Source organism: Actinosynnema sp. NPDC023794, assembly GCF_040639675.1.
Lineage (GTDB): Bacteria > Actinomycetota > Actinomycetes > Mycobacteriales > Pseudonocardiaceae > Actinosynnema > Actinosynnema luteola.
This window is the reverse complement of record NZ_JBFAFR010000042.1, coordinates 1-56967: the sequence shown is the minus strand read 5'-3', so window position 1 is coordinate 56967 and position 56967 is coordinate 1. Positions and strand designations below refer to the sequence as shown.

55 protein-coding genes, 1 tRNA gene and 2 pseudogenes (1 of these 58 only partly in view) are annotated in these 56967 nt (G+C 69.8%); 35 read left to right on the top strand and 23 right to left on the bottom strand.

Annotated elements, in window-relative coordinates; all coding sequences use genetic code 11:
* Positions 1 to 2104, bottom strand: partial view of an acetyl-CoA carboxylase family protein gene (locus tag AB0H12_RS41495; RefSeq protein ID WP_499631064.1) — the 5' portion only. The gene continues 884 nt to the left of window position 1, outside the view; the window shows 2104 of its 2988 coding nt (coding positions 1-2104); the start codon lies at positions 2102 to 2104; its stop codon lies beyond the left edge, outside the window.
* 157 nt (positions 2105 to 2261) lie between these two features.
* On the opposite strand from AB0H12_RS41495, the gene AB0H12_RS41490 reads away from it, so the two are divergent.
* Together AB0H12_RS41490 and AB0H12_RS41485 are read left to right on the top strand one after the other, a co-directional pair.
* Entirely contained in the window at positions 2262 to 3059 is a 798-nt protein-coding gene (locus AB0H12_RS41490) for a sporulation protein (protein WP_499631061.1), read from the top strand.
* A gap of 153 nt (positions 3060 to 3212) precedes the next feature.
* Positions 3213 to 3485 (top strand): GlsB/YeaQ/YmgE family stress response membrane protein, encoded by a 273-nt coding sequence (locus AB0H12_RS41485; RefSeq protein ID WP_053718253.1) that lies wholly within the window; start codon positions 3213 to 3215, stop codon positions 3483 to 3485.
* A gap of 203 nt (positions 3486 to 3688) precedes the next feature.
* Here AB0H12_RS41485 and AB0H12_RS41480 read toward each other — a convergent pair whose 3' ends face one another.
* Entirely contained in the window at positions 3689 to 4231 is a 543-nt protein-coding gene (locus AB0H12_RS41480) for a TetR/AcrR family transcriptional regulator (RefSeq protein ID WP_499631075.1), read from the bottom strand.
* A 165-nt stretch (positions 4232 to 4396) separates the two neighbouring features.
* Between AB0H12_RS41480 and AB0H12_RS41475 the strand changes: the two genes are divergently transcribed.
* The 8 genes from AB0H12_RS41475 to AB0H12_RS41440 all read left to right on the top strand — a co-directional run bounded on the left by AB0H12_RS41475 (position 4397) and on the right by AB0H12_RS41440 (position 12190).
* Positions 4397 to 5542, top strand: a complete 1146-nt coding sequence (locus tag AB0H12_RS41475) for an acyl-CoA dehydrogenase family protein (RefSeq protein ID WP_499631059.1) — start codon at positions 4397 to 4399, stop codon at positions 5540 to 5542.
* 16 nt (positions 5543 to 5558) lie between these two features.
* Positions 5559 to 6761: an acetyl-CoA C-acetyltransferase gene (locus AB0H12_RS41470; protein WP_499631057.1), complete on the top strand. Its 1203-nt coding sequence runs from the start codon at positions 5559 to 5561 to the stop codon at positions 6759 to 6761.
* Positions 6762 to 7523, top strand: coding sequence for an SDR family NAD(P)-dependent oxidoreductase (locus tag AB0H12_RS41465; RefSeq protein ID WP_499631055.1), 762 nt, complete (start codon positions 6762 to 6764; stop codon positions 7521 to 7523).
* An 89-nt stretch (positions 7524 to 7612) separates the two neighbouring features.
* Positions 7613 to 8791 carry a hypothetical protein gene (locus AB0H12_RS41460; RefSeq protein WP_499631053.1) on the top strand — a complete coding sequence of 393 codons (1179 nt, stop codon included), beginning with the start codon at positions 7613 to 7615 and terminating at the stop codon, positions 8789 to 8791.
* Positions 8788 to 10254, top strand: coding sequence for a vWA domain-containing protein (locus tag AB0H12_RS41455; protein ID WP_499631051.1), 1467 nt, complete (start codon positions 8788 to 8790; stop codon positions 10252 to 10254). The genes AB0H12_RS41460 and AB0H12_RS41455 overlap by 4 nt, the downstream gene beginning before the upstream one ends.
* Positions 10241 to 11020 (top strand): hypothetical protein, encoded by a 780-nt coding sequence (locus AB0H12_RS41450; RefSeq protein ID WP_499631049.1) that lies wholly within the window; start codon positions 10241 to 10243, stop codon positions 11018 to 11020. The genes AB0H12_RS41455 and AB0H12_RS41450 overlap by 14 nt, the downstream gene beginning before the upstream one ends.
* Before the next feature lie 22 nt (positions 11021 to 11042).
* The gene (locus tag AB0H12_RS41445) at positions 11043 to 11630 is read left to right on the top strand and encodes a TetR/AcrR family transcriptional regulator (protein WP_230571307.1); all 588 of its coding nucleotides are present in this window, start codon (positions 11043 to 11045) and stop codon (positions 11628 to 11630) included.
* Entirely contained in the window at positions 11627 to 12190 is a 564-nt protein-coding gene (locus AB0H12_RS41440; RefSeq protein WP_499631046.1) for a DinB family protein, read from the top strand. The genes AB0H12_RS41445 and AB0H12_RS41440 overlap by 4 nt, the downstream gene beginning before the upstream one ends.
* 4 nt (positions 12191 to 12194) lie before the next feature.
* Here AB0H12_RS41440 and AB0H12_RS41435 read toward each other — a convergent pair whose 3' ends face one another.
* Positions 12195 to 12659, bottom strand: a complete 465-nt coding sequence (locus AB0H12_RS41435) for a hypothetical protein (RefSeq protein ID WP_499631043.1) — start codon at positions 12657 to 12659, stop codon at positions 12195 to 12197.
* 98 nt (positions 12660 to 12757) lie between these two features.
* On the opposite strand from AB0H12_RS41435, the gene AB0H12_RS41430 reads away from it, so the two are divergent.
* Positions 12758 to 13120, top strand: coding sequence for a DUF4333 domain-containing protein (locus tag AB0H12_RS41430; RefSeq protein ID WP_499631040.1), 363 nt, complete (start codon positions 12758 to 12760; stop codon positions 13118 to 13120).
* A gap of 46 nt (positions 13121 to 13166) precedes the next feature.
* On the opposite strand, the gene AB0H12_RS41425 is transcribed toward AB0H12_RS41430, so the two are convergent.
* Both AB0H12_RS41425 and fabG read right to left on the bottom strand, forming a co-directional pair.
* Positions 13167 to 13628, bottom strand: coding sequence for a MaoC family dehydratase (locus tag AB0H12_RS41425; protein WP_499631037.1), 462 nt, complete (start codon positions 13626 to 13628; stop codon positions 13167 to 13169).
* Between the two features lie 2 nt (positions 13629 to 13630).
* The gene (gene fabG, locus AB0H12_RS41420; protein ID WP_499631034.1) at positions 13631 to 14392 is read right to left on the bottom strand and encodes a 3-oxoacyl-ACP reductase FabG; all 762 of its coding nucleotides are present in this window, start codon (positions 14390 to 14392) and stop codon (positions 13631 to 13633) included.
* 126 nt (positions 14393 to 14518) lie between these two features.
* Here fabG and AB0H12_RS41415 point away from each other — a divergent pair, with 126 nt between their 5' ends.
* Together AB0H12_RS41415 and AB0H12_RS41410 are read left to right on the top strand one after the other, a co-directional pair.
* Complete coding sequence (locus tag AB0H12_RS41415; RefSeq protein ID WP_499631031.1) at positions 14519 to 15310, top strand: SDR family NAD(P)-dependent oxidoreductase; 792 nt, start codon at positions 14519 to 14521, stop codon at positions 15308 to 15310.
* Between the two features lie 5 nt (positions 15311 to 15315).
* On the top strand, positions 15316 to 16269 hold the full coding sequence (locus AB0H12_RS41410) for a quinone oxidoreductase family protein (protein ID WP_499631028.1): 954 nt from the start codon (positions 15316 to 15318) through the stop codon (positions 16267 to 16269).
* An 18-nt stretch (positions 16270 to 16287) separates the two neighbouring features.
* Here AB0H12_RS41410 and AB0H12_RS41405 read toward each other — a convergent pair whose 3' ends face one another.
* A complete protein-coding gene (locus tag AB0H12_RS41405; RefSeq protein WP_499631025.1) occupies positions 16288 to 16515 on the bottom strand; it encodes a hypothetical protein in 228 nt (75 codons plus the stop codon).
* Between the two features lie 116 nt (positions 16516 to 16631).
* Here AB0H12_RS41405 and AB0H12_RS41400 point away from each other — a divergent pair, with 116 nt between their 5' ends.
* Complete coding sequence (locus AB0H12_RS41400) at positions 16632 to 17378, top strand: GntR family transcriptional regulator (protein WP_499631022.1); 747 nt, start codon at positions 16632 to 16634, stop codon at positions 17376 to 17378.
* A 129-nt stretch (positions 17379 to 17507) separates the two neighbouring features.
* On the opposite strand, the gene AB0H12_RS41395 is transcribed toward AB0H12_RS41400, so the two are convergent.
* Positions 17508 to 17993 (bottom strand): DUF6319 family protein, encoded by a 486-nt coding sequence (locus AB0H12_RS41395; protein WP_499631019.1) that lies wholly within the window; start codon positions 17991 to 17993, stop codon positions 17508 to 17510.
* 49 nt (positions 17994 to 18042) lie between these two features.
* Between AB0H12_RS41395 and AB0H12_RS41390 the strand changes: the two genes are divergently transcribed.
* Complete coding sequence (locus AB0H12_RS41390; protein ID WP_498782192.1) at positions 18043 to 18390, top strand: DUF6401 family natural product biosynthesis protein; 348 nt, start codon at positions 18043 to 18045, stop codon at positions 18388 to 18390.
* 73 nt (positions 18391 to 18463) lie between these two features.
* Here the strand turns inward: AB0H12_RS41390 and AB0H12_RS41385 are convergent, their stop codons facing one another.
* The 6 genes from AB0H12_RS41385 to AB0H12_RS41360 form a co-directional block, all read right to left on the bottom strand.
* A complete protein-coding gene (locus tag AB0H12_RS41385; protein WP_499631016.1) occupies positions 18464 to 20707 on the bottom strand; it encodes an eCIS core domain-containing protein in 2244 nt (747 codons plus the stop codon).
* A 764-nt stretch (positions 20708 to 21471) separates the two neighbouring features.
* Positions 21472 to 22383 (bottom strand): mechanosensitive ion channel family protein, encoded by a 912-nt coding sequence (locus AB0H12_RS41380; RefSeq protein ID WP_499631013.1) that lies wholly within the window; start codon positions 22381 to 22383, stop codon positions 21472 to 21474.
* A gap of 131 nt (positions 22384 to 22514) precedes the next feature.
* Positions 22515 to 22736: a hypothetical protein gene (locus AB0H12_RS41375; protein ID WP_230571295.1), complete on the bottom strand. Its 222-nt coding sequence runs from the start codon at positions 22734 to 22736 to the stop codon at positions 22515 to 22517.
* A 19-nt stretch (positions 22737 to 22755) separates the two neighbouring features.
* Positions 22756 to 23958, bottom strand: a complete 1203-nt coding sequence (locus tag AB0H12_RS41370; RefSeq protein ID WP_499631010.1) for a S8 family serine peptidase — start codon at positions 23956 to 23958, stop codon at positions 22756 to 22758.
* 139 nt (positions 23959 to 24097) lie between these two features.
* Positions 24098 to 25282 carry a cation:proton antiporter gene (locus tag AB0H12_RS41365; RefSeq protein WP_499631008.1) on the bottom strand — a complete coding sequence of 395 codons (1185 nt, stop codon included), beginning with the start codon at positions 25280 to 25282 and terminating at the stop codon, positions 24098 to 24100.
* 5 nt (positions 25283 to 25287) lie between these two features.
* Positions 25288 to 25770 (bottom strand): cation:proton antiporter regulatory subunit, encoded by a 483-nt coding sequence (locus AB0H12_RS41360; RefSeq protein ID WP_499631005.1) that lies wholly within the window; start codon positions 25768 to 25770, stop codon positions 25288 to 25290.
* Between the two features lie 19 nt (positions 25771 to 25789).
* Between AB0H12_RS41360 and AB0H12_RS41355 the strand changes: the two genes are divergently transcribed.
* From AB0H12_RS41355 to AB0H12_RS41320, 8 genes are all read left to right on the top strand, one after another.
* The gene (locus AB0H12_RS41355) at positions 25790 to 26896 is read left to right on the top strand and encodes a DUF1015 family protein (RefSeq protein ID WP_499631002.1); all 1107 of its coding nucleotides are present in this window, start codon (positions 25790 to 25792) and stop codon (positions 26894 to 26896) included.
* Between the two features lie 65 nt (positions 26897 to 26961).
* The gene (locus AB0H12_RS41350) at positions 26962 to 27591 is read left to right on the top strand and encodes an FMN-binding negative transcriptional regulator (RefSeq protein ID WP_499630999.1); all 630 of its coding nucleotides are present in this window, start codon (positions 26962 to 26964) and stop codon (positions 27589 to 27591) included.
* Positions 27592 to 27714: 123 nt separating this feature from the next.
* Positions 27715 to 28443, top strand: a complete 729-nt coding sequence (gene cmk / locus AB0H12_RS41345; protein ID WP_499630997.1) for a (d)CMP kinase — start codon at positions 27715 to 27717, stop codon at positions 28441 to 28443.
* Positions 28440 to 29084, top strand: a complete 645-nt coding sequence (locus AB0H12_RS41340; RefSeq protein ID WP_499630994.1) for a lysophospholipid acyltransferase family protein — start codon at positions 28440 to 28442, stop codon at positions 29082 to 29084. Before cmk ends, AB0H12_RS41340 begins: the two co-directional genes overlap by 4 nt.
* The gene (der, locus tag AB0H12_RS41335) at positions 29081 to 30487 is read left to right on the top strand and encodes a ribosome biogenesis GTPase Der (protein WP_499630991.1); all 1407 of its coding nucleotides are present in this window, start codon (positions 29081 to 29083) and stop codon (positions 30485 to 30487) included. The genes AB0H12_RS41340 and der overlap by 4 nt, the downstream gene beginning before the upstream one ends.
* A gap of 49 nt (positions 30488 to 30536) precedes the next feature.
* On the top strand, positions 30537 to 31193 hold the full coding sequence (locus AB0H12_RS41330) for a response regulator (protein WP_499630988.1): 657 nt from the start codon (positions 30537 to 30539) through the stop codon (positions 31191 to 31193).
* Positions 31187 to 32323, top strand: coding sequence for a sensor histidine kinase (locus AB0H12_RS41325; protein ID WP_499630985.1), 1137 nt, complete (start codon positions 31187 to 31189; stop codon positions 32321 to 32323). Before AB0H12_RS41330 ends, AB0H12_RS41325 begins: the two co-directional genes overlap by 7 nt.
* Positions 32324 to 32500: 177 nt before the next feature.
* A tRNA-Pro gene (locus tag AB0H12_RS41320) sits at positions 32501 to 32574 on the top strand.
* 120 nt (positions 32575 to 32694) lie between these two features.
* Here the strand turns inward: AB0H12_RS41320 and AB0H12_RS41315 are convergent.
* The 7 genes and pseudogenes from AB0H12_RS41315 to AB0H12_RS41285 all read right to left on the bottom strand — a co-directional run bounded on the left by AB0H12_RS41315 (position 32695) and on the right by AB0H12_RS41285 (position 39424).
* Complete coding sequence (locus AB0H12_RS41315) at positions 32695 to 33519, bottom strand: site-specific integrase (protein ID WP_499630983.1); 825 nt, start codon at positions 33517 to 33519, stop codon at positions 32695 to 32697.
* Positions 33520 to 33566: 47 nt separating this feature from the next.
* Positions 33567 to 34664: an integrase core domain-containing protein gene (locus AB0H12_RS41310; protein ID WP_499630981.1), complete on the bottom strand. Its 1098-nt coding sequence runs from the start codon at positions 34662 to 34664 to the stop codon at positions 33567 to 33569.
* An 874-nt stretch (positions 34665 to 35538) separates the two neighbouring features.
* Entirely contained in the window at positions 35539 to 36579 is a 1041-nt protein-coding gene (locus AB0H12_RS41305; protein ID WP_499630978.1) for a glucodextranase DOMON-like domain-containing protein, read from the bottom strand.
* Positions 36580 to 36744: 165 nt separating this feature from the next.
* Positions 36745 to 36846, bottom strand: a pseudogene (locus tag AB0H12_RS41300) (hypothetical protein); the annotation flags it as partial.
* Positions 36847 to 37337: 491 nt separating this feature from the next.
* Positions 37338 to 38018: pseudogene (locus AB0H12_RS41295) on the bottom strand (hypothetical protein); the annotation flags it as partial.
* A gap of 10 nt (positions 38019 to 38028) precedes the next feature.
* Positions 38029 to 38172: a hypothetical protein gene (locus AB0H12_RS41290; RefSeq protein ID WP_499631078.1), complete on the bottom strand. Its 144-nt coding sequence runs from the start codon at positions 38170 to 38172 to the stop codon at positions 38029 to 38031.
* A 91-nt stretch (positions 38173 to 38263) separates the two neighbouring features.
* On the bottom strand, positions 38264 to 39424 hold the full coding sequence (locus AB0H12_RS41285) for an ROK family protein (RefSeq protein WP_499630975.1): 1161 nt from the start codon (positions 39422 to 39424) through the stop codon (positions 38264 to 38266).
* Positions 39425 to 39614: 190 nt separating this feature from the next.
* Here AB0H12_RS41285 and AB0H12_RS41280 point away from each other — a divergent pair, with 190 nt between their 5' ends.
* From AB0H12_RS41280 to AB0H12_RS41240, 9 genes are all read left to right on the top strand, one after another.
* Positions 39615 to 40895, top strand: a complete 1281-nt coding sequence (locus AB0H12_RS41280; protein ID WP_499630971.1) for an ABC transporter substrate-binding protein — start codon at positions 39615 to 39617, stop codon at positions 40893 to 40895.
* A 25-nt stretch (positions 40896 to 40920) separates the two neighbouring features.
* Positions 40921 to 41883 (top strand): carbohydrate ABC transporter permease, encoded by a 963-nt coding sequence (locus tag AB0H12_RS41275; protein ID WP_499630968.1) that lies wholly within the window; start codon positions 40921 to 40923, stop codon positions 41881 to 41883.
* Entirely contained in the window at positions 41870 to 42772 is a 903-nt protein-coding gene (locus AB0H12_RS41270) for a carbohydrate ABC transporter permease (protein WP_499630965.1), read from the top strand. Before AB0H12_RS41275 ends, AB0H12_RS41270 begins: the two co-directional genes overlap by 14 nt.
* A gap of 16 nt (positions 42773 to 42788) precedes the next feature.
* On the top strand, positions 42789 to 44534 hold the full coding sequence (locus tag AB0H12_RS41265; protein WP_499630963.1) for a glycoside hydrolase family 13 protein: 1746 nt from the start codon (positions 42789 to 42791) through the stop codon (positions 44532 to 44534).
* A 196-nt stretch (positions 44535 to 44730) separates the two neighbouring features.
* Complete coding sequence (locus AB0H12_RS41260) at positions 44731 to 47040, top strand: family 49 glycosyl hydrolase (RefSeq protein WP_499630960.1); 2310 nt, start codon at positions 44731 to 44733, stop codon at positions 47038 to 47040.
* 310 nt (positions 47041 to 47350) lie between these two features.
* The gene (locus AB0H12_RS41255; protein WP_499630957.1) at positions 47351 to 48058 is read left to right on the top strand and encodes a hypothetical protein; all 708 of its coding nucleotides are present in this window, start codon (positions 47351 to 47353) and stop codon (positions 48056 to 48058) included.
* A gap of 65 nt (positions 48059 to 48123) precedes the next feature.
* Positions 48124 to 48537, top strand: a complete 414-nt coding sequence (locus AB0H12_RS41250) for a hypothetical protein (protein WP_499630955.1) — start codon at positions 48124 to 48126, stop codon at positions 48535 to 48537.
* Entirely contained in the window at positions 48534 to 49181 is a 648-nt protein-coding gene (locus AB0H12_RS41245) for a DoxX family membrane protein (protein ID WP_499630953.1), read from the top strand. Before AB0H12_RS41250 ends, AB0H12_RS41245 begins: the two co-directional genes overlap by 4 nt.
* A 362-nt stretch (positions 49182 to 49543) precedes the next feature.
* A complete protein-coding gene (locus tag AB0H12_RS41240; RefSeq protein WP_499630950.1) occupies positions 49544 to 50209 on the top strand; it encodes a lytic polysaccharide monooxygenase in 666 nt (221 codons plus the stop codon).
* A 290-nt stretch (positions 50210 to 50499) separates the two neighbouring features.
* Here AB0H12_RS41240 and AB0H12_RS41235 read toward each other — a convergent pair whose 3' ends face one another.
* From AB0H12_RS41235 to AB0H12_RS41225, 3 genes are all read right to left on the bottom strand, one after another.
* A complete protein-coding gene (locus AB0H12_RS41235) occupies positions 50500 to 50856 on the bottom strand; it encodes a hypothetical protein (RefSeq protein WP_499630947.1) in 357 nt (118 codons plus the stop codon).
* Positions 50853 to 51341: a hypothetical protein gene (locus AB0H12_RS41230; protein WP_499630944.1), complete on the bottom strand. Its 489-nt coding sequence runs from the start codon at positions 51339 to 51341 to the stop codon at positions 50853 to 50855. Before AB0H12_RS41230 ends, AB0H12_RS41235 begins: the two co-directional genes overlap by 4 nt.
* A 1008-nt stretch (positions 51342 to 52349) precedes the next feature.
* Positions 52350 to 52988, bottom strand: a complete 639-nt coding sequence (locus AB0H12_RS41225) for an integrase core domain-containing protein (protein WP_499630941.1) — start codon at positions 52986 to 52988, stop codon at positions 52350 to 52352.
* Positions 52989 to 55068: 2080 nt separating this feature from the next.
* On the opposite strand from AB0H12_RS41225, the gene AB0H12_RS41220 reads away from it, so the two are divergent.
* From AB0H12_RS41220 to AB0H12_RS41210, 3 genes are all read left to right on the top strand, one after another.
* A complete protein-coding gene (locus tag AB0H12_RS41220) occupies positions 55069 to 55473 on the top strand; it encodes a hypothetical protein (protein WP_499630938.1) in 405 nt (134 codons plus the stop codon).
* Positions 55474 to 55558: 85 nt separating this feature from the next.
* Entirely contained in the window at positions 55559 to 56023 is a 465-nt protein-coding gene (locus AB0H12_RS41215) for a VOC family protein (protein ID WP_499630935.1), read from the top strand.
* A gap of 123 nt (positions 56024 to 56146) precedes the next feature.
* A partial coding sequence (locus tag AB0H12_RS41210) for a transposase family protein (protein ID WP_499630932.1) occupies positions 56147 to 56967 on the top strand: 821 nt, incomplete at its 3' end.

Below are 56967 nucleotides of genomic sequence, written 5' to 3'. Positions count from 1 at the left end.
CGTTGGGCGCCTGCACGTCGACCGGCCCGATCTCCTCGGGCCGGAACACACCGAGCCCGCCGCCCTCGACCATCGCCGGGCCGCCCATGCCGATGGTCGCGTCACGGGTCGCGATGACCACGTCGCACGTGCCGAGCAGCACGGCGTTGCCGGCGAAGCAGCGGCCGGACGCGATGCCGACCAGCGGCACCAGTCCGGACATCTTGGCGAACAGGTGGAACGCCAGGCAGTCCAGCCCGCTGACGCCGCCGTGGTCGGTGTCGCCGGGCCGCCCGCCGCCACCCTCGGCGAACAGCACCACGGGCAGCCGCCGCTGCTCGGCCAGCTCGAACATCCGGTCCTTCTTGGCGTGGTTGCGCAGACCCTGCGTGCCCGCCATGACCGTGTAGTCGTAGGACATCGCGACGACCTGGCCGCCGTTCACCCGGCCGACGCCCGCCACCAGCCCGTCCGCGGGCGTGCGCTCGACCAGCTCGTCCAACGACCGGCGGCGGCGTTGCGCGGCGATGGCCAGCCCGCCGTACTCCACGAACTCCTCGCACAGGTCGGCGATGTTCTCCCGGACCGTGCGGCGGCCGGCCGCGTGCCGCTTCGCCTCCGCCTCGGGGCGGGAGAAGTCGTGGCGCGCCAACGTTTCCGCGAGGTCCGGCCGCACGTCGTCCAGGTCGACCTCGACGGCCTTCTCCTCGACGGCCGGGTCCACGCCCTCGGCCAGCAACGCCCCTTCCGCGACCGTGTCGCCGACCTCGACCAGCACCCGCGCGTCGCCGATCGGCACGACGTGCTGCATCTTCATCGCTTCCACGACGACCGTGCCGGACTCGATCGCGACGACCGTTCCCTGCACGGGAGCGCGCGCTCCGGTGTCCTCACGGGGCAGTGAATCGACCAGGCCGGTGTGCGCTTTCAGGACGTCCGGGTGGTCCAGGAGCCCGCGCAGGAAACCGATGTTGGTCCGCGCACCGTCCACGGTGAACTCGTCCAAGGCCCGGCGGGCCCGGCGCAGCGCGGTCTCCAGGTCGTCGGCGTGCACCACGACCTTCGCCAGCAACGGGTCGAAGCCGAGACCGGCCCGGTAGCCGACGGACGCGTGCGTGTCGACCCGCACGCCAGGTCCCGTTGGCGGGACGAACGCCGACAGCCGTCCCGCGGACGTCAGGCTCACCCGCAGTTGCAGCGCGCTGCCGCGTGGCATGTGGGTCAGGTCGGGCTCGACCTCGGCCGCGAGCAGCAGTTGCGCGCGCACCAGGTCCAGCCCGGTGACCTGCTCGGTGACGGTGTGCTCGACCTGCAACCGCGGGTTGGCCTCCAGGAACGCGAACCGGCCGTCCGGCGCGAGGAGGAACTCCACCGTGCCCAGCCCGGTGTACCGGACGGCGCGCGCGATCGTGGCCGCCGCGTCGTGCAGCGCGGACCGCAGGTCGGGGGAGAGGTCGGGCGCGGGCGCGACCTCGACCAGCTTCTGGTGCCTGAGCTGCAACGAGCAGTCGCGGTCGCCGAGCACCGTCGTGCCGACCAGCTGCACCTCGACGTGCCTCGCCGGTTCGAGCAGCTCTTCGACGAACACCGTGCCGTTGCCGAACGCGGCCAACGCCTCGGCCCGGCACCGCTCGACGGCGGCTTCGAGGTCGGCCAGGCGCCGCACCACGCGCACGCCCTTGCCGCCACCGCCGGCTACGGCCTTCACGACCACCGCGCCGTGGGTCTTGAAGAACTCCTCGAACCCGTCCTCGGCGCCCGCGAGGACCGGCACGCCGACCTCGGCGGCCAGGGCGCGGGCCCGGCTCTTGTCGCCGAGCAGCTCCAGCACTTCCGGCGGCGGTCCGACGAACGTCAGCCCGGCCTCGGCGCAGCGGCGGGCGAACCGGGCGTTCTCGGCCAGGAACCCGTAGCCGGGGTGCACCAGGTCGCACCCGTCGGCGGCGGCGAGGACGGCGTCCACGTCCAGGTAGGAGCCTCGCAGCCGGACGGCGCGGTCGGCGAACCGGCCGTGGGCGTCGTCGGAGTCGGTGACCAGGGCGACGGTCCGCCAGCCGAGGTCGGCGGCGGCGCGCAGCACCCGGACGGCGATCTCTCCCCGGTTGGCGACGAGCAGGGTGGGCACTTCAACCTCCTGAGCGACCGCTTAGTATGTGACCGCGGTCGCATACTGGCACCCGGGCTCGGCGTTCGTCCAGAGGGAACCGATGCGCCCTTCCGGGCGTCCTTGGGGAAACCCGAGCTCAAGGGCGTGACCCACAGCAGGCCAGGAGGCACTCACCGTGGTTTTCAAGAGGATGTTGCGCGCGTTCGGAGTCGGCGGTCCGTCGGTGGACACGGTGCTGACCAACCCGAACACCCGGCCCGGTGAGGCGCTGACCGGCGAGGTGCGCATCGCGGGCGGCGACCACCCCGCCGAGATCGACGAGGTCAAGCTGTCCCTCGTCACCCGGGTCGAGGTGGAGAGCGGCGACAACGAGCACAACCGCAACGTCGAGTTCGCGCGGGTCGTGGTCGGTCAGCGGATCAGCGTCGCGCCGGGGCAGAACCTCGTGCTGCCGTTCCAGTTCCCGGTGCCGTTGGAGACGCCGGTGACAGTCGTGCACGGGCAGCACCTGCACGGCATGACGATGGGTCTGCGCACGGAGCTGGAGGTGCGCGGCGCCGTCGACCCGGGCGACCTGGACCCGGTGGCCGTGCACCCGGTGCGCTCGCAGGAGCACGTGCTCAACGCGTTCGGCGCCCTGGGGTTCCGCTTCCAGCGCGCGGACAACGAGTCGGGGCGTATCCGCGGCGTGCCGCAGCAGCTGCCGTTCTACCAGGAGATCGAGTTCCTGCCGCCGGCGCAGTTCCTGGCCAAGATCAGCCAGCTGGAGCTGACCTTCGTCACCGACCCGCACCGGCTGTACGTGGTGCTGGAGGCGGACCGCCGGGGTGGGCTGTTCCGGGCGGGCGGCGACTCGTTCGGGCACTTCGCCATGTCCCACGATGAGGTGATCCGCACGGACTGGGCGGCGCTGCTGCACCAGTGGATGGACCAGGTCTCCGGCAGGCGATCTTCCCACGGTTTCGGCCACTAGGGCGGCTCGCGCGGACGTCGCCGCGGCGCGTGGACGGGGCTCGCCCGACCGCCGCTGGCGCTGCGGACGGCGTCTGCGGTGGGGATGATGACCGGTGAGGCCCTCGACGAGGTCGGGGACTTCTTCGAAGGCGACTAACCCGCAGGAGGCATCGTGGGCATCGGCGGTGTGATCAGCGCTCTGATCGTGGGTCTCATCATCGGTTTGCTGGGCAAGCTCATCGCGCCGGGCAAGCAGGCCATCCCCATCTGGCTGACGATCATCGTCGGCATCGTGGCGGCGTTCCTGGGCACGTTCATCGCCCGGGCGCTCGGCGTGGAGGACACGCCCGGCATCGACTGGATCGAGATCATCGTGCAGGTGATCATCGCCGCCATCGGCGTCAGCCTCGTCGCAGGGTTCTACGGCAAGAAATCCGTCCGCTAACCCCACCCCAACCCGCGTGTCGAACCTTCACGTCCCGCGTGTCGAACACTCGCGTCCCGCGTGTCGAACGTTCGCGACCTCCGAGTTCAACACTCAGACCACCTCGAGAGCACGTTCGCGCCCGCTGGGTCCGTCCTGAGCGTTGAATTCGGGGGTCCTGGGCGTTCGACACGCGGGACCTGAGGGTTCGACACGCGCGGGGTTTAGGGGGTGCGGACCATGCGCAGGACCAGGTCGGCGTAGAGGTCGCCGATCTCGGCCGGGGTGCGGCGGCTGGAAGGCTGGTACCAGCGGGCCACGTCGATGCACAGCGAGAGCACCGCCAGGGTCGCCCCACGCACGTCGGGCACGTCGAACACGCCCGCGGTCACGCCGGCGGAGATCATGTCCCGCACCGCCGCCTCGATCCGCCGTCGCAGCTCCACCACCTCGGCCAGGTGCTCGGGCGTCAACGCGCTCAACTCGTACTGCACGACCCGCGCCGTCGTGTGGTACTCCGCGTGCCACGACGCGAACGCCCGCACGGCCGCCGCCAGCCGCGCCACCGGGTCCACCTCGGACACGCCCGTCAGCACCGACAACGACGTCGCGTGCCCGATCCGCGAGATCTGGAACAGCAGTTCCTCTTTGGACCGGTAGTGGATGTACACCGCGGCGGGTGACATGCCGGCCTGCGCCGCGATGTCACGGGTCGTCGTCGCGTGGTACCCCCGCACCGAGAACGCGGCGACGGCGGCGATCAGCATCCGCCTGGCCGCCGGCGGCGTCACCGAGGACCACGTCTCATCCAGGAGCGCGAACTCACCACTGGTCGTCGTCACAGCCGGTCCTCCTTGACACGAACCCGAACGATACCGCAGGCTAAGCACACGCTTAGACCTAAGCAACCGCTTAGTATGGAGGAAACGAGAGTGCGCCGCTCGCTGTTCGAACCCGACCACGAAGCGTTCCGCGAGACCGCGCGGGCGTTCTGCGACCGCACCCTCACCCCGAACTACGAGCGGTTCGTGGAGCAACGCCACATCGACCGCGACGTGTGGCTCGAAGCGGGCAAGCAGGGACTGCTCGGCCTGGAGGTCCCCGAGGAGCACGGCGGCAGCGGCGCGAACGACTACCGGTTCAACGCCGTGCTGGGCGAGGAGCTGTCCAAGGTCAGCGCCGGCATGTCGTCCTGCCTGGGCATCCACGGCGACGTCGTCGCGCCCTACCTGGTCGACCTGTGCACCGAGGAGCAGAAGCAGCGCTGGCTGCCGAGGTTCTGCTCGGGCGAGATGACGACCGGCATCGGCATGACCGAGCCCTCCGGCGGCTCCGACCTGGCCGCGCTCAAGAGCAACGCCGTGAAGCAAGGCGACGACTGGATCCTCAACGGCTCCAAGACGTTCATCACCAACGGCTTCTCCGCCGACCTGATCGTGGTCGCCGCACGCACCAGCCCGGAGAAGAAGGCCAGGGGCATCACCCTGTTCGCCGTCGAGACCGGCATGAAGGGCTTCGAGCGCGGCCGCAAGCTGGACAAGGTCGGCCAGCCCGAGTCCGACACCGCCGAGCTGTTCTTCGAGGACGTGCGGATCCCGGCCGAGAACGTCATCGGCGAGGTCGACCAGGGCTTCATCTACATGATGGAACGGCTGCCGCAGGAACGCCTCGGCGGCGCGATCTCCAACCTGGCCCACGCCAAGCAGATCCTGCTCGAGACGATCGAGTACACCAAGGAGCGCAAGGCGTTCGGCCAGGCCATCGGCTCGTTCCAGCACAACAAGTTCACCCTCGCCGAGCTGGTCACCAGGATCGACGTGACGCAGGCGTTCCTGGACCAGTGCACCGACGCGCACACCCGCCGCGAGCTGACCGCCGTGGACGCGGCGAAGGCCAAGTGGTGGAGCGCGGACGTGCAGAACGACGTCATCGACGCCTGCGTGCAGCTGCACGGCGGCTACGGCTACATGACCGAGTACCGCGTGGCGCGCGCCTGGATGGATGCCCGGGTGACCCGGATCTGGGCCGGCTCCAACGAGATCATGAAGGAACTCATCGGCCGCGACCTCGGCCTCTAGACACAGGAGCACCGCCATGCCCGAGGCTGTCATCGTCGCCACCTCGCGCTCCCCGATCGGTCGGGCGCGCAAGGGTTCGCTGGTCGACCTGCGCCCGGACGACCTGGCCGCGCAGATCGTCGGGGCCGCGTTGGACCAGGTCCCGGAGTTGGACCGCGCCGAGATCACCGACCTGCACCTGGGGTGCGCCGAGCCGCAGGACGAGCACGGCCAGAACGTGGCCCGCCGCATCGCCGTCCAGCTCGGCCTGGACACCCTGCCCGGCACCACGGTCAACCGGTTCTGCGCGTCGTCCGTGCAGACCGCGCGCATGGCCTTCCACGCCATCAGGGCGGGCGAGGGGCACGCGTTCGTCAGCGCCGGCGTGGAGTGCGTCTCCCGCTACCGGCACGGCGACCCGCACTTCAACCCGCTGTTCGACGCGGCGCGCGAACGCACCCAGCGCACCGCCGAGACCAACGAGCCGTGGCACGACCCGCGCGAGGACGGCGAGCTGCCGGACTACTACATCGCGATGGGCCAGACCGCCGAGAACGTCGCCACCGCGCTCGGCATCAGCCGTCGTGACCAGGACGAGTTCGGCGTCCGCTCGCACAACCTGGCGGAGAAGGCCATCGCGGACGGCTTCTTCGCCCGCGAGATCACCCCGGTCACCCTCCCGGACGGCACGGTCGTCGCCACCGACGACGGTCCGCGCCGGGGCGTCACCTACGACGCCGTGTCGGCGCTCAACCCGTCGTTCCGTCCACAAGGGACCGTCACGCCCGGCAACTGCTGCCCCCTCAACGACGGTGCGGCGGCCGTGGTCGTGATGAGCGATGTGCGTGCCGAGGAGCTGGGCCTGACCCCGTTGGCGCGCATCGTGTCCACCGGCGTGTCCGGGCTCTCGCCCGAGATCATGGGGCTCGGCCCGGTCGACGCCACCAAGCAGGCGCTCGCGCACGCGAACCTGACCATCGGCGACATCGACCTGGTCGAGATCAACGAGGCGTTCGCGGTGCAGGTGCTGGGCAGCCAGCGCGCGCTCGGCATCGACATGGACAAGCTGAACGTGCACGGCGGCGCGATCGCGCTGGGCCACCCGTTCGGCTCCACGGGCGCCCGCATCATGACCACCCTGATCAACGGGATGCGCGCCCGTGACGCGCAGTTCGGGCTGGAGACGATGTGCGTCGGCGGCGGTCAGGGCATGGCGATCATCCTGGAGAGGTTGAGCTGAATGGGAATCCTGGACAAGTTCCGGCTGGACGGGCAGGTCGCGATCGTCACCGGCGCGTCGTCGGGCCTCGGTGTGGCGTTCGCCAAGGGTCTCGCCGAGGCGGGCGCGGACGTGGTGCTCGCCGCACGGCGGGTGGATCGGCTCAAGGACACCGCGCGGCTGGTGGAGAGCACCGGTCGCCGTGCGCTGATCGTGCAGGCGGACGTGGCGCAGCCGGACGACTGCCGTGAGGTGGCGCGTGCGGCGGCGGAGTTCGGCCCGGTGCACGTGCTGGTGAACAACGCGGGCGTGGCGTCGGCGGTGCCCGCGTCCCGGGAGACGCCCGAGCAGTTCCTCGGCGTCATGGACGTCAACCTCAACGGCGCCTACTGGATGGCGCAGGCGGCGGCGGCCGTGATGGCGAACGGCGGATCGATCGTCAACGTCTCCAGCGTGCTCGGCCTGGTCTCGGGTGGCCTGCCGCAGGCGGCCTACTCCGCGTCCAAGGCGGGTCTGCTCGGCCTGACCCGCGACCTGGCGCAGCAGTGGACCGGCCGCAAGGGCATCCGGGTCAACGCGCTCGCGCCCGGCTACTTCGCCTCCGAGATGACCGACCAGTACCCCGAGGGCTACCTCGAAGCGCACATCTCCCGGCTGCCATTGGGCCGCGTGGGCGACCCGGAGGAGCTGGCCGCGGCCGTCGTCTTCCTCGCGTCGGCGGCGGGCGGCTACACCACCGGCGCGACGTTCGTGGTCGACGGCGGCGTGACCCTCGGCGGCTGAGCTCCCGACTTGTAACCCACCGCGGCGGCGCGACGATCTAGCCTCGTAGGCAGGGGAGATCGCCGTCCGCACGGGGGAGTTCCGTGGTCGTGAAGAGCTCGACCGAAGAGCCCGCATTAGTCATCCTCGACCCGCCGAGATCGGTGTTCCGGCGCAAGCGCTTCCTGCTGCCGTTCGGCATCTCGGCGGGCATCGCCCTCGTCGGCGCCATCGTCCTGTTCGCCAACGGCGTCGCCGCGCTGCCGTTCCAGAGCATCACGATCGTCCGCGCGATGATGGCCTCGAAGGTCGAGTTCTTCTCCGACGACCAGGTCCGCCGCATCCTGCTGGCCAACGGGATCCAGGTCCACCTGACCGACTCCGGCGGCTCGCAGGAGATCCCCAGGACCGAGGAGGTCGCGGCGTTCGACTTCGTCATGCCCTCTGGCCAGGTCACGGCGCGGCAGATCCACGACAAGGTGGGCGGCACGCCGTTCTACCCCTTCACCACGCCACTGGTCGTCGCCGCGTTCCGCGACTACGCCGAAGCGCTGGACGCGCGAGGCGTGGCGGACCCGCAGCCGGGTGACGACGGGCTCTACTACTCGCTGAAGATGCAGGACTTCGTCGACCTCACCCTGGCGGGCACGACCTGGGCGCAGATCGAGGGCGGCGGGCTGAAGAACGGGAACCGGATCATCGCCCAGTCGCCGGACCCGTGCCGGGCGTACTCGGGCGCCGCCTACCTCGCGCTGGTGGCGTTCGCCGCCAACGGCCGCAACGTGCCGACCTCGGCCGACGCCAAGGCGGTCGGGGCGCGGATCAAGCCGCTGTTCGAGGTCGAGGGCCAGTTCGGCGCGGGCATCGGCCGCACGTTCTTCGGGCCGGACGGCCGCACGTTCGCCCCCGTCGGCGTCATCTACGAGCACCAGTACCTGGCCTACCAGATCCGCACCAAGGAGCGGACCGGGTCGGTCGACCGCGACCGCGTGCTGCTCTACCCCGACGCCCACCACCACGCCGAGCCGTGGCTGATCGCGTTCAGCGAGGCGGGGGAGAAGGTCGGCCGGCTGCTGAACGAGAACGCCGACCTGCAGCGGCGCGCGCTGGAGCTCGGCTTCCGCCTCGGCCGTGCGGGCAGCGCCTCGGTGGGCACCGTGCTGACCGAACGCGGCATCGAGGTGCCGGACCCGGGCGCGGGCGACACGGAGGCGTTCCTGCCCAAGTCCGAGGACCTGATGACGATGATCGCGGAGGTCGGCCGCTGCCCGGGCGGGGTGCCGCTGTGAGGGCTGCCCTGGCCGCGGCGCTGCTGGTCGCGGCGTTCCTCGCCGGCTGCGCCCCGGCCAGGCCCGACGCGGTCACGTTGACCGTGCTGGCCAGTTCGGAGCTGGCGGACCTCGCGCCCGTGCTGGCGGACCTGCGCCGGGACACCGGGGTGGAGCTGAAGCTGGACCGCCGGGGGACCGTGCGGGCGAGCGCGGAGCTGGCCGCGGGCGTGGACCACGACCTGGCGTGGCTGGCCACGAACCGGTACCTGAGGCTGACGGGCGCGGACCTGCCGCTGTCCGCCAGCACCATGCTGTCGCCGCTGGTGCTGGGTGTGAAGGCCAACAAGGCGGACGGGTTGCGCGACGCGTCGTGGGCCGACGTGGCGAGCCGCGCGGCGGCGGGGGAGCTGCGGTTCGGGATGGCCGACCCGAGGGTGTCCGGCAGCGGGATGGCGGCGTTGATCGGGGTGGCGACGGCCGCCGCGGGCACCGGTGCGGCGCTGCGCGCCGAGGACGTGACCTGCGACAAGCTCCAGGGCTTCCTGACCGGACGGGCGTTCGGCGCGGCCGGCGCGGCGGAGGTCGGTGACGAGTACGTGCGGCGGCAGGACGAGGTGGACGCCGTGGTCGCGTACGAGTCGACCGTGCTGTCGCTCAACGCGTCCGGGCAGCTGCGCGAGCCGTTGGCGGTCGTGTACCCGAGGGACGGCATCGTGCTGTCCGACTACCCGTTGATGCTGCTCAAGCCGGACAAGCGGGCCGCGTACGACCGGGTGGCGCAGTGGCTGCGCGCGCCGTCCGCCCAGCGCTCGATCATGGAACGCACGCACCGCAGGCCGGTGGATCCGCAGGTCGAGCGCACGGAGAAGCTGCGTGAGCCGATCGGCACCGGGCTGTACTTCCCCGGCACGCAGGAGGTCGTGGACACCCTCCTCGCCGCCTACGACCGGGCCGGTCAGGCAGCCCGGGTGGTGTTCGTGCTCGACCACTCGACGTCCATGGCGGGCGCGCGGATCGATGGGCTGCGGGAGGCGTTCGCGACGTTGAGCCGGGCGGGCGGGTTCGACCGGTTCCGGGTGGGGGAGACGGTCGTGCTCGTGCGGTTCGCGGGCGCCGTGATGGAGGAGCGTTCCGTCGTCATCGGAAGCGCTGCGGATCTGGAAGGGCTGGCCACCGCGTTGACGACGGCCGAACTGTCGGACAGCGGCACTGCGATCTGGTCGGCGATGGACCACGCCTACCGGATCGTCGGCGACGGCACGGTGGTGCTGATGACCGACGGCGAGAACAACGCGGGGATGAGCGCGGACGAGTTCCTGGCCGCGTGGCCGGACCCGCCGGCGCGCACGTACGCGATCCGGTTCGGCGAGGCCGACCCGGTGGAGCTGGACCGGGTGGCGCGGGCGACCGGCGGGCGCGTGGTCGACGCCGGCTCCGGGTCGCTGCTGGAGGCGGTGAAGGAGATCCGTGGCTGTCGATAGAGCGCTGTGGTGGTCGGTGTGGTGGCCGTGGGCGGTGCTGTGGATCGCGACCGCGCTGGCCCTCGTCGTGGCCCTCGGCGTCGGCGTGTGGGCGTGGCGGTCTCGGCACCGGTTCACGCCGTCGCGCGAGGTCCCCGGGCTGACCATCTACCTGCACGAGAAGTCCGTGATGGACCTCTACCAGGTCGGGCGGTACGGCGACGCGATGACCAAGGAGGTCGTGGACCGGGTCGGCGTCACCAAGGACGGCAAGATCGCGTTGAAGGGCCTCGACCTGGGCGTGGAGGGCGCGCGGACGTCCGGGCGCGAGGTGGTGAAGACCTACATCGAGCAGTACGAGCCGATCGCGGTGGTCGGCGTGCTGCTGGACGCGCTGGAGGCGGCGTCCGGTGTCGTGCACGTCGACCTGCGCGACCTGTCCGTGCGGCGGAACACGGCGTTGGAACAGCACCTGGAGCAGCACGTGGAGCAGCACGTGGAGCCGGTCGACGTGGTGCGGCTGCGGCGGATCGACTCGTACGTGTCGGTGAAGGGCGTGTTCCGGGTGGCGTCCGACGGCGACGGCACGACGGTGTTCCTCGCGCCGTTCGGCGACCCGGATGACCCCGAGGCGGGCCCGCAGGTGCGGGTGGAGTGCTACAACGCCGGGCTGCGCGACGACGTCGTGCCCGAGGGCGGCTTCCAGGCGCGGTGCCTCGGCAAGGTCCAGGCGTGGAAGGCGGATGCCCGGCAGCTGGTCATCCGGCCGATCGCGATGTTCCAGTGATCGGTCGTGCGATGCTTGGCGCATGGCATCGGTACCGGAGCGGCTGATCGACGCCGCGACGCGGTTGTTCGCCGCCAAGGGCTTCGACCGGGTCGCGGTGCAGGACATCGTGGACCTGGCGGGCGTCACCAAGGGCGCCATGTACCACTACTTCGGGTCCAAGGACGACCTGCTGCACGAGATCTACGGCAGCCTGCTGCGGATGCAGACCGAGCGGCTGGACCACTTCGCGTCCGGGTCCGCGCCGGTGGCCGAGCGGCTGCACGCGGCGGCGGTCGACGTCGTGGTCACGTCGGTGGACAACTTCGACCAGGCGCGCGTGTACTTCCGCTCGGCCGACCACCTGGCCGAGGACAAGCGGCGCGAGATGCGGGCGGAACGGCGGCGCTACCACGAGCGGTTCCGGTCGCTGGTGGAGGAGGGGCAGGCCGCCGGCGTGTTCCGCGCGGACGTGCCCGCGGACCTGACCGTGCACTACTTCTTCGGCACCGTCCACCACCTCGGCCAGTGGTACAGCGCCGACGGGCCGTTGTCGGCCAAGCAGGTCGGCCGGCACTTCGCGGACCTGCTGCTCGCGTCCCTGCGTCCCGTTTCGGAAGGTTCTTCGTGAAGTCCCACCTGCACCGCTACCTGCGGACCGCGCGTGAAGCGATGCTGTGGAAGCTGGAGGGCCTGTCGCCCTACGACGTGCGCCGCCCGTTGACGCCGACGGGGACGAACCTGTTGGGCCTGGTCAAGCACCTGGCGGGGGTCGAGGTCGGCTACTTCGGCGAGACGTTCGGCCGCCCGTTCCCCGAGCCGCTGCCGTGGGCGGGCTTCGACGACGAGCCCAATGTGGACATGTGGGCGACGGCGGAGGAGTCCCGTGAGGACGTCGTCTCCCTGTACCGCCGCGCCTGCGCGCACGCGGACGGGACGATCGAGGCGCTGGACCTGGACGCGCCGGGCACCGTCCCGTGGTGGCCGGAGGGCCGCAGCGCGGTCACCCTCCACTTCGTCCTCGTCCACATGATCGCCGAGACCAACCGGCACGCGGGCCACGCCGACATCGTCCGCGAGCTGATCGACGGCACGGCAGGCCTGCGCGCGGACAGCGACAACCTGCCCTCGGTGGACTGGGAGACCTACCACGCGAAGCTGGAACGCGTCGCCCGCGAGGCGCGGGACTGAGCGGTCAGCCCCGCAGCAGCCCGGTGATGCGCGCGTGCTCGGCCGCCATCTCCGGCGTGCCGAGGAAGTCGTCCAGCTCCGCCGACACCTGGTAGTCCACCTCGTTCAGGCTCGCGATCGCCAGGTCGGCCACGGCGTCGGGGTTCGGGTCGGCGAGGTAGTCGGCCCAGCGGTCCAGCGCTTCGAGGGCGAACGTGACCTGGGGATCCATGTCGCCGTCGGCGAGCGTGCCCGCGTCGATCCGGTCCAGCCAGGCGCGCAGCCGCTCGGGCGTGCTGCCGGCCGGGTCGGCGCAGGCCTCGGCGAACGCGTGCCGTGCGTCGTCGTCGAACTCCACCTCGGCCGCCGCGGGCAGTTCGTCGTCACCGGTCAACCGGGCGACCACCGCCGCAGCGAGCCGCCGCCGGCCACCCTCGTCGGCGGTCGCCACCGCCGCGCGGATCGCCTTCTCCACCTCGCCGTACTCCACGGCGTGATCCTAGGGACGCGACCGTCGCCACAGCACCGTTGCGCCACAGCTCGGCCAATAAGCCCCCGGCGTCGCATCTCATGGGCTACAGAGATCGCATGCCGATCTACTTGCGCGTCACGATGGCACTGTCGGCCGTGGTGACAGCGGTGTGCGCCGTGGTCCTGACGGTCGCGGTGCTCTCGGGCAACGCGACCGTGCAGCTGGAGCAACTGCGCACGTTCGACCGCACGGAGCTGTCCGACAAGGTGTTCGACCAGCTCCGCGAGCAGCACCCCGACTCCGGGATCACCGGGTGGAGCGGGGGCGACCACTCGGCGCCCTGTCCCGGTCACATCGCCATCAAGGAAGGCGTCACGTTCACCTGCACGTTCACGGACGACGGCAGGGAGCGGAAGGTGCGGGTGCACATCAAGGACACCTACAGCGGCGACTTGGAAGTCGGCCCGCCGTCACCGTGAGGTGGCACGGCACCCGTCGGGGGGGAGTGCCGTGCCCGCACGTCGGTCAGGCGGCGGCCGGGACCAGCAGGACCACGGTCTCGGCCACGCACCCGGGCTTCGGGTTGCCCTCGATCTCGACGGTCACCTTCACCACGGCCTGCTTGCCCTGAGCCGCGTCGGTGATCTCCGCCAGCTCGGCCCCGGCCCGCACCCGCGACCCGACGACCACCGGGCTCGGGAAGCGCACCTTGTTCAACCCGTAGTTCACGCCCATGGCCAGCCCTCGCACCGTGTAGATGTCCCTCACCAGCAACGGGATGAGCGACAACGTCAGGTAGCCGTGCGCGACCGGCGCGCCGAACGGGCCCGCGGCGGCCTTCTCCAGGTCCACGTGGATCCACTGGTGGTCGCCGGTGGCGTCGGCGAACAGGTTGATCTCCGCCTGCGTGATCTCGTGCCACTCGCCGTGGCCGAGGTGCTCGCCCTTGGCCGCCGCCAGCTCCTCCAGGTCAGCGAATACCCGCATCGTCAGTCCTTCGGTCCGCCGGCGACGTAGATGACCTGACCGGACACGAACCCGGCGCCCTCGCTGACCAGGAACGACGCCGTGTGCGCGATGTCCTCGGGCGTGCCGACGCGCTGGACCGGGATCGCCGCCGCCGCGCCCTTCTTGAAGTCCTCGAAGTCGACGCCCACCCGGGCCGCCGTCGCGGCGGTCATGTCGGTCGCGATGAACCCCGGCGCGATCGCGTTCACCGTCACGTTGAACTTGCCGAGCTCGATCGCCAACGTCTTGGTGAACCCCTGCAGGCCCGCCTTGGCGGCCGAGTAGTTCGCCTGGCCCCGGTTGCCCAGCGCCGACGTGCTGGACAGGTTGACGATGCGGCCCCACTTCGCCGCCGTCTGGAACTTCTGCACCGCCCGGCTCATCAGGAACGTGCCGCGCAGGTGGACGTTGATCACCGCGTCCCAGTCGTCGTCGGTCATCTTGAACAGCAGGTTGTCCCGCAGGATGCCCGCGTTGTTGACCAGCACGGTCGGCGCGCCGAGCTCGTCGGCCACCCGCTGCACGGCCGCGTCCACCGCCGCGCTGTCGCTGACGTCGACACCCACCGCCAACGCGGTCCCGCCGGAGGCCTTGATCTTCTCCACGGCCTCGGCGCAGCTGTCCTCGGCGAGGTCGAGCAGCGCGACGGCCATGCCGTCCTGCGCGAGCCGCGTGGCTACGGCGGCGCCGATGCCGCGTGCGGCACCGGTGACGATGGCCACCCGTGCGTCCGTCTCGGCCACGGTCAGTCCTCCTTGATCTGCGGGCCTAAGCAACCGCTTAGTAACCTACCGGCGACGTCGCCTTGACGCCAGAGCGCGTCAGGAGAACCATACCGACTGGTCGGAATGCCAGCCAGAGGAGGCGCGGTGGAGTTCTCGGGCAAGGTCGCACTGGTCACCGGTGCCGCGAACGGCATCGGCGCGGGGGTGGCACGCCGACTGGCCGCCGCCGGCGCGTCCGTCGTCGTCGCCGACGTGGACGACGCACGAGGCGAAGCCTTGGCCGAGGAGATCGGCGGCGTGTTCGCGCACTGCGACGTGCGCGATCCCCGGCACAACGAGGCGGCGGTCGCGACGGCCGCGGCGCGGTTCGGCGGGCTCGACATCGCCGTGCTCAACGCGGGTGTCGCCACCGGCTTCGGACTGGGTGACGACTTCGACGCCGAGCGGTACCGCACGGTCATGGGCATCAACCTCGACGGTGTGGTGTTCGGCGTGCACGCGGCGTTGCCCGAGCTGAAGAAGAGGGGCGGCGGGCGCATCGTCGCCACCGCCAGCATGGCAGGCCTGATGGCGATGCCCATGGACCCCCTCTACGGCGCGAACAAGGCCGCCGTCGTCGGCCTGGTGCGGGGCTTGGCGCCGGTGGCCGCCGCCGACGGCATCATCGTCAACGCGGTGTGCCCGTCGTTCGCCGACACCGCCATCATCACCGGCTTCAAGTCCGCCCTGGAGTCCGCGGGGATGCCGGTGATGAGCGTGGACGACGTGGTCGACGCGTTCGTCTCCGTGTTGCGCGACGGCGAACCAGGTGAATGCTGGTTCGTGCAGGCCGGACGTCCCAGCGCGCCGTTCACCTTCCCCAACCCGCCGGGCCCGCGCACCGCCACCGGTGAACGCGTGCGGCTCGACCACGACCCGATCGCCAAGGAGAACTGAGCACCGTGCGCGCCATCCAGATCACCGAGTTCGGCGGACCCGAGGTCCTCACCGAGGTCGAGCTGCCCGACCCCGTCGCGGGCGAGGGCGAACTGCTCGTCGACGTCAGCCGCGCGGGCCTCAACTACGCCGACACCCATCAAGCCGAGAACTCCTACCTGTCGAAGATGGAGCTGCCGCTGGTGCCCGGCGGCGAGGTCGTCGGCACGGCGGGCGACCGGCGCGTGGTGGGCCTCACCAACTTCGGCGGGTACGCGCAGAAGGCCGTGGTGCCCGAGGCGACCGCGTTCGACGTGCCGGACGGCGTGGACGACCTCACCGCGTTGAGCATGGTCGTGCAGGGTGCGACGGCCTGGCTGCTGCTGCGCCGCAGCGCCCACCTCGAGCCGGGGGAGAGCGTCGTCGTGCACGCCGCCGCCGGCGGGGTCGGGTCGCTGGCCGTGCAGCTGGCGAAGAAGTGGGGCGCGGGACGCGTCATCGCCACCGCGAGCACCGAGGACAAGCGCGCGCTGGCGCTGGAGCTGGGCGCGGACGTCGCGGTCGACTCCACCGCGGCGAACATGACCGATGCGCTGCGTGAGGCCAACGGCGGTCGGCGCGTCGACGTCGTGCTGGACATGACCGGCGGCGCGGTGACCGACCAGAGCATCGCCGCCCTGGCGCCGTTCGGGCGGCTCGCGTTCTACGGGATGGCGAGCCGGGAGCAGCCGACGCCGGTCGACCCGGGCCGACTCCTGGTCAAGTCCGCCGCCATCGCGGGCATGTGGCTGCCGCACGCGTTCAAGCTGCCCGGACGGGTCGTGCACCGGGCCATGGCCGAGCTGTTCGACCTGGTCCTGGCGGGCGACCTGCGGGCCGTGCCGGGCGGTGAGTACGGCCTGTCCGAGGTGCGCCGGGCGCACGAGGACCTGAGGGCCCGCCGCACCACCGGAAAACTCATTCTGGACCCGTCACGCTGAGGTCCCGCCCGGTTCGGTCTACGCGAATTCGGTCGTGGCGCCCTTGCGCAGCTGCGGGATCCGCTTGCTGAGCATCGAGAGGAGCTTCTCGGCCGCGTCGGGGCTCAGTGCCACGGTCGCGACGCGGTCGAAGCTGACTTCGTAGTCGCCGTCGGCGGTGATCGACTCGTCGAACACCGCCTCACCGGAGACCCTGAGGTAGACCGAGTGCTCGGTCGCGTCCGACTTGGCCTGCTGCTTCACCATCTGTGGACAACTCTCCTCTTGCTTGGTCGTACCCTATCTAGGCTATCTAGATAGGTTGTGGGCTGAAGCTACACAGAGAAACCTCGAGCTGTCTAGATGGGTTCTACGATGGAGTGATGGTGCAGAGGAAGCCGTGGGTGGAGATCGCAGAGGAACTCCGGCGGGAGATCCACCAAGGCGTCTACGGCCCCGGCGGGCGACTGCCTTCGGGAAGCGTCCTGATGAACCGCTTCGGGGTCGCCCGGCAGACTGTCCAGAACGCGATGGACCAACTCCGTGCCGAAGGGCTGGTGCTGAGCGTGGCCGGCAAAGGGTGGTTCGCCTCGGAGCGGAAGCCGATCGTCCGCCTTGCCCGCAACCGTCTGAGCAAGGCCGAGCGGACCGAGGGCCGCGGAACGTTCATGTCCGATGCGGCGGCAGGGAAGTGGCAGCCCGCTGTCACGGTGAAGGTCCGGCGGGAGCAAGCGCCCGAAGACGTCTGCTCCTACCTCGGGCTGGACTCGGGGTGTGAAGTTGTCGTGCGGGACCGGGTCATGCGTGCCGATGGCGAAGTGGTGCAGCTCGCCGTGTCTTACCTGCCCGTCGACGTCGCTGGTGGCACCCGGCTTGAAGAGGTCGACACCGGATCCGGTGGGACCTACGCACGACTGGAAGAGTCGGGCTTCGAGCTGACGCACTTCACCGAGGTGGTGTCGGCACGCTCACCGCGGCCCCGCGAGGCGGAACTCCTGCAGGTCCCGTTCGGGTTTCCCGTGATCCAGGTGATCCGGGTGGCCTTCGCGGGGGACCGCGCGGTGGAGGTCAACTACATGACGATGAGCAGCGATCGCTATCAGCTCGTGTACCAGATCGACGCCGATTGAGGTTGATCCGGTGGGCGTCGGGCAACCGGTCGAGCAGGCCCGCAACACCGGGAAGCTGGTCCTCGACCCGTCACGCCGAGGAAGGGTGCCGTCGCTCACGTTCGGGCGGCGGCACCCGTCCCGAGCAGGTCAGTCGCTCAGCTCGGCCAACGCGGCCTTGACCTTCGCGAGCTCGGCCTCCAGCTCCTCCATCCGCGTGCGGTGCTGGGCCCGGGCCGCCTCGATGACCTCGTCGATGCCGCCCGCGATGTCGTCGTGCAGCTCCTTGGCCGCCCGCGACACCGCCGCGGCGGAGATCGGCAGACCCTGCACGACCCGCTTGGTGCCGTGCACCAGGTCGGCCTGCCACTCGCCGTCGGCGGTCCCGGTCACGGTCAGCGTCAGCTCGACCGTGCGGGTCTTCTTCGCCGTCGACTTCGGCCGCTTCGCCGCGGGCTTGGCCTCCGCGGGCTGTTCGGGCTGCTCTGCCTGTGCCACGGGTGCGACCTCCTGCTGCACGGGTGCGGCGGGCGCCTCGGCGTCCACCGTCTCTTCCTGCTCCACGAGCGTGTCCGCCTGCACGTTCTCGTCGTCCTCTCTGCGCATCCGGCTCGACCCGGCGTGATCATAGAACACGTGTTCGATGGTGGGTCGATTGCCCCGCACAGCGTAGGGTGTCGGCCTTGTGAGCGGTTGGAGGGACTTCCCCGCTCGCCGGTTCTTGGACCGGTTGAGCGACGAACTCGGTATTGCGGCGGTGCTGGCGCCTGGCGTCCTGGCGCCGGGGGTGCTGGCGGCGATCGACCAGCACGGTGCGGCGGTGCGCGACATCCTCGCGTTCGGCGTGCCGGCGGCGGCGGTGGCCGGCGCGGTGCTGCTGGCCGGGTACGCCAAGGGCGTGCTCGACGAGGCGAAGGCGCAGGGCTGGGAGCCGCCGGCGATCGTGGACTGGGCGAACGCGGACTGGTTGACGCTGAGGCTGGCCTCCGTCTGCCACCTCGCCCGGCGCGACGAACCGGCGTTGGAAGGCTAGTCCGAGGCACCGCGCCAGGTCGCCCCCGAGCGGAGCGCTGATCGCGCGACGGCACCGGATCGTCGTGTCCACGTCACAGGCTCTGGAGGCTGCGGACGGTCGTCGTCATCCTGCCGGGGTCCGACTCGGCGTCGCTGTTCACCGAGTGCGCGTGGTCCCGCTCCTCCACGACGATGTAGTAGTGCTGGCCGTGGACGGTGACCTTCACCCGGCTGCTCGGGCGCGGGTGGATGTGGGCGACCGTTGCGACCTCCCGGTTCTCGCCGAAGACGCGGGACGTCCGGGTGGCGTCCGAGGCGGTCTCCAGGAGCTGTCGACCGGCCAGCAGGCGGGTGACCAGCACCTCGGTCAGGTAACCGCGGAGCTTGGCGGCGCTGAAGCCAGGTCCGGGGAGTCCGCCGAGCTCCCTGTAGACCTTCATGGCCGCCTCCGCCAGCGGGGTCGCCGCCGAGTCGACGAGCCAGGCCAGCAGGAGCCTCGCCTCGTCGTCGTTGAGGACGGTCATCACCACGTCCTGGATGCTCGCCTTGAGCAGGACGTCGAAGTGGTGCTTGTCGCCCTCCGCGACGACCTCCCGATCGAAGCCGTGGAAGCGGTACTTCGCCTCCTGGTGCAACTGCTGGGTGAACAGTGCCCGTACGTTCGCCCCGGCGGTCAGGTTCCCCGCGTTGTTGTGTTTGCTGCTCCAGTTCTCGTTGACGGCCCTCTGGAGTTTGACGGCCTCCGCCCTCGCCAAGGTGTACGCTTCGCGCTCCGTCGCGGAGGGCTTGAAGAAGTTCGTGAAATCCCCGGGTCGAAGCGGCGCCGGGGCCTGGGCCCCTCCCCGCCCCCTCCCCGCGGCGCCGCGACCGGCCGGCGCCCCTCCCCGTGCCCTGCCCGCGGCGGCGCCGCGACCGGCTGCGCCTCCTCCCTGCCCCGCCCCGGGCGCCGCCGGCGGGCGTGGTCCGCCCACCTTGACGTAGGGCGTGGAGACATTGCTCTGCGCGTTGGTGTTGGTGGTCGTCTTCGTCTGCTTCGCCAGCCGTGTGGCCGGTGCCGTCTGCTCCGGGTCCGATGACGGCGTGGGGTCCAGTTTGAACGGGTTCTCGTTCCCGTTTTCCGGCTTCTTCAAGCTCTTGTTGTACTGCTTGATGATCTCGCTGACGGTGAGGCCGGCGTTGCCGCCACCCCCGAATGCCTGCTTGAGCTTCTCCCTGGAGTCGAGGAGGTCTTCGTCCGCGTACCTGGCCGTCGGCAGCGGTCCGTAGACGAGTTCGATCGTGGGGGTGCCGCCCATCCGGTCCATCCCCTCGACCACCAGTTTCAGCACCGGCTGGTCGAGGTCGGGCGTCTTGGCCGGGGTGTGGGCGATCGACTCCTTGTTCTCCACCGTCCCGCTCAGGACGTCCAGGTAGGAGCCGGACAGCTCGATCTCCAGGCCGGTGATGTTCGGGTCGCTCAGGGTGGTCGGCTGGGTCCGAACCCCTGCGGCGCCCTGCCCGTACTCGTCGGCCCACGCGGCCACCAGCGCCGGGTTGACCTCCCGGCTCTGGAGGAGCTGCCGCAACCTGTTCGCGGAGCCGGGCGTGGGGTCGTTGACGACGGCCACCGGGTTCTGCCGGGCGAGGCGGATCTCGAAGAAGGTGACGAAGTCGGGGTCGTTCGCCACGTCGTGCTGGGCCAGCAGTTGGTTGAAGTCGTTCATCGTCATCCGCTGGACGACCGGTGCCCGCTGGACAGCGGGGTGGGCGTGCCCGGCGTGCGACTCGTGGCCGTGTGCGTGGCCGTGTGCGTCGGGTGCCGGGCGGGACATGACGCGGTGCGCCTCGGCCTCGGCGGCGCGCTCGTAGGAGTCGCCGGGGTCGGACACCGCGACGCCGTCCTCGCGCGTGGTGGTCGACACGGGGCCGCTGCGCTGCTGGATGACGTGGACCAGCTCGTGGGCCAGGGTGTGCCGGTCGCCGCCGCCGGAGCCGACGACCACGTGGTTGCCCGAGGTGTAGGCGTGGGCGCCCATCTCGGCCGCCGAGCGCTGGGCGGCGGTGTCGGTGTGCACGCGCACGTCGGAGAAGTCGGCGCCCAGCCGGGCCTCCATCTCGTCGCGGACCGGCGCGTCGAGGGGTCGGCCGGCGGAGCTCAGCACGTCGTGCACGGTGGAGCGCTGGACCGGGTGCTCCGGTTGCCCCCGCATCATCCTGGCGACGGCGGTGTTGCCGATCGTGCGTTGCAGGGCCACCAGCGCGGACGGCGCGAGTGCCTCCGAGGGTGCCTTGGTGCGGGCGACCGGTTCGGCGACCGGCTGCCCGCCGTGCTTGTGTTCGGGCTCCTGCGCGTGCATGGCTGCTCTCCGTGGGCCGTGGTGGATGCGGCTACCACGTGCCTACCTCGGTTCGGCGGCGAGTGGGAGAAGCGGGAGGCCGGCGGCGGGGCAAACAGTTGCCCTTGCGCACCCCGCGGTCGAACGGTTCGGCGAAGGGCGATCTTCGGCGGAGTCGGCTGTGGGGGACCGTCAGCCACGAGTCCGCGCCGGACATCACCGACGAGCCGCGCTGAACGCCGGTACCGGGCGTCGACGGTGTCCACGACCAGTACCAGCCGGTTGGGTCGCCGTCGTACCGGCCGAACGTCGGGCGGATTCGCTGACCAGCGGCGATGTGCCAACCCCGCGGTGTCGCCCTCCGCTCAGCCGCAGGTCGGGTTCGCCGCGTGTGCCAGCCTGGCCGCCGCCACCCGCCTCTCCACCCACTCCCACCCCTGACCCCCGCGAGAGTCCTACGTCCAAGCCTCGAGAGTCCTACGTTCAGAGGTCCTGAGTTCAACGCTCGACCGACCGGGCGGTCTGGCCGAGCGTTGAACTCAGGGGTGGTCCCGCCCGTCGAGCAGATCCGCCCGGTCCTTCTCCGTTGCTACGGCGACCCCCACCACTTCACGTGCGAACCCGCCACGTGCACCCGCCGCTTCACCCGCGAACCCACCAGGTCAGCGGCGAAGCGACAGTTCTTGTCGGTGGGTGCCGGCAGAATAAAAGCAGGGGTCCCCTTGGCGAGGACCCCTGCGTAGCGTCGATCCGTCCTCACGAGGGCCGGACCTCACGCGATGTCGTTACCGCTGCTCACCCGGCGGGTACTGGCCGGGGTGCGGTTGCACGGGCCGGGTCGGTTGGGCCTGCGGCATCGGCTGGCCCACCGGCGGCGTCGGCATGCTCGCCGCGTGAGCCGGGGTCTCGGTCATCCGGGTGGTCTGCTCGGCTGGCGACACGCCCTGCGCGGTCCGCTGCACGTCCTCACGGCCCCGCTGGTAGGCCTCGGCCTGCGCCTTCGCCTGCGGAGCCTCGTTCTCGGCCTTCGTCAGCCAACCCTCCCAGCGCTGCTGCATGGGCTTGATCAGACCACCGCCGACGCCGATGACCGCGATACCGCCGACCGTGGCCAGGATGGTGATCAGGATCGGGGTGGTGACGGTGGTGGCGACGCCGATCTGGTTCAGCGCCGCGATCACGCCGAGCGCGATGATGAACCACGAGGCGATCTTGCCGAGCGTCGGGCCGTAGGACAGCCCGCCGAGCGCGCGCGAGGTGATGTCCTGCACGGCACGCGCGATGGCGGCGGCGACCACGATGATCACGATCGCGACGATCGCCCTCGGCAGCCAGGCCACGATCTCGGTCAGCAGGGTGCTCACCGGGTTCGAGCCGAAGATCCCGAACGCGATCTGGAGCGCGATCAGCAGCACCGCGTAGTACACGATCTGCGAGACCAGCCCCGAGGCGTCGAACTTGGACCGCGCCATCGCGTCGCTGAGCCCACCGCGCTGCACGGCGCGGTCGAAGTGCAGGCGGGCCAGCAGCTTCTTCACCGCCGCCCGCAGCACCCGGGCGACGATCCACCCGATGAGCAGCACGACGAGGAATCCGACGAGTTTGGGCAGGAAGGTCACCACGTTGCGCAGGGCGTCACCGGTTGCGTCACCGATGCCTTGAGCCTGCACCGTCTGCGCGGCGAGCAGGGCTTTCATCGTCTTCGACCTCCTCGGTCGACCGGTTCGTCTCCAGCAACCGGTTACCCGAGGTGGCCATGTCAAACCTCTCGTCCTCCGACCGGGTGACGCCGGGCCAGGCGCACCACGATCGGCGGTATCCGCCCTGGTCAGACCTCGGGCGGCAGCCGGACCGCCCGGTCCACCTCCACGTGCGCGACGCCGGGCACGGCGCCGAGCCGGTCGCCCCCGCCGGGGACGACCGACCCGGTCACCACGCCCAACCCCTCCAGCACCTGCTCGACCACCATCCCGGCGTCACGCAGCGCCGCCACGACGGTGGGCAGGTCCGCCACGCTGCCGTCGGCGACCGAGACCACGACCTTGTCCACGGGCGCCTCCGTCAGGGGCTCAGGGAGCTTGCACCAATCCTGCACCCACATCCGTGGAAGGCAAGCCCAGTCGACGACCGGACTGCGCCAGCCTCGCCCACAGCTCCCACCCGCGCGCGTTGTGCTTCTCCGAGATGAGCGCCGCGACGCCCGCGACGTGCGGCGTGGCCATGCTCGTCCCCTGGATGCGCTTGTGCATGCCCAGGCCGCCGTCCTCCTTGTTCCAGCTGGAGTAGACGTCCACACCGGGGCCGACGATGTCGACCTGGCCGACGGTGTCGACCGTCCCGCAGGAGAAGAACGCGATCGCCCGCTGCACGTCCACCGCGCCGACGGAGAGGATCGACGGGCAGTTGGCCGGGTGGCCGACCGGCGCGACCTTGCCCGGCCGGCTGCTCTCGTTGCCGGCCGCCGCGATGATCAACGTGCCCTTCGCCAACGCGCGCATGGCGGCCTGCTCGAAGATCTGCGAGTGCGGCGTGCCCGGTCGCACGCTCGCGCCCAGCGACATCGAGACGACCGCGCAGCCGTTGGCGATGGCCCACTCGATGCCCGCCAGGATGCCGCTGTCGGTGCCGCTGCCCTGGTTCGACAGGACCTTGCCCGCGTAGATCTCGGCCTCGTACGCGACGCCGTAGCCGGGACCGCCGGTGGCGGCTTTGCGCGGGCCCGCGGCGGAACCGATGCAGTGCGTGCCGTGGCCGTGCGCGTCGTCCACCGTCTCGCCGGTGATGAACGACTGCGTCATCACGGTGCGGCCCGCGAAGTCCGGGTGCGCGACCGTGAAACCGGTGTCGAGCACGGCGACGCGCACGCCCTTGCCGGTGGCCGAGCTGATGTTCGCGCCGACGGCCTGCAAGCCCCACGTGAACACCGACTCGTCCACGGCGGGCGCCGCGGCCTGGTCGACGCCCGTGTCGGGCGGCGCGGTGTAGGCGTGCACGACCCGCTCGGCCTCGACCACGGAGATCGGGCCCGGCGCCTCGGCGGCCCGGGTCAGCTGCTGGACCTGGTCGGGCGTCGCGTTGACCACCGCGATGCCGAGGTCCTGGAAGATGACGCCATCGGCGGCGGCGACCTCGGCCCTGGTGGCCGAGTCCGCGGTGCTCGCGGCGCTGATCCCGGCGACCCGGTTCATCTCCCGCGCGCCGGCCGTGACCGATTTGTCGTCGAGGAGCACGAGGTAGCGGCCGGTCGTCTCGGCTTCCGTTGGTTGTGACATGACGACCCCCTTCGGGGATGGACGGCAGTCAGGTGTAACCCCGGATCACGTTCGGGCTCAATCGACCGGAAGAGTTGGCCGTGAACGCGAACGTGTTCGTCTGCCGTAGTGGAGCCGTCGGGACGCGAAGAGATACAGGTCAGGCAGTTGCCGGTGCGGGACCACGCTTTCGGGTGAACTTCCTGGCCAGCGGCTCCACCACGCGTGCCGCGACCGGTCCCAGCACGGCCATCAGCAGCACATAAGCCGTCGCCAGCGCCGCCAGCTGCTCGTCCACCGCGCCCGACGCCACCGTCAGCGACGCGATGACGATCGAGAACTCACCCCGCGCCACCAGCGCCGCGCCCGCCCGGGCCCGGCCCATCCGCCCGATGCCCTGCCGCCGCGCGGCCCACCACCCGGTGGCCACCTTCGTCAGCGTCGTCACCACGGCCAGCGCCACCGCGAGCGCCAGCACCGGCGGGATCGACGCCGGATCGGTGTTCAGGCCGAAGACCACGAAGAACATCGCCGCGAACAGGTCGCGCAACGGCTCCAGCATCCGCGTGGCGTTCTCCGCCGTCGACCCCGAGATCGCGATGCCGAGCAGGAACGCGCCCACCGCCGCGGACACCTGCAGCTCCGACGCCACACCGGCCACCAGCAGCGCCGCGCCGAGCACCTTGAGCAGGAACACCTCCGGGTCGGGGCTGTCCACCAGCGCCGACACGTACCGGCCGAACTTCAGCGCGATCACCAGCACGACCGTGATCGCGGCCAGCGAGATGCCCACCGCGGTCAGCCCGCCGACGAAGCTCACGCCCGCCAGCACGGCGGTCAGGATCGGCAGGTACACCGCCATCGCCAGGTCCTCGAACACCAGCACCGACAGCACCACCGGGGTCTCCCGGTTGCCCAGCCGACCGAGGTCGCCGAGGACCTTGGCGATGATCCCGGACGACGAGATGTAGGTGACGCCGCCCATGGCCAGCGCGCCGAGCGGTCCCCAGCCCAGGATCAACGCCGCGATCACGCCCGGCGTCGCGTTCAGCACGATGTCCATGAGCCCGGCCGTCCACGACCGCTTGAGGCCCGTCACCAGCTCGGCGGCCGAGTACTCCAGGCCGAGCAGGAGCAGCAGGAGGATGACGCCGATCTCGCTGGAGAGGTGCGTGAAGTCCTCGATGCCGTGCAACGGCACCAGGCCGCCCTGCCCGAAGGCCAGGCCGCCGATCAGGTAGAGCGGGATCGGGGAGATGCCGATCCGCCACGCCATCTTGCCGAGCAGGCCCAGCCCGAAGAAGACCGCGCCGAGTTGGATCAGCGCGAGTGCGGTGCTGTGCAAGGTGTTCAGCCACCGCCCAGCAGTTCGGCCGCGGCGCCGAGGCCGTCCGCCGTGCCGACCACGACGACGAGGTCGCCGCCCTGGAAGACGAAGTCGGGGCGCGGCGACGGGTGCACCGTGCCCGCGCGCACGACGGCCACGATGGACGCGCCGGTGCGGGTGCGCAGCTCGGTCTCGGCCAGCGGGCCGCCGTCGAACCGGGAGCCGGGCACGATCGGGAACTGCTTGGTGGAGATGCCCGCGACCTCGCGCTGCTGCTCCTGCAGGTGCGCGACGAGCTGCGGCGAGCCGAGCAGCCCGGCCAGGGTGCTCGCCTCGGCGGGCGTCAGCGCTATGGACGCCGTGCAGTCGTCCGGGTCGTCGAGGGACGAGACGATCAGCTCGAACTTGCCGTCACGGTGGGTGATCACCCCGATCCGGCGGCCCGCGCGGATCATGAAGTCCTGACGGGTGCCGATCCCCGGAAGCGGCGTCACCTCGACGTTCACACCATGTGATCCTAGCCGAGTGACAGGACTGGTTCGCCCGATCGATCGAGGCTGGGTCGTGCGCGACCGCGTGCCCGGGCCGGACGTCGACGAGTTCGCCGAGCCGGAGCGGATCGTCGCCGCGCTGGCCCGCGCCCGTCCCGGCACGCTGCTCGCCGTCCAACACCCGCACCGCACGCCCGCCGCGCTGGCCGCGGGGTCGAGCCTGCTCGACGCCCTGCCGCACGCCGTCGCGGAACTCGCCCACCTGCGGCGCAACGCCTACCGGGAGGTGCGGGACGTGGTCGCGCCGTACCGGGTGGACGGGCCGGACGGCACCGCGCACGGGCTGTTGTGCATGGTCGACCCGGCCGCGGTCGGGCACACCGAGGAGGTGTACCCGGACGTCGTCGCCGAACGCGCTCGCGTGCTGGCCGGCCTCGGCTGCGTGACGAGCGCGGCGATGCTGGTGCCCGTGGCCCGCGAGGTCCGGCTGACCCGGCTGGTGGCGGAGGTCGACGACGAGCCCGCCGTGTCCGTGGTCGATCCCGGCGGGCGGCGGCACTGGCTGTGGCTCGTGGGTCCGGGCGAACGGCAGGACGCGCTGGTGGAAGCGGCGGGCGAGCACCCCCTGATGGTGGCCGACGGCAACCACCGGGTGGCGGCGTCGGCCGGGCTGTCGGGACTGCTGGCGCTGGTCACGGCCGGTCCGGACCTGCGGATCGGGTCGATCCACCGTGCCGTGGCGGGTACCGGGCTGTCGCTGGCGGACATGGTGGTCGCGTGGCGGGCGCTCGGGCTGGTGGTGACGCCGGTCGACGCGGCGACGCGGCCGTCACCGGGCGTGGTGGTCGCGGTGGCCGGGTCGTCCGCGGTGCGCGTCGGGCTGCCGTCGGCCGGCGTGGACCACGCGTTCGTCGAGGCCGTGCTGCTGGACAAGGCGCTCGGGCTGGACCCGGAGAGCCCGCACGTGCGCCCGGTGACGGGTGACGTGCCCACCGAGGGGGTCGACGCCGTGCTGCTGATCGCGCCCGTGCCGCTGGCGGACGTGCTGGCCGTGCACGAGGCGGGCGGTCGGATGCCGCGCAAGAGCACCTACTTCACACCGAAGCCGCGCAGCGGGCTGCTGCTCGCGGACCTGGGCTAGTGGCCCTCTCAGTTTGACTGTGAGTGGCTATTTCCTGATGCCACTTCAGAGACCACGCTGGTGGCGTGTACGTGCCCGCTCACTTCGCGCCCGACGACGACTCCGTCCGTGACCTGCTCCGGCGGCACGGCGCGGCCGACCTGATCACCGCGACGGATCGTGGCCTGGTCGCCACGTTCCTGCCGTTCGTCCACGACGAGGGGGCGGGGGTGCTGCGAGGGCACCTGGCCCGCAACAACGAGCACTGGCGGCTTCCCGCGGTGGGGGAGGGGCTGGTCATCGTGCGCGGGCCGGACGCCTACGTCTCGCCGTCCTGGTACCCGGGCAAGGCCGAGCACGGGCGGGTCGTGCCCACGTGGAACTACATCACCGCGCACGTCTACGGGCAGGTCGCGTTCCACGACGACCCCGAGTGGGTCGGGCGGGTGGTGCGGGAGTTGACCGGGAAGCACGAAGCCGGTCGGGAGCGGCCCTGGGCGGTGGACGACCCGCCCGGGAAGTTCATCGCCGGGCAGCTGCGCGCCGTGGTGGGGGTCGAAGTGGCCATCACCCGGGTCGAGGCGAAGTGGAAGCTCAGCCAGAACCGGTCCGCGGTCGACGTCGACGGGGTGGTCGCCGGGCTGCGGGCCGAGGGCGACGAGGTCACGGCCGCCGCGGTCGACAGGGCACGGCGTCGCCCGGTTCCCGGTGAGTAGTCCGCAGGCTCCCGGGGAGTTGCCCGTCGGCGGGGGCGACGACTGGCCCTGATGCGGGTGTGACGGGCCGCACCAGGCACAATTGGGGGTCGACGACCGTCGTCGCGTTGAGGAGGAAACCCCGTGGAACACGGTGAGCTGCGTGGCGTGGTGGCCCTCGACGGGCCCTCCGGCACCGGCAAGTCCTCCGCGGCGCGCCGGCTCGCGGCCGCTCTCGGCGCGCGTTACCTCGACACCGGCGCGATGTACCGCGCGGTGACGTTGGCCGTGCTGCGCGCCGGCGTGGACCTCGCGGACGCGGTCGAGGTCGCCGAGGTCGCGAGCGCCGCGCTGGTCGTCCAGGGCACCGACCCGGACCGCTCGACCACGTTCCTCGACGGAGCGGACGTCGGCGCCGAGATCCGCGGCCCCGAGGTCACGCTGGCCGTGTCGCCGGTGTCGGCCGTGCCCGCGGTGCGCGAGCTGCTCGTCGCCGAGCAGCGCCGGATCATCGCGGAAGCCTTGGAGCAGGCGGGCGGCATCGTGGTGGAAGGCCGGGACATCGGCACCGCCGTCGTGCCCGACGCGCCGCTCAAGGTCTACCTGACGGCCGACGCCGAGGCCCGCGCCCAACGCCGCGCCAAGCAGGACAGCGCGTCCGGCCGCGAGTCCACGCTGGACGCCACGCTCGCCGACGTGCAGCGGCGTGACGCCTACGACTCGTCACGCGCGGTGTCGCCGTTGCGCGCCGCCGAGGACGCGGTCGTGCTCGACACGACGTCCCTCGACCTCCCGGGCACGCTGGCCGCGTTGCTGAACCTGGTGGACGCCAACGGGCTGCTGGCCCAGCCGAGCGGACGGGTTCGCGGGTGACCGGACAGCTCCCCGAGGGGTCGGCGCCCTGGCTGCACGACGTCGGCCGGTGGATCGGGCGCGCACCGCTGCGGGCACTGTTCCGCGTGCGGGCGCGCGGCGTGTCCCGGATACCGCTCGAAGGTCCCGTGGTCGTCGTGGCCAACCACAGCTCGATGGCGGACGGTCCGATCCTGTTCGGCCTCCTGCCCCGGCGCGTCGTTTTCTTGATCAAGCAGGAGATGTTCAAGGGCGTGGTGGGCACGCTGCTGCGCAAGATCGGCCAGCTGGCCGTGCGGCGCGGCGCGCCCGACCGGGCGCCGCTGCTCGCCGCGCAGCAGGTGCTGCGGGCCGGTGGCGTGGTGGGCGTGTTCCCCGAGGGCACCCGCGGCTCGGGCGACGTGGCCGAGGCGCAGGCGGGCGCGGCGTGGCTCGCCCGCTCGACCGGCGCGGTCGTCGTGGCCGTCGCGTGCCGGGGCACCCTGCGCCCGGCCGGAACCCGACGGCGGTTCCGGCCCGTGGTGGACGTGCTCGTGGGTGAGCCGTTCGAGCTGCCGAGCGACAAGGGTCGCCAGGCGCTCGTGAAGGCCACCGAGCAGGTCCGCGACCGCTTGGCCACGCTGGTGGCCGAGCTCGACAGTCAGCGAGGAGAAGTCAGATGACGGACTTGGACGGCACCTGGGCGGACGAGTCCGACTGGACCGCGTTCGACGAGACGGTGGAGGGCGAGGAGGGCGGCGCGCCGCCGATGCCCGTGCTGGCCGTGGTCGGCCGCCCGAACGTGGGCAAGTCGACCCTGGTCAACCGCATTATCGGCCGACGTGAGGCGGTCGTGCAGGACGTGCCCGGCGTGACCCGCGACCGGGTCGCCTACGACGCGCTGTGGAACGGCCGCAAGTTCACCGTCGTCGACACCGGCGGCTGGGAGCCCGACGCGGTCGGCATGATGGCCGCCGTCGCCGCGCAGGCGGAACTGGCCATGGCCACCGCGGACGCGATCCTGTTCGTGGTCGACGCCTCCGTCGGCGCGACCACCAACGACGAGGCCGCGGTCAAGCTGCTGCGCCGGTCGAAGCGACCCGTGCTGCTGGTCGCCAACAAGGTCGACGACGAGCGGCTGATGTCCGAGGTCGCGTCGCTGTGGTCGCTCGGCCTCGGCGAGCCGATCCCGGTGTCCGGCCTGCACGGCCGCGGTTCCGGCGACATGCTCGACGCGATCCTCAAGGCCCTGCCCGAGACGCCGCGCGAGACCTACGAGGCCGTCCGCGGCGGCCCGCGCCGGGTCGCGCTGGTCGGCCGGCCGAACGTCGGCAAGTCGTCCCTGCTCAACCGGCTGAGCGGGGAGGACCGCTCGGTCGTGCACGACGTCGCGGGCACCACCGTCGACCCGGTCGACTCGCTGGTCGAGCTGGACGACGAGGTGTGGCGGTTCGTCGACACCGCCGGGCTGCGCAAGCGGGTCAACTTCGCGTCCGGCGCCGAGTACTACGCGTCGCTGCGCACGAAGGCCGCGATCGAGTCCGCCGAGGTGGCGATCGTGCTGCTGGACGCGTCCGAGCCGATCAGCGAGCAGGACCTGCGGGTGCTGACGATGGTCGTGGAGTCGGGGCGTGCGTGCGTGCTGGCGTTCAACAAGTGGGACCTCGTGGACGAGGACCGGCGCCACGCGATGGTGCGCGAGCTGGAACGCGGGCTCGTCCGGGTGCCGTGGGCCGAGAAGGTGAACATCTCGGCGTTGACGGGACGCGCGGTGCGCAAGCTCGCGCCCGCGCTGCGGACCGCGTTGAACTCCTGGGACACCCGCGTGCCGACCGGCCGGCTCAACTCGTGGCTGAGCGACCTGATCGCCGCCACCCCGCCGCCGGTGCGCAGCGGCAAGCAGCCGAAGGTGCTGTTCGCCACCCAGGCCGCCACGCGTCCGCCGACGTTCGTGCTGTTCACGACCGGGTTCCTGGAGGCCGGGTACCGGCGGTTCATCGAACGCAAGCTGCGCGAGGAGTTCGACTTCCAGGGCAGCCCGGTGCGCATCTCGGTGCGCGTGCGGGAGAAGCGCGCGAAGAAGTGATCGGCCGGTCGGGGGCCGTTCGTCGCGGTGGGTTGCTCCGGCAGGCGGAATGCTGTTGCCTGTCGTCGTGCCGGTGCGATTGGTCCTCGCCGACGATGAAGCGCTGCTCCGTCGAGGGTTGAAGGTCCTGCTCGAAGCGGACGGCCGGGTCGAGGTCGTGGCGGAAGCCGCGGACGGCGCCGGCCTGCTGGAGGCCGTCCGCCGGTGCCGGCCGGACGTGGCGCTGGTCGACGTGCAGATGCCGGGCATGGACGGGCTGGCCGCGCTGCGGGCCCTGCTCGGCCGGCCCGACCCGCCCGCGCTGGCCGTGCTGACGACGTTCGACCTGGACGACTACGTGGCCACGGCGTTGGAGCTCGGCGCGCAGGGCTTCCTGCTCAAGGACGCCGAGCCGGACGCCCTGGTGCGCGCCGTGCTCGACCTGGCCGCCGGGGGAGCCGTGCTCGACCCCCGGATCACCGCCCGGCTGCTGCCCAGGATGCGTGCCGCCCGGTTGCGGCGGAGCCCGCGGCTCGACGGCCTGAGCGCGCGCGAGCGGCAGGTGCTCGACCTGCTGGCGAGCGGGCAGCCGAACAGTGCCATCGCCGGGGCGCTCGGCCTCAGCGAGGCGACGGTGAAGAGCTACGTGTCCACCGTGCTCACGAAGCTCGGCGTCGAGAACCGCGTCCAAGCCGCCCTCGTCGCGCACCAGGTGGGCACGTGGTGATCGTCCTGGAGGTCCTGGCCGTCGTGGTGCCCGCCGCGATGGTCCTGCTGGCCGACCACGTCCCGTACACGTGGTCGATCCCGACGGCGCTGGCGGCGTGCGCGCTGCTGCCGGTGCGCCGTTGGCAGCCGTCGGTCGCGGCGCTCGCGTGCCTGCCGGGGTTGGTCGGCGGCCTGGGCCTGCCGCCCACGGTCGTCGCCCTGTACCGCATCGGCCGCAAGTCCACCGTGCCGGTGATGATCACGTGGGTGGCGGTGGCCACCGTGCTGCCGGCCACCGTGGTGGTCGTCAGCCAGGGCCTGGCTCCCGGCGCGGCGCTCCTGACGTTCGCGTTCAGCCTGTTCGTGGCCGGTGCGCCCACCGCGCTCGGGGCCTTGATCACGACGAGGCGCGAGCTGACCGCGAGCCTCGCCGAGGCGTCCCGGGCCCGGACCGCCGAGGTGGAGGCCCGCGAGGACGGCGCGCGTGCGGCGGAACGTGCCCGGATCGCCCGTGAGATCCACGACGCCGTAGGTCATCACGCCACCCTCATCGCGGTCGAGTCGGCAGCCCTGGCCGCCACCACGGAGGACGCCGCGACCCGCGACACAGCGCTGCGCCTGCGTGCGTTGGCGAAGGAAGCGCTGGCCGAGATGCGCGCGGCACTGGGCCTCCTCAACACCGAGCCGAGCCCGGGCTTCGACGGCATCGAATCCCTCGTCGACCGCGCGCGTGCGGCCGGCCTGACCGTCCACTACGAAGACCGCAGCGAACATCCCCCACCACCCGCCACGGGCCGTGCGGCCTACCGCGTGGTTCAAGAAGCCCTGACCAACGTGACCAAACACGCACCCGACGCATCTGTCCACATTCGACTGTCCCAAAAGGATGGTCGGCTGCGGGTGACCGTGACCAACGACCGCCCATCGACCCCGGTGTCCCCGTCGTCCCCGCCGTCCTCGTCGGATCAGGGCGGCCACGGCCTGCACGGCCTGAAGGAACGCGTAACCCAGGCGGGTGGCACCCTGACCACCACGGCACGTGCCGACGGCGGCTTCGCGATCGACGCGACCCTGCCGGCCGGTCCGTCGAAAGTTGACGCAGATGACTCGACTTTTGGCGGTAGTGCACGAAACCCGGCGAACGCATAGTAGATCGTGAGGCGTCGACCAGGGGGAACGGCGAGGCCGAGGGGACCAGGGGCCCGCCATGTGCGGGCCCCTGCCGTTTTCGCAGGTGGGACGCCTGATCGAGCAACCCGGGGGGTCGCGTCGGGGGCTCGTTGCGAGTGCGCTAAGCTATGCGCGCACCCCACAACGGGGCGTGGCCGGGACGTGGCGCAGTTTGGTAGCGCACTTGACTGGGGGTCAAGGGGTCGCAGGTTCAAATCCTGTCGTCCCGACGGTCGAAGTATGGCGAAAGCCCAGGTCAGGGCCTTGGATCACTACGGTGAGACAAGGCCCTGGTTCTGTTTCCGGGCACGTCGTCTCACAATTTCTCACGAACGCTTGTACTGCTTCTTTCAGCCCAGCAGTTCACCGAGCTGGTCAGCCGCTTGGCGCAGGTGCTCGACGTTCGGGTGGATGTAGACCCGCTTGGTGAAGCTGAGGTCCGCGTGGCCTGCCCAGGCGCTCACGATCACGTCGGGTACGCCGGACGTCGCCAGGTACGTCAGACACGCATGCCGAGCGTCGTACGGTCGAACCTTCCGTACGGTGGCCTGCTCCATCAGCTTGTGGATCGCGCGCCGGAACCGGTCGGTCTTCCATGCCGTGCCCAGCTCGTCGACCAGAACGAACCCTGACCGGTCGTACAGCTCACCGGCCCTCATCGCCTCCGCTGCCTGCCTGGCCTTGAACGCCTTGAGCGCTGTATGCAGGGGCGTGGGCAGGGGCAGCTTGCGCTTGCCCTTCTCCGACTTCGGCCCCTTCTCCTCCACTTCACCCTCGACCAGCGTGCGCGTCAGCTCGACCGACAGCGTCCCGGCGTCGAGGTCAACAGCGCTCCACCTGAGTCCGCAGACCTCGGCGGGCCGCATCCCGATCAGCGCCAGGAGCACGGGCGCGTGGAGCCGGTGGTCGCGGATCGCGGCGAGGAACTGTCTCACCTCCGTCTCACTCCAGGGCACCCGCTGAGCCGCCGCAGCCGCCGCCTTGCGCCGCGCTTCACGCGGGATCTGCGTGTACTGAGCGACGTTGTGGACGACCAACCTGCGCCGCATCGCCACGTTCAGCGCCGACCTGAAGCGCCCAAGGGTGAGCTGCACGGACCTGACTCCGAGTCCGCTACCGACCTTGCCGCCGCGCTTCCGACCGGAGGTGAGCATCCAGCTCACCAGGTCATCCACGTCCTCCTCGGTGACGTTGTGCTTGCCGAAAATGTCGTCCGCCCAGGTCAGGCGGCGTGGTGGTACTCGTTGAGGATGCCGCCCAGTCGTTGCCGTCGGCGGATGTCGAGTCGGGTGACCGCCGCTTGATCGGTGGTCGGTTGTGGCAGCGTGTGTAGCGGTCGGGCGTTGGCGATGCCTTGGTGGGGTCGGTGGGTGTTGTAGAACTTCTCGTACTCGCGTAGCGCGTGGAGTAGGTGCCGTTGGTTCCAGATGAGGGTGCGGTCGATGAGTTCACGGCGGCAGCTGCGGATCCAGCGTTCCATGATCGCGTTCATCCGCGGGATCCGGACGCCGCTGAGGACGACCTTGATGCCCGCGTCGGCGAGGACGGTGTCGAGCAGGGCGGGGAACTTGCCGTCGCGGTCGCGGATCAGGAACCGCACGTGTCGGCCCTCGTCGTCGAGGTCCATGACGAGGTTTCTGGCGGCTTGGGTGACCCAGGAGGCGGTCGGGTGCGCGGTGGCGCCGAGGATCCTGATCCGGCGGCTGGTGTGCTCGATCGCCGCGAGCACGTATAGGCGGGCGCCGCTCAATGTGAAGGTCTCGAAGAAGTCGCAGGCCAGCAGGACGTCGGCCTGCGAGCGTAGGAAGGCCGACCAGGTCGTCGAGGCCCGCTCAGGTGCTGGGTCGATTCCGGCGTCCCGGAGGATCTGCCACACCGTGGATGCGGCGACCTTGATGCCGAGCACGAGGAGTTCGCCGTGGATGCGGCGGTAACCCCAGGTGGAATTCTCCCGTGCCAGGCGCAGCACCAGAAATCGGATCGAGCGGACGGTCCGCGGACGGCCCCGCCGCTTGGGGCGGGACTCGACTGTGTGGCGGTGGGAGAGGACGTTCCGGTGCCAGCGCAGGACCGTCTCCGGGCGCACCAGCAGTCGGAGTCGACGGAGGGCGTCGATCGGGAGTCTGTGCAGCAGTGCCGCTAGGAAGGTCCGGTCACCTGAGGAGAACCGTGGACGGGTGTTGCCCAGTTGGCGTTCCAGGACGGTGATCTGGTGCCGCAGCGCCAGGATCTCCACATCCTTGTCCCGGTCGTTCATGGGCAGCATGCGCAGTAGCGCGAACGCGTTGGTCACACTAAGGTAGGCCAGTCGGAGCAGCACGACCGACCATCATGCCGCGTCGATTGATGTCGCCGCAGACTACGACCATATCGATCATCCTTCGAGCACTTGTGCCGGGCACGCCTTCAACCTGCGTGGATGGGGTTTTCGGCAGGCACAGCGTTGCTGTCGACGAGGGACTCGTCTACTTGATTCGCACACATGTGTGCGACGTCCACACGGCCGCCACGGGCCGGCGGTGGGAGGATGTGTGGGAGGAAAATGGGAGAATCCATTGAGCCGCTACGGAACCGAGCTGCATCGAACGGCACTCAACGGCACCGCCGTCACCTGCTGATTCGGCGTTTCCGCAGGTCAGTTTATGATCGGGGCGCCCCTGGGGGTTGAGTTTGCAACATATCGGTTGGTCAAGTGGTCGTCTCTTCAGGCTTGACTGAAGGCGACTCGCAGTTTGCCGTATGACTATATCGCGCTGCTTGGATAATGCTGTTCTAGGTGCTTTTTGAAGGCGCTCGAGGTTCACAGGGCTGCGGAGAGTGGTGCGGATCTGGGCGTCGGTGATGCTGTGGGGGTCAGCCTGGTCGTCGACCAGGTACAGCAGCATGGCCTCTGCTTGCTCGGCGCGGGTGTCGGGGTTGAGGTGGGGTAGACCGGACTGGGTGTTGTAGCCGCCGGTGGGAGGCGGGTGCGGGCACCGGTTCACATGACCTGGTGCCCGCACCCGCTGCTTTCAGGGCCGTAAGTCCACAAAGGGCAGGACGACCGGGCTGGTCGTGGTCCAGTCGAGGACGGCGGTCTGATCGGCGTCACCGGTGATGACGTCGATAGTGTTGGGGTCGCGGGTGTCGGTGTCGCGGCTGGGCAGGTCGAAGCTCTGTTCGCCCGCGCCGCCGCCGAAGCGGAACTCCTTGGTTCACGGGAACCCGTTGTCCCAGTGCGCCTTGCTGTAGAGGGGGCGCACCAGGCCGATGCCCTCGCCGGGTTCGGCGTTGGAGTAGATCGACACCTGGTAGCCGGCGCCTGCGATGTCGAGCCCGAGGGCGGAGGCGGGCACGGTCACCACGATGTCGTGGGTGGCGGGCACCACCCGCAGTTCCGCGGTGGAGACCTTGCTCAGGGCCGGGTCGTAGACGCCGAGCGACAGGGGTTGATCGGCGTAACGGCCATCGGCGACGATCGCCCGCTGCCAGGTGCCGGCGGTCGCGGTGTTGGTGCAGGGCAGGCCGGGAGCGGTGGCCGTGGTCCGGGTGGGGTCGCGCAGCAGGACGTTGACCCGCTGCACGCTCATGCCGTTGCCACCCCACGGGTTGTTGATCGCGCCGGCCACGCGGGTGACGAACCGGACCCGGTCGCCGTCGCGGAACACCTCGAACCGGGTCAGGTCGAAGCTGTCCGGGCTGAACGCGCCATTGGTCGGGTAGACGTACGTCCCCGGCCCGTGGTCGTCTCCGGCCGGGTCGGTGAGCCCGCCGACGCGCTCGCCGTAGGACGGCACGGTGCGCCGCTCATACGCGGTGGAGCCGTCGCGGCCCACCGCCGCGACGCTGATCGTGTTGTCGATCCCGGTCAGCTCGACCTCGGTGCTGAACGCGCCACCGCTGACGGCGACCCGCTTCTTCGTCGGACCCACGCCCACGACCACGCTCGGGGCGTCGGTGGTGCCGTGCACCCGCACGGTCCGGTTGCCGGCGGTGGACAGGTCGTCGGGACCGGCCACGGTCAGCGCGGCGGTGGCGGCGGGGCCGGTGCGGTAGCGGTCGGCCACGACGGCGGGCGTCTCGACGGGCCTGCCGGCGGCGATGCCCTGCGCCAGCCGCACGTACTGCGCCATCGCCCACGCCAGCGGCGCGGCCGAGCCGGTGCCCTTGCCGAACACGTGCCCGTGCCAGGTGGGGTCGGGCTGGTCCCACACCTGCTCGGGGATCATCCGGCCGCTGTTCGCGGTCGCTTCCATCGTGCGCAGGCGGGGCAGGGCGTCGCGGCCGCGGGCCAGCTCGTACTCGCCGCGTTCCCCGGACAGCAGCGGCCACGGGCGGCCTATGCCGACCCCGGTCCACGGCGCGCCGTCGGGGTCGCCGGCGCGGTGGGCGAGGTCGGCGGCGGCGGTGAGCGCGGCGATCTGGGCGGCCAGGGTCGACGGCGAGTAGCCGCCGGTCTCCTCCCACCGTTCCTGCGGGGTCCTGGGACCGGCCTGGACGAGGAAGTCGGCGGCCTTGGCGATGTGGTCGCGGTAGAACGCGCGGTCGAACCGCCGGATCTGTCAGGCCAGCAGGATCGGGAAAGCGGTCTCGTCGAGCTGGACGTTGGTCTGGTCGGGGGTGCCGTCGACCTTGGAGTTCTGCGGGAAGCCGCCGTCGGGGCGCTGCTGGCGGGTGAACAGCCAGTCCACGGCCCGTCGGGCGGCGGCGGTGTCACCGGCGGCGAGCAGGGCGGAGACCTGGTGGTCATGTCGCGGGCCCACACGAAGTGGTAGCCGGTGCCGCCGCCGGAGGAGCCGTCGGCCGGGACGGCTTGGCCCCAAGGGATGGTCAGCGACGCGGAGAACGCGCCCGGGTGGGTCTTGTCCTCGTGCGCCTTGACCGCCATGACGGAGGCCCAGTACTGGTCGAGCAGGTCGCCGCGCAACTGCTTGGGCACAGCCTTGAGCGAGGCCGTGTAGAGATGCCAACCCAGCTGGTACCAGCGCTTGGTCACCTCGAACGGGCGGTGCAGGCTCGCGCGGGCGCTGATGAGCGCGGCCTGCTCGGTGCCCCCGAAGCCGATCGCAAGGATGGTGCGGGTGGCGCCGCCCCGGCCGGTCGGGCGCTGCGCGACCTGGGCGACGTTGCCGGGACCGGCTTGTGCGTACCGCGAGGTGAGCGCGAAGTTCGCGGTGAGGTCGGCGAGACCGTCGCTGGTGCCGACGTAGCCGGTGGAGGTGGAGGTGAAGCCGGTGCTGGACACCAGCGCACTGGCGACGGGGCGGTCGGGCAGGTGGGTGTCGACGGCGGTCAGCGCATCCCTGGTGGCGCGGCTGGTGTCGTGGCCCGAGTCGCCTGCCAGCTGTGGGTCGAACAGGGTGTAGAGCTTCAGGTCGGCGCCCTTGAGGGAGCGGAAGTCGACGTCGACGAGCACGGTCGCGCTGGCGGGGTCGGTGATGTAGGTCTTCGTGAGCGTCCAACGGCCCCCGGTGTCGGTGCTGGTCTGCCGGTAGGTCAGCGACTTCTGGTCGGCCAGGGCGGCGGTGCGGGTGGTGTCCCGGGTTTCCCCTTGGGTGAAGGACTTGCCGTCGGTGACGACGAACTCGAGGGAGCGGGAGTTGGGGGTGTCGGCGCTGGGGTAGTAGATCTCGCTGAGCGTGCCGCCGGTGAGGGTGAACCACACCTTCGACCCGGCGGTGGTGGAGGTGCCGATGCCCTCCTTGTCACCGGTGGTCCAGGTGGCTGACGCTCCGGGCGCACCGGGGAGCGACGGGTGGTTCGGGCGCGGCGGTGGCCGGTTGCGCCACGAGCAGGCAGGCGGCGGCGAGCGCGAGCGCTCTGCCGCGGTGGGGACGGGACGTGCGCATGGGTGCTCCTCGTTGAGCTTCCATCGGCGGTGATGGGCGTGCGGCATCGCCACGGCTGCTACCGCCGCGGAACGGGTTCGTGCGATGGGGATCAGGCGGTGCGCAGGGTCAGGGTGGCGAGCACGGTGCGCTGGATGGCCACGGCGGAGGCGCCGCGGGCCCAGAGCGTCGGGTCGTCGTTGATGAAGCGCAGGTCGATGGGGGAGGCCTCGGCGTGGCGGGCCTGGGCGATGCCCGCCCGCACGCGTGACTCGGCGACCTGGGCGAGGCGGATGCCCTCGCCGGTGAGGATGATCCGCTCGGGTTGGGCGATGTTGGCGACGGCCGCGATCAGCGTGCCGAACGCGTGCGCGGCGCGGCCGACGATCTGGTCGGCGATCTGGTTCCCGGCTTCGGCGAGGTCGAGCACCTCGTCGTAGGTGACGGACCTGCCCAGGGTCAGGGCGGCCTGTGACCGGATGGCATCGGTGGTGAGCAGGGATTTCACGCAGCCGCGGTGCCCTTCCGGGCAGACCGGGCCGAGCGGGTCGACGGGGAAGTGCCCGAGCAGGCCCAGGCCCGAGTCCGGGCCGCTGACGAGGTGGTCGTGGATCACGAGCCCGCCGCCGACACCGGCGCCGATGGTGAGCACGGCGAAGCTCTGCACGTCCCGGCCGTCGCCGAACCAGTGCTCGGCCTCCAGCAGGGCGTCGAGGTCGTTGGACACCACGGTCGGCCTGCCGGTGGCCTCGGCGACCGCCGCGCCCAGGTCTACCTCGCCCCAGTGCAGGAACACCGCCCGCTGCACGCGGGTGAAGTCCCGGACCACACCGCCGATGCCGATGCCGATCGCCGCGACCGGGCGTGCCTGGTCGTTCAGCGTGTCCACCAGTTCGGCGATCCTGGCCACGACCGCTTCCGGGCTCTGGTCGGTGATCTCGACGATGGCGCTGCCGAGGATGTCCGCGCGCAGGTTCGTCAGCACGCCGTAGGCGCGGAAGCCCGTGAGCTTGATGCCGATGAACCGCTGCACGTCCGGGTCGACGTCCAGCGGTTGCAGCGGTCGCCCGCCGCCGCGCAGGTTCGGCGTCTCCACCTCGCGCAGCAGGCCGGCGTCCATCAGCGGCTTGGTCAGCCGGGTCAGGCTCGCCGTCGACAGGCCCAGGCGGTCCGCCAGCTCCGAGCGGGCCAGCGGGCCGTGGAGCAGCACCTCCAGCGTCACGCGTCGGGCGGAGGGCAGCAGGGGTGCCCAGGGTGAGGCGGCGTCGAGCACCGTGCGCTCCTCGTCGAGGTCGGGGGTAACCGTGCCGCAATAGTACCGCGACGAAACTACCTGGCAAGGCCCTTCGCGTGACGAAAACGTGACTAGCTGCGGGTTGACGCGTTACAGTGACGTCGCCCTTAATGTTGCGACAAAGAAAACCCGGTAGGCGACGCCGCCGTCGCGACTCTGGAGGATCGACATGCGCAAGCACCCCCTACGGCTGGTCACCGCGGTGGCCGCCGCCTTGGCGCTGGTGATGACCGGGTGTTCGAGCGGAGGTGGCTCCGGTGACCCGAACACGCTCAAGGTGTGGTGGTGGGAGACCGACGACAGCGCGCTGTCGGCCGCCTGGAAGCAGGCCGTCTCGATCTTCGAGCAGGAGCACCCCGGCGTCACGGTCGAGCAGGAGCTCAAGACCTACGAGCAGATGCAGCAGTCCGGCCAACTCATCCTGGACTCCAAAGACACCCCTGACGTGCTGGAGTACCTGAAGGGCAACGCCACCGCCGGTGTCGTGGCCAAGGCGGGTCTGCTCACCGACCTGACCGAGGTCGCCACGACCCGCGGCTGGAGGCTGGACAACTCCGCCCAGGACGTCGGACTCTACGACGACAACGGGCTCATGGGGTCGGGCAAGCGGTACGGCATCACGAACTACGGCGAGTACGTCGGCGTCTGGTACAACCAGGACCTGTTCGCCCAGCACGACGTGCAGGTGCCGACGACCCTGGCCGAGTTCGAGAACGCGCTGAAGACCTTCGCCGACAAGGGCGTCACGCCGCTGGCGCTCGGCTCGGCCGACTACCCTGGCCCGCACCTGCTGTACTCGCTGGCACTGGCGCACATGGACGAGAAGTCCCTGGCCGCCTACCAGCGGTTCGAGGGTGACGTCGACTGGTCGGCCTGGGAGAAGGCCGCCACCACCATGCGCCAGTGGGTGGACAGGAAGTACATCAGCACCGACTCCACCGGCATCCCCGCCCAGGACGCGGGCAACGCGTTCATCGCGGGCCAGTACCCGATGTTCGTCTCCGGCACCTGGTGGGCCGGGCAGATCGCCGAGCAGCCCACGTTCAAGACCGGCCAGTTCCTCTTCCCGGGCAACGAGCTGCACCCGGGCTCCGGTGGCAACCTGTGGGTCGTGCCCGCGAAGGCGAAGAACAAGGACCTCGCCTACGACTTCCTGGAGATCACCCAGCGACCCGTGGTGCAGAACCTCCTGGCCGACAAGGGCGGCGTGCCGGTCGCGTCCGAGCCCGGTTCGGCCAGCTCGGCGATGGGCCTGCTGGTCGGCGACCGGTTCACCGAGCTGCTGTCCGGGGGCGAGGGCGGGTTGGCCCTGTACCCGGACTTCCCGGTGGCCGGGCTCAACGACGTCCTGGTCGCCAACACCACCAACCTCGTCGGCGGTGACGCGAGCCCGCAGCAGGTGGTCGAGGCGATCAAGACCGCCTACGACGCCGGGAAGCCGACCGCCTAGCACCGGTCGGGCCGAAAGGATCGCCATGTCCTCACTCAACACAGCCACGCACACCGTCGCGCCACGCCCGGCGCGCCAGGGCACGTCCGAACGCCGGGGCGGCTACTGGTGGTACATCCTGCCCGGCGCGGTCGGGTTCCTCGCCGTCGTCGCCGTGCCGTTCGGGATGAACCTCTGGTACAGCCTCACGTCCTTCCGTGGCGTGGGCGACCCGGTGTTCATCGGGTTCGAGAACTACCAGCGGTTGTTGGGCGACCCGCTGTTCTGGGCGTCGTTCCGGCACAGCGTGGCGTTCATCGTGGCCATGGCGATCCTCCCGACGGCCATCGGGGTGGTGGTCGCGGCCGTGCTGTTCAACTTCATCTCGCCGAAGTTCGGGTCGAAGGTCGCGAGCTTCCTGCGCGCCACCTACTACCTGCCGCAGATCCTGCCGATCGCGGTGGCGGGCGTGTTGTGGAAGTGGATGTACCAACCGCAGTACGGGATCATCAACTCGATCCTGCGGGGGCTCGGCCTCGACGGTCTGGCGCAGAACTGGCTCGGCGACTCGGACCTGGCCATCTACGCGGTGATGAACGTGCTGGTCTGGCTCCAGATCGGCTACACCGTGGTGGTGTTCATGGCCGGGCTGTCCCGGGTCGACCCGGCACTGTACGAGGCCGCCGAGCTGGACGGCGCGACCTGGTGGCAGCAGTTCCGCACCATCACGCTCAACCAGCTCCGGCCGGAGATCGCGGTCGTGCTGATCACCACGTCGGTGGCGGCGCTGAAGGTGTTCGCGCCGATCTTCGTGCTCACCCGCGGCGGGCCGGGCACCAGCACGATCGTGCCCGCCTACTTCTCGTTCTCCAACTTCTTCACCACCACCAAGGTCGGCTACGGCGCCGCGGTGGCGTCCGTGCTGGCGCTGATGATCTCGGTCGTCGCGGTCGCGCTGCTGCGCTACCAGACCCGCAACTCCGAAGGGTTCGAAGATGGCCGTGGGTAGCCTGGAGAAGACGGTCGTGAGCCCGGCAACGCCTCCCGCGCCCGTCGTGCGCAAGGCCAAGCGCCGCAAGCGTGGCGTCAGCGGCTGGGTGGTGCTCGCCCTGGTCGCCGGTGTCGGCCTGCTGATGCTGTTCCCGTTCTGGATCGCGGTCATCAACGCGTTCAAGCCCGCGCCCGACTACATCGCCAACGGGCCGGTCTCGCTGCCCACCGAGCTGGACTTCTCCGCCCTGGTCGACTTCTGGGGCGGCGTCGACTTCAACCGCAAGCTGCTCAACAGCGTCGTGATCAGCGGCAGCGTGGCCCTGATTGCGGTGGCGCTGAGCCTGCTGTCCGCGTTCGCCATCGGCATCGGCCGCATCCGCGGCCGGGTGTGGATCCTCGCGCTGTTCATGCTCGCGTTCACCATCCCGCAGGAAGCGCTGGTGTACCCGCTGTTCGTGCTCACCCGCGACCTCGGGCTCTACGACACCATGACCGGCGTCGTCATCATCCTGGCCGTGCTCCAGAGCGCGTTCGGCACCTACATGCTGTCCTCCGTGCTCGGCACCTTCCCACCGGAGGTGCTGGAAGCCGCCAGGCTCGACGGCGCCAGCCGCTTCCAGGTGCTGCGGCTCGTCGTCCTGCCGCTCACCAGGCCCACCATGGCGGTGCTGATGACGTTCTTCTTCATCTGGACCTGGAACGACTTCTTCCTGCCCCTGGTGCTGCTGCCCTCGGCGGACAACCAGACCGTCTCGGTCGCGCTGGGCGCGTTGAGCGGCCAGTACACCAGCGACCCCACCGCGCTGGCCGCCGCGTCGCTGGCGGGCATCCTGCCGGCACTGGTGTTCTTCCTGCTCTTCCAGCGCACGCTCATGCGCGGCGTGAACCTCGGCGCGGTCAAATAACCCACGAAGGACACCCATGACTCTCGACCAGACGGTCACCCCAACCGTGGACACAGCCCCGTGGTGGACCTCGGCCGTGGTCTACCAGGTCTACCCGCGCAGCTTCGCCGACTCCGACGGCGACGGCGTCGGCGACCTGCCCGGCCTGATCACCCGGCTGGACCACCTGGAACGGCTCGGCGTCGACGTGATCTGGCTGTCACCCGTCTACGCCTCCCCGCACGCCGACAACGGCTACGACATCTCCGACTACCAGGCCATCGACCCGGCGTTCGGCACGCTGGAGGACTTCGACCGCCTGCTCGCCGAGGTGCACGCCCGCGGCATGAAGCTGGTGATGGACCTGGTGGTCAACCACACCTCCGACGAGCACCCCTGGTTCGTGGAATCGCGCTCCAGCAGGGACAACCCGAAGCGCGACTGGTACTGGTGGCGCCCACCACGCGAGGGGTTCGAGGCCGGGCAGCCCGGTGCGGAGCCCACCAACTGGGAGTCGTTCTTCTCCGGCCCGACCTGGACCCCGGACGAGGCGACGGGGGAGTACTACCTGCACCTGTTCGCACCCCAACAGCCGGACCTGAACTGGGAGAACCCCGAGGTCCGCCAAGCCGTGTACGAGATGATGCGCTGGTGGCTGGACCAGGGCGTGGACGGCTTCCGCATGGACGTCATCAACCTCATCTCCAAGGACCCCGACCTGCCCGACGGCGCCACTACAGGCACCAGCGGCCTCGGTGACGGGTTCCCGCACTACGGCACCGGGCCGCGCATCCACGAATTCCTCCAGGAGATGCACCGCGAGGTGTTCGAGGGCCGGCCGGGTGAGCTGCTGACCGTGGGGGAGATGCCCGGCGTCACCTGGGCGGACGCCCGGCTGTTCACCGACCCGCGACGGCGCGAGCTGGACATGGTGTTCCAGTTCGAGCACGTCTCCCTCGACCACGGCCCCGGCGGCAAGTTCGACCCCAAACCGCTGGACCTGCGCGATCTCAAAGCCTCGCTGGGTCGGTGGCAGAAGGAGCTGGGCGAGGTCGGCTGGAACAGCCTGTACTGGAACAACCACGACCAGCCCCGCGTGGTGTCCCGCTACGGCGACGACGGCAAGCACTGGCGCGAATCCGCCACCGCGCTGGCCACTGTGCTTCACCTGCACCGCGGCACCCCGTACGTCTACCAGGGCGAAGAGCTGGGCATGACCAACGCGCCGTTCGCCGGCGTGCACGAGCTGCGCGACGTCGAATCGCTCAACCACTACGCCGAGGTCATCGCCGCCGGCGGTGAGCCGGAGTCGGTGCTGCGCGGCCTGCGCGCGATGGGCCGCGACAACGCCCGCACCCCCGTGCAGTGGGACGCGAGTCCCAACGCCGGATTCACCACCGGTGAGCCGTGGCTGCCGGTCAACCCCAACCACACCTGGCTCAACGCCCAAGCCCAGTACGACGACCCGAACTCCGTCTTCAATCACTACCGACGGCTCATCGAGCTCCGCCACGCACTTCCCGTGATCGCCCGCGGCGACTTCCGGATGCTCCTGGCCGACGAACCGTACCTCTACGCCTATGAAAGGACTCTGGACGACGATCGGCTGCTCGTCGTGGCCAACCTCAGCGGCGCACCGCAAACCGCCACCCTGGACGGCGAGTGGTCCGTCACCGACCTGCTGCTGTCCAACGTCGACGATCCTCTTGTCGTAAATGGTCGGATCGCCATGGAACCGTGGTCGGCACACGTTTTCCTACAATCAGTCCGTGGTGGACGGTAAACCCATGTCGGCCGACTGGAGCGCACTTCCTTTATTGACAAGGAAAATGTTGAACCGCTAGTCTGAAACCGAAGCGCTTCGCGCGCACTGCGCCTCGGAACCTTTCTCCCTTTTGTTCCGTGCACGTCGGCGCTTCCGCGTCCCTGTGAATCCAGAGTGACGCATCCCTTCCCAATGATGAGAAGAGGACTTCGCCATGCCCACAGCAAGAATGAGCCGACCGGCGGCACTCGCCGCCGGTCTCGCGCTCGCCCTGGTCGGCGCCGTAGTGCCGGCCGGGACGACGAGCGCGGGGGCACCCTCGGCCCAGGCCGCCGCCGTCTCCACCGCCGACAGCGAGCAGCTCAAGACGTGGTGGCACGACAACCACGAGTTCAACACCGGCAGCCCGGTGGCCAACGACAAGGTCAGGCGCTCGTCGTTCTACGACGTCCAGGTCGCCACCGCCGCGGCACCGGCGACCAGGTACGACTCGTTCGCGTACATGAGCATCCCGCGCAGCGGCAAGGGTAAGATCGGCTACACCAAGGAGGACGGCGCGGAGTTCTCCTCGTCGGCCAACCTGACGATGAGCTGGTCGACCTTCCAGTACGCCACCGACGTGTGGGTCGACGTCTCCCTGCACACCGGCCAGAGCATCTCCTCGGACGACCAGGTCAAGATCAAGCCCAGCAGCCTGAACTTCGCCAAGCAGCTCGTCGACGGCGACACCGTTCGCGTCAAGGTCCCTTACAGCGCGGCGGGCTACCGCTTCTCCGTCGAGTTCGACCCGCAGCTGTACACGGCGTACAACGACATGTCGGGCCCGGCCAACGACGCCGGCAAGCTCACCACCGCATCGGGCGGCGGCAACCGCGCCATCCACACCGAGCCCCGCAACTCCATGATGATCTTCGCCGAACCGACGCCCGCCGGGGCGGAGCGCGACCGGCTGATCCCCACCTCGGCTTCGGGCAGCACCTACTACCCGCCGCAGGGACAGGCCACCAACCTGAACACGATCAGCGAGGAGATCGTGTACTTCCGGCCCGGCACCTACTACATGACCTCGAAGTACCACGCGCTGCTGCCCAAGCAGGTCAAGTGGGTCTACCTGGCGCCCGGGGCGTACGTGAAGGGCGCCATCCGCTTCCCCGACGACAGCCAGGGCCTGTACCGGGTGACCGGCTACGGCGTCCTCTCCGGTGAGCAGTACGTCTACGAGGCGGACACCGCCAACAACTACGACCACCTCTCCGGTGCGTCCAACTGCCACTCCAGCTGCGTGAAGATGCTGCAGTTCGCCTCGGCGCAGGGTCGGCAGCAGCACCTGGACCTGCAGGGCGTGACCATCAACGAGCCCCCGTACCACTCGTTCGTCGTCTACGGCGACGAGCAGACCTTCAGCATGCGGGTCGAGAACTACAAGCAGGTCGGTTCCTGGTACTGGCAGACCGACGGCATCGAGCTCTACCGCGGCAGCACCATGAAGAACACGTTCTTCAACGCCAACGACGACGTGCTGAAGATGTACCACAGCGACGTCAACATCGATAACACCGTCATCTGGAAGAACGAGAACGGCCCCGTCATCCAGTGGGGCTGGACTCCCCGCAACATCGACAACGTGCGCGTCAGCAACACCCACGTCATCCACAACCGGATGTACTGGAAGGACGTCAAGTACAACACCTGCATCCTCAACTCCTCCTCGCACTGGGAGAACATGGGCTCGACCACCACGGCCAACCCCGGCACGTCGGTGAAGAACATGACCTTCGAGAACATCACCGTCGAAGGCATGACCAACTGCGCGATCCGCGTCTTCGCCCTGTCCAGCACCGAGAACATCCACGTCAAGAATCTCAAGATCGACGCCTGGAGCCACCTGGACCCCTCCTCCCAGGTCAGCCTCCTCAAGCGGTACAGCAACAGCAGCGGGCAGAAGGTGACCCTGGGCAACGAGACGCGTGACAGCCGCGGCCTGAAGCTGGAGAACTACACCGTCGGCGGCACCGTCATCGACAAGTCCGGCACCAACTGGGCCGCGGACAAGCTCGGCCGGATCGGCTTCGACGCCGAGACCTGGGACAACTGGAACGCCTGGGGTCCGGGCGGCAACAACCCCGGCCCCGGCCCGGGTACCGGCGGCGAGATCGTCAACGGCGCGACCGCCAAGTGCATCGACCGCGCGGGCGGCGGCACGGTGAACGGCACCGTCATCCAGCAGTGGACCTGCGCCGACTCGCCCTCCATGACCTGGGCGCTCGACGGGCAGCAACTGAAGTCCGGTGGCAAGTGCCTGGACGTCGAAGGCGGCGCCACCGCCAACGGCACCAAGGCCCACCTGTGGGACTGCGGCACCTGGGACAGCCAGAAGTGGGCCTTCCAGGCGAACGGCACCCTGAAGAACCTCAAGTCCGGCCGCTGCCTGGACGTCGAAGGCCAGAACACGGCCAACGGTACCCATCTGCACCTGTGGGACTGCGGCACCTGGAACAGCCAGAAGTGGACCCTCACCGGCTGACCGGCACCCCGCGGTGGCCGCCTGCACACCCGTACCCACCCGACCGGCGGCCACCGGCCTGTTCCCGTCCACAATCGACAAGCGATTCGCCGATGACAAGCGGATCGCCGTGGAACCGCGCCCGGAAAATAATTCCCCGAAAAGTCCGCCGATGAATGTCGGCATTGGTCTGATCGAGTAGCGCGCATTTTCCTCGTTGACAGTAAAAAGCTCGTCTCACTAACCTGAAGAAGCCGCCGCCACGGTGTTCCAGCCCCGGCGGGACACATTTCCCCCGGTGCTTCCTTCCGATCCTGACGGAGGCACACCCATGAAGAAATCAGCCAAGACGGCCTGGTCCGCCACCGGAGTCGCCGGTATCGCGTTGTCCGCGGCGTTCGTCGTGTCCTCGCTGCCCGCGAGCGCGAACGTCGTCGCGGTCACGTCCCCCGTGAGCGCGGGACCGGCGGCCCACGGCCAGCAGTACCCGGACGGGCCCTCCTCGGTGGACGGCTCGCCCCTGGAGCGGTGCCGCCGCGGCACGGACTACGCCGTGCCCGGTCGCAACCCCGTCCTGGACGAGCCGCTGAACACCGGCTTCAAGAGCAACGTCGGCCTGTCGGTCAAGGCCCAGCTCGAAGGCGGCACGTTCTACGGCAGCCGCAAGCTGATCTTCACCAACACCGGCAGCGCACCCGTGCACACCGACTGCCTGGTGCTGAAGTTCCGCGCCCCCTCGGGCTCGGTGGACCACCACTACCGGGCGTCCGTCCAGTACGGGCACCCCCAGCAGGACTACGTCGAGGTCCCGCGCGGCAACGGCGAGTCGCACTACATCATCCGGTTCGGGTTCCACGACGTCCCGCTGGCCGACCGCAACATCCCGGTCGGGCAGACGTGGACCTACGAGCTGGCCGGCTCCAACCAGGGCTCGATGAGCCTGGAAGCCACGCGCGACTCCGTCGAGGTCCTGGCGGACATGAACGTCGGCGGCAACAACTGGATCTCCCGGTACGGCACCAAGCGCCTGGGCAACTGACGCCAGGTGGGTGGCGGCCCCGCAACGACGCGGGGCCGCTGCCCGGTCATCCCGGGAGGATCCACGTGAAAACCCTTGCCTGCCTTGCCTTGGCCGTCGTGGTCTCCGCCGGATGCGCGTCCGGCGAACCCGACCACTCGCACCACCAGCACTACTCGATGACCGCGGAGGACGCCGCGCGGTTGCGCGGGGTCGCCACCACCTACCTCGGCCTGCTCTCGGGCGGCGACCCGACCACGGCGTGGGGCATGTGGACCGCCGACGCCCAGCAGCGCGACACACGAGAGGTGTTCGTCGACCGGCTCGCGCACTGCGAACCCGGAGTTCCCTACGAGGTGCTCGGCGTCGTCGCCGACGGGCCGGACCTCGCCCGGGTCGCCTGGCGGCACGGCGAGCGCACCGGCGAGCACCTGCTGCGCCTGCACGACGGCCAATGGCGCGTCGAGCCCGTCGACACCACCACCTGCGGTGCACCGTGACCGCCCGCGCGGTGACGCTGCTGCGCGGCTCGCTCGGCCTGGTGTTCGTGTGGTTCGGCGCCCTCAAGGTCGCCGACGTGACACCGGTCGCCGACCTGGTCGCCCGCACCGTGCCCTGGCTGGACCGCGACCTGCTGCTGGTCTCGCTCGGAACGGCGGAGATCGTGCTCGGCGCGGCACTGTGGCTCGGCCGTCGACTGCGCTGGGTCGCGGCGGTCGCCCTGGCCCACCTGCTGGGGACCTTCCTGGTGCTGGTGGTGCAGCCGCAGACGGCGTTCCAAGCGGGCAACCCGCTGCTGCTCACCACCGAGGGCGAGTTCGTCGTGAAGAACCTCGTTCTGATCACCGCGTGCCTGGTGCTCATGTCCACCGACCAGCCGCGGCAGACCGGGCATCTCCTCGACGTCGGGAATGACCACAACGAGGTGGAACATACGATCCGCGAACCGCACAGCGACGGTCGAAGCGACAGGGGAGCAGTCGAAGGCAACGCCGCCGACACCCCCACACCCGCTGCCGCACTCCCACCGTCGACCGCACCCGAGTCGACCGCGACTGCCCCGGCCAACCGCGCGCAGGGCGGGCAGCACGCAGAGGTCAAGGCGCAGAGCACCGTCACCGCTCCCGTCCTGTCTGACGGCTGATACGCCAACGGCAGCGCACTCATGGGTGCTGTCCAAGCGGATGAGACGCAGGAACGCCTCCGACCGTTACCGCCGCACCGATCGCGACCAGCCCCGCATCAACGCAACCGGCGTCGGAACGACGTGGAGCGCCTGACGCCGCAGCCGACGCCACCCACAGAACGCCCCCTCGTGGCCCGACTGCGCTGGGGGTGAGCGGGACCGCTCGGTGGCGGCCGGCTGGTCCCGCTCGTGCAGAAGCGGTGGCGTCGTCGGACATCGGCGACGCCACCGCCCGGAACACCGCCCCGGACATTCGGACGAAATCCTGCCGCCCCGCCATTCTCCGCCGCCGGTACCACTTCACACACGGAGGACACCGCATGCACACCGCATCACCCACAGCCCGACGCCGGACCGCCCTGCACCTCGCGCTGCTGCTGTCCCTCATCGCCTCGGCGCTGGCCTTCCAGCCGACCCGTGCCTCGGCCCACGGCACCGTCGTCGACCCGCCCACCCGCAACTACGGCTGCGCCACCCGCTGGAACGGCCCCGGCGCGCCGGGCATGCAGGAACAGGACTTCATGTGCTACCTGGCCTGGAACCAGAGCGCCGACGCCATGTGGAACTGGAACGCCCTGTACGCCAACAACCTGGGTGAGAACATCGAGAGCACCGTCCCGCACGGCCAGATCTGCAGCGCCGGGCGCTCGGAGGGCGGGCGCTACGCACCGATGGACAACCCCGGCCCCTGGAAGGCCACCAGGGTCGGCAGCACCTTTCCCGTCACCGTGCAGGACGTGGCCCGGCACGGCGCCGACTACCTGAAGATCTACCTCACCAAGCAGGGTTTCGACCCCACGAGCTCCATGATCGGCTGGAACGACCTGGACCTCGTCAAGCAGACCGGCCGGTACGGCTCCCAGTTCGAGTACAGGACCGACGTGTCCACCTCCGGCTACAGCGGACGACACGTCCTCGTCACGATCTGGAAGGCGTCGCACATGGACCAGAAGTACTTCCTGTGCAGCGACATCGACTTCGGCTGATTTCTGCAATGGCACCGTCCCGCGACGAGCGGGGCGGTGCCGCCCTCGTCAAGGATCCGCACGACGTGCGTCCGCCGGAGACGCCGGTCGCACCGTCGGTGGCAGCCTGCGAGGTGCCAAAAGTCGGCTTCGCAGCTCTGGCCTGCGGGTTGAACCGCCGCAGCTTTGACTGTCGATCAAGCGGTGTCGATGCTGCGGCTGTCGCAGCTACGGCCGTACTGCTCCCGGAGACGACTTTGGTTACTTGATTTGCGCTCAACTGCGCGATGTCCATGTGCGACGTTTGAGTTCTACTCGGTGGCTTTGGGATGGGCACCTGCGTACTGCACCCATACGGTGTGCTTGTCGGCGTCCAGCAGGTACCAGATGCGGTCACCCCCGGTGACCTCGATTTGCCAGCGGGGCAGGGTCTTCCCGTTGTGCGTGCCGTGGGCGAGGCTGCCTTTGAGTTGGTGGTGGCGGTTGGTCGGCTTGCCGGGACCCGGGCCTGGGTCGTTGCGCATGGTGTCCCAGGCGTGGCGCAGGTTGCCCGATGCTCGGGTTTCGAGGTCCTGCCAGCCCTTGACCGCCTCGGTGGTGCAGTAGCGGATGCGCCACTCGTCCCCGATGGTGGGCGGGGCGACCGGGTCGCCTTTCTTCGGACTCACGCGGTGGCTGCTCCCGGTGCGGGGACGTCACCGAGGTCTTCGCCGTCCTGGCGGAGGATCGCGAGGAGTCGTGGGTCGGCGTGGACTTCGGCGGTGTGCTGCCACTGGGTGATGAGTTGCGTGACCGGGGCCGGGGTGCCCAGCGAGTCGGCGGCTTGCAGGGTGTCGACGAGTTCGACGACGAATGCCTGCATGTCCTCGCGCGGCAGGAATCGTACCCAGGGGAAGGCCGTGGGCATCACGTCGGTCACCAGGTCCCGGACGCTCTCGCTGTGCTGCATCAGCGCCACGAAGAGGGCGGTGGTGGTCGAGACGACCTCGCGGACCTCCTGTGCCCTGCTGGCCGTGGTGAGGACCAGGTCCTCCTCGTCGCCGCGGCGGTGCACGAGCAGTGTCCGGCTCGGCGACTCCTGGAGCTTGCGGACGGAGTCGGCCGGCTTGTTCGACAGATCGCTGAAGTTGATCTCTGACGCAGCGATGGACATAGTTGCAAGGTACCTTAAAACTCGCAGTGGTGCCAGATTGTTGCGTCCGTAGCTGCGGAAGTGGCCGTCACGGCTCTGACCTGCTGCAGCGTGACCCTCGTTGATCGAGTTCGCTGGTGTGGTGGCCGTGGCGCTACAGCACCGGCGGCGCTGGTGAAGGCCGGCCGCTCGATGGGCGCACAAGTGTTCGATGTCCGCGGCCGTCGACATAAGCCCACCGTGGGAGGAGGGTGGGAGGAAATTGGGAGAATTCAAGATGAGTGAACAGGGATGAACTGTGGTGAGGTGCACCCAACTGGACTGTCGAGGCCTGCGGATTCAATATTTCCGCAGGTCGGAACAAGATCTGGGCAATTCTGGGGGTCAAGGGGTCGCAGGTTCAAATCCTGTCGTCCCGACGGTCTGAAGAAGCCCGCTCGATCTGGATGAAAGCCCAGGCCGGCGGGCTTTTTCGCGCGTCCGTTTCGATCTTGGGGCGATTGTCCACAGTGGTCTGTACTGGTCGGTAACTCGGTATTTGGGAGGATCGGTTTGCGTAGGGCGAAATGGGTCGCGTTGGCTAAAGCGAATCGTGTCCTCCGTTCGGGTGTTCTTCCTGGTCGCGGTCGGCGCGTGCGGTGGCGATGTCCAGGCGGTCCAAGCTGTCGATCTCATGGATCGCGCGCGCTGGCACCTGATCCGATGGACGCTGCTGGTGTGGTGTTGAGGCGGTGGTCCTCGGGCGGCGGTCGTCTGGATGGTCTTCAAGGATCATGTTCGGGTTACGGGGACCGGGTCGTGTGGGCTTGGACGGGCAGGCCGCGCAGGCGCACCGCAGCGGTCGTAGCGCTCCGAGGTCGTGGTGTTGGCCGGTGGCTACGAAAGGCTCGGCGGTAGCTGCGCAGGTTCGAATCCCCGGCAGGGCACACAGCAGATGGGAACAGCTCCGACCAGGGGTTACTTGATGGGACGGCTGGTCGTTGAGCACCTGTGGGGTTCCAAAAGTCAGCTACACGACCTGACCTGCGGTTAGGCGGCTGTGGGTTCGTACTCGTTGATGAGGCCGCCGAGGACTGGTCGGCGACGTATCGAGGTGCAGCGCGGCTCCGTGATCGGCTGGTCCGGTCGCGGTGGTGCGAGCTGTAGCGCCTGGTGGGGTCGGCGGTGGTTGTAGTGGGCCGCGTAGCGGTCCAGGACCGCTCGCAGGTGGTGTTCGTTGAGGATGAGTAGTCGGTCGGTGGCTTCGTGTCTGATGGTGCCGACGAACCGTTCGGCGTGGGCGTTGGCTCGCGGGCAGCGTGGTGGAATTTCATGACCTTGATGCCGGTGTCGGAGAAAGACAGCGTCGAACGAGGCGGTGAACTGGCCGGCCCGGTCCCGGATGAGGAACCGGAAGTCGTCGGCCCGATCGGCCAGGTCCATCAGCAGGTTGCGGGCCTGCTGGGTAGTCCAAGGACCATCGGGGTTGGTGGTGGCGCCGAGGATGTGGACGTAGCGGGTGGCGACTTCCATCACGAAGAACACGTACACGCGCTTGAGGGTGACGGCGCAGTCGACGTGGAAGAAGTCGCAGGCCAACATGCTCGCGGCCTGCGCCTGCAGGAACCGTCGCCAGGAGGTGTCGGTGTCGCGCTGGGGCGCGGGTGGTATCCGCAGGCGCTTGAGCACGCGGCGAACCGTTGACGCGGCTACCCGGTGGCCGAGCTTGAGCAGCTCACCTTGGATCCTGCGGTAGCCCCAGCCGGGTTCTCCCGGGCCATTCGTTCGGTCAACGCCACGACGGCGTCGTCGACCGGTGGGCGGCCGGTCCGGTGGGGGTAGGTCCACTTCTTCGCGACCAGGCGCCGGTGCCACCGCAGGATGGTGCCCGGTGTCACCACTCGGTGCTCGCGCAGCATATGGGGGAGTCGGCGCACCAGCGCGGCGAGTACGGCGCGATCGGCCCACTCCAGCCGTGGGCGTGGGCGGGGGTTGGCGCGGCGTAGTACGGCGACTTCGTGCCGCAGCACCAGCAGCTCCACGTCTTTGGTCGCCGATGACCGTCCGAGCAGGACCAACCACCCCGACGACCCGGACGAAGAACAGGTACAGCAGTCGTAGCGCCATGCCTCGCGATCATGCCTCTACGGCTCATGGTGCGCGATCGCCGCAGCTCAGCGCTCAGATGCAGAGTTCTGGAACCCCACAGGGCCGAGCTGGTCGTGATCGGCCACCGGCGCCTTCACGGTCTACCCCGTCTGGCCTGACCAGCCGGAATCCGTCCCTACGAGCGATCAGCACCCACCACCGGGCAGTGGAATCCGGCGGCAACCCGGCCGACAACGGGCCACCTCGACCACCCCGAACACCGAAAGGAGGGGTTGCAACAACCACCGACCACGGTCTCAAGTCAAGCCGTCACCCACGCGAAAGATCCGGGCTAATCTCCGCCGGATGCGTACGTGGATGGCCTAACCGCCATCGCTGTTGTCAACTGCGCGCCGAGATCGTCTGATTTTCGCTCCGCCATCATTGAGTGCTCGAATGATTTCCGGCCGTTCTCTTGGCTTCGTGCCCCGGAGAGCTAGCCACATGATCAGGACGCGGCCACCCGTCACGCCCAGGAGTGCGAAGACTCCGGTAACGCCGATGCTCGACCACATGGTCACCTCCTAGGTTGCTGTGGTTCCACGCTGTCGCGTCGTCGGTGAGCCGGCGGAGCGACCGATCAGGTCGCGGAAACTCAGCGTGTAGTGGCTGATGGAGCGTTTGCAACGTTTGTAGCGGAGTTGGGTCAGCGCCCTGCACCGCCAAGTTGCTATGACTACGCTCCGTGTTCCTGGGGCACCCTGGCCCTGTCGTACTCCCTGGTGAGTGCTGGGTTTCCGCAAAATTCGGGATGGAATTTCCTACGTAGAGTGATCTCACAAGGTCAGTCGGTATGAGTGCCGTAGGTCAGCCGACCTTCCGGACCTGCGGATACCACTACGTGAGTCGAGTGCAAGCGTTGACTGCGACCTTGGCCACACTCCCAGATGTTGGCCAGCAGCGGAGCTTCCCAGGTGACCACGTGGTGTGGGTGGACGACCTAGTCATCGACGGTCCGCCGAGTCGGACGGCGCGGAGGTCGCGGCGTGCCGTCGTGGAGTGCGCGGATGATCTCCGGCGGCTCTCTGGGCTTCGTCCCGCGAAGTGAGAGCCAAATGATCAAAACGCGACCGCCTGTGATTGCGAGAAGCGCAAAACTCCGGTAACTCCGGCGCTAGACCACAGGGGCACCTCCTGATCACTGTAGGAAAACTGCGCCGTGCGTTGAAGTGCTTCGGGCTTGCCGTAAGTCAATCTGGGTATAAGTACGCAAGTTGGGACAACGCCGCGAGAGGGTCCGACGGCCGTCAGGTCGGCGGAGCTGCGGTTAACCTGCGAAAACAGGTGCTTTGTCTTGACTGACGTCCATGTGAACCTCCCTGAATTTGATGTCTACAACGGTGATGCCTATATGCTCACTAGGTCAAGCCGATCCCGATAAAACAGGTGGCGGAGACCACGCACACCACCCGCAGGGTTGAACGCCGAAATCTGGTCCTTGCTGGTCAGCCGGGTGTCCGACGTCTTTTAAGGACCCGTCCGGCGAGGCGGGGAAGGAGGTCCAACCGTGCCGCCACGCCAACGTGGCGCGACGGGCGTCAAGGGGAGGGAGGTTCTGTCCAGGCCTGGGTCGGGTGGGCTGTGACTGCGGTGATGTGCAGGCGTCGGGTGCCGCAACGCCGTGGCGGTTGCCGCGGGCAACACGGCTTCCGACGAGTCCTTGTCGCTGCGACGCCTCGGTGGGACGTGCGGAGACCCGGCCAACACCGCCGAGGTCGTCGCCGCGGGCACCGGCCAGCCCGACCGGATCGCCGCGGCGGCCAAGTCGCTCGAGCCCGCAGGGAAACCCACGCTGCTCAGTGGCATCCTCGCGGCCATCGACGACTTTTCCCGCCCGTATCCGTTCCGCGGGCGACAGAGCAATCGGATCGTGGTCGTCTCCAGACATTCCGCCGACGCCTGCTCGACTGATCAGGACGCTGCCAACTCGGCCATACGCGAACGCCTCGACGGGTCAGGGGTCGACCTCGACTTCCGCTTCGTCGGCTACCGGGTGCCGCGCGGGAACGTGGGTTTGATGCGGTGATTGAGCGGGTGACCTGCTCGGCGAGGTCTCGATGAAGGCACGCTGCTGGTAATAGCCGGCGGTGGCCGCGGGGACGTCGTGTGGTGTGGGTATCGGCAGCGACAACAGCGAGCGGAAGGGGAGTCGTCCACCGATCACCGACGCTGCCGAGGACTGGGCACAGATCCGGGTATCCGGCGGCTTGGTCCTGACCTTCGAGCACGAGGCCATCCACGAACCGCTCGCTTGGCAGTCGGTCGCTGGTCGTCAGCCGATGCAGGCCCGCTTGGGCATCGAGGTAGACGACCTGCCCGCCGCCTGGGCACAGGGCACGGGCGCGGTCCTGGCGGAGCAACCTCCGCAAGACGACGTCCGGGTAATGCTCGATCCGGTGGGCCATCCGTTCTGCCTGTTGGGCTGGCCACTGGGTGGTGAGCGCGCCGCAACCGTGGCCGCCGTTCGGTTCACTTTCAGTCCGGCGTTCGGCTACCGACTCGCAGGCGGGGCGACAAAGCGTGCGGTACGCCCAATCCTCTGGGCAGAGGCCCGCTGTCCCGGGAGGCACTGTTGAGGTGTGCCTGCCGACAACTCCATCCATGCAGGTAGAGGACATATGAGCCCAAGAGACGTCAAGCGCTCACGGGGACGGCTGCCATCCGCAGTGCCGTCGGCTGACGCGGCATGATGACCGGCTGTGCTGCTCCGACTGGCCTACCTCGGCGTGACCAACGCCTTCGCGTTGCTGCGCCTGCTGCCCCTGAGCGATCGGGACAAGGACGTGGAGATCCTGGTGCTGCGGCACCAAATCACGATCCTGGAACGCGAACTGGGCAAGAGCCGTCCGCGGTTCTCGCCCGGCGACCGGGCGTTCCTCGCGGCACTGCTGCACTCACTTCCCGTCGACACGCTTCGTCGGCTCCGACTGCTGGTGCGCCCGGAGACAGTCCTGCGGTGGCACCGAGACCTCCTCGCCCGCCGCCACGCAGCCAGATCCCGTCCCAAACGGCCCGGCCGACCACGAACCATCCGCTCGATCCGACTACTGGTGCTGCGCCTGGCACGAGAGAACCCTGCCTGGGGCTACCGCCGCATCCACGGCGAACTCCTCGTGCTCGGGATCAAAATCGCTGCGTCCACCGTCTGGCAGATCCTCCAGAACGCCGGGATCGACCCGGCACCCGAACGCACCACGACAACTTGGGCGGCCTTCCTCCGCTCACAAGCCGACGCACTCCTGGCCTGCGACTTCTTCGAGACCTTCACCCTGAGCGGCACCCGCCTGTACGTACTCGCGGTCATCGAACACGCCAGCCGCAGGATCCGCATCCTCGGCGCCACCGCACCCCACCGCCTCCTGGGTCACCCAGGGTCATTGCGTTGTGGGGTAGCTGCTGGTCACAGCGGTGATCAGTTCGTGTGGTCGGCGGTTGGCGCGTCGGAGTGCTCGGGCGATGTTGGTGTCGCCGTTGGTGCGGTGCCAGCCGATCGCGGTGTTGCGCAGGGTGGCGATGACGG

What these genes read in the sequence shown, in the direction of transcription:
- AB0H12_RS41480 (WP_499631075.1), bottom strand. Translation starts at nt 4,231, where the DNA reads ATGCTGATCGCCGCCGTCGCCGCGTTCTCGGTGCGGGGGTACCACGCG.
- AB0H12_RS41470 (WP_499631057.1), top strand. Translation starts at nt 5,559, where the DNA reads ATGCCCGAGGCTGTCATCGTCGCCACCTCGCGCTCCCCGATCGGTCGG.
- AB0H12_RS41465 (WP_499631055.1), top strand. Translation starts at nt 6,762, where the DNA reads ATGGGAATCCTGGACAAGTTCCGGCTGGACGGGCAGGTCGCGATCGTC.
- AB0H12_RS41445 (WP_230571307.1), top strand. Translation starts at nt 11,043, where the DNA reads ATGGCATCGGTACCGGAGCGGCTGATCGACGCCGCGACGCGGTTGTTC.
- AB0H12_RS41430 (WP_499631040.1), top strand. Translation starts at nt 12,758, where the DNA reads ATGCCGATCTACTTGCGCGTCACGATGGCACTGTCGGCCGTGGTGACA.
- AB0H12_RS41425 (WP_499631037.1), bottom strand. Translation starts at nt 13,628, where the DNA reads ATGCGGGTATTCGCTGACCTGGAGGAGCTGGCGGCGGCCAAGGGCGAG.
- AB0H12_RS41405 (WP_499631025.1), bottom strand. Translation starts at nt 16,515, where the DNA reads ATGGTGAAGCAGCAGGCCAAGTCGGACGCGACCGAGCACTCGGTCTAC.
- AB0H12_RS41400 (WP_499631022.1), top strand. Translation starts at nt 16,632, where the DNA reads ATGGTGCAGAGGAAGCCGTGGGTGGAGATCGCAGAGGAACTCCGGCGG.
- AB0H12_RS41385 (WP_499631016.1), bottom strand. Translation starts at nt 20,707, where the DNA reads ATGCACGCGCAGGAGCCCGAACACAAGCACGGCGGGCAGCCGGTCGCC.
- AB0H12_RS41380 (WP_499631013.1), bottom strand. Translation starts at nt 22,383, where the DNA reads ATGAAAGCCCTGCTCGCCGCGCAGACGGTGCAGGCTCAAGGCATCGGT.
- AB0H12_RS41370 (WP_499631010.1), bottom strand. Translation starts at nt 23,958, where the DNA reads ATGTCACAACCAACGGAAGCCGAGACGACCGGCCGCTACCTCGTGCTC.
- der (WP_499630991.1), top strand. Translation starts at nt 29,081, where the DNA reads ATGACGGACTTGGACGGCACCTGGGCGGACGAGTCCGACTGGACCGCG.
- AB0H12_RS41330 (WP_499630988.1), top strand. Translation starts at nt 30,537, where the DNA reads ATGCTGTTGCCTGTCGTCGTGCCGGTGCGATTGGTCCTCGCCGACGAT.
- AB0H12_RS41305 (WP_499630978.1), bottom strand. Translation starts at nt 36,579, where the DNA reads ATGGAAGCGACCGCGAACAGCGGCCGGATGATCCCCGAGCAGGTGTGG.
- AB0H12_RS41290 (WP_499631078.1), bottom strand. Translation starts at nt 38,172, where the DNA reads ATGCGCACGTCCCGTCCCCACCGCGGCAGAGCGCTCGCGCTCGCCGCC.
- AB0H12_RS41280 (WP_499630971.1), top strand. Translation starts at nt 39,615, where the DNA reads ATGCGCAAGCACCCCCTACGGCTGGTCACCGCGGTGGCCGCCGCCTTG.
- AB0H12_RS41275 (WP_499630968.1), top strand. Translation starts at nt 40,921, where the DNA reads ATGTCCTCACTCAACACAGCCACGCACACCGTCGCGCCACGCCCGGCG.
- AB0H12_RS41270 (WP_499630965.1), top strand. Translation starts at nt 41,870, where the DNA reads ATGGCCGTGGGTAGCCTGGAGAAGACGGTCGTGAGCCCGGCAACGCCT.
- AB0H12_RS41265 (WP_499630963.1), top strand. Translation starts at nt 42,789, where the DNA reads ATGACTCTCGACCAGACGGTCACCCCAACCGTGGACACAGCCCCGTGG.
- AB0H12_RS41260 (WP_499630960.1), top strand. Translation starts at nt 44,731, where the DNA reads ATGCCCACAGCAAGAATGAGCCGACCGGCGGCACTCGCCGCCGGTCTC.
- AB0H12_RS41255 (WP_499630957.1), top strand. Translation starts at nt 47,351, where the DNA reads ATGAAGAAATCAGCCAAGACGGCCTGGTCCGCCACCGGAGTCGCCGGT.
- AB0H12_RS41240 (WP_499630950.1), top strand. Translation starts at nt 49,544, where the DNA reads ATGCACACCGCATCACCCACAGCCCGACGCCGGACCGCCCTGCACCTC.
- AB0H12_RS41230 (WP_499630944.1), bottom strand. Translation starts at nt 51,341, where the DNA reads ATGTCCATCGCTGCGTCAGAGATCAACTTCAGCGATCTGTCGAACAAG.